General features: G+C 52.0%; 53 protein-coding genes, 10 tRNA genes and 3 rRNA genes. 65 read left to right on the top strand and 1 reads right to left on the bottom strand.

Annotated elements, in window-relative coordinates; genetic code table 11:
• The first annotated feature begins 311 nt into the window (after positions 1-311).
• The 9 genes from rrf (ACVBDQ_RS12880) to rsmI all read left to right on the top strand — a co-directional run bounded on the left by rrf (ACVBDQ_RS12880) (position 312) and on the right by rsmI (position 7079).
• Positions 312-428, top strand: a 5S ribosomal RNA gene (gene rrf, locus ACVBDQ_RS12880).
• 152 nt (positions 429-580) lie between these two features.
• The gene (locus ACVBDQ_RS12875; protein ID WP_011229538.1) at positions 581-787 is read left to right on the top strand and encodes a sigma factor G inhibitor Gin; all 207 of its coding nucleotides are present in this window, start codon (positions 581-583) and stop codon (positions 785-787) included.
• A gap of 170 nt (positions 788-957) precedes the next feature.
• The gene (locus ACVBDQ_RS12870; protein ID WP_025039043.1) at positions 958-2391 is read left to right on the top strand and encodes an aminotransferase class I/II-fold pyridoxal phosphate-dependent enzyme; all 1434 of its coding nucleotides are present in this window, start codon (positions 958-960) and stop codon (positions 2389-2391) included.
• A gap of 26 nt (positions 2392-2417) precedes the next feature.
• Positions 2418-3050: a dTMP kinase gene (tmk, locus tag ACVBDQ_RS12865; protein WP_014194560.1), complete on the top strand. Its 633-nt coding sequence runs from the start codon at positions 2418-2420 to the stop codon at positions 3048-3050.
• Positions 3051-3129: 79 nt separating this feature from the next.
• A complete protein-coding gene (holB, locus tag ACVBDQ_RS12860) occupies positions 3130-4122 on the top strand; it encodes a DNA polymerase III subunit delta' (RefSeq protein ID WP_021322628.1) in 993 nt (330 codons plus the stop codon).
• A 14-nt stretch (positions 4123-4136) separates the two neighbouring features.
• Entirely contained in the window at positions 4137-4964 is an 828-nt protein-coding gene (locus ACVBDQ_RS12855) for a PSP1 domain-containing protein (protein ID WP_012820432.1), read from the top strand.
• Between the two features lie 15 nt (positions 4965-4979).
• Positions 4980-5342 carry a DNA replication initiation control protein YabA gene (gene yabA, locus ACVBDQ_RS12850; RefSeq protein ID WP_011229543.1) on the top strand — a complete coding sequence of 121 codons (363 nt, stop codon included), beginning with the start codon at positions 4980-4982 and terminating at the stop codon, positions 5340-5342.
• A 60-nt stretch (positions 5343-5402) separates the two neighbouring features.
• Positions 5403-6152 (top strand): tRNA1(Val) (adenine(37)-N6)-methyltransferase, encoded by a 750-nt coding sequence (locus ACVBDQ_RS12845; RefSeq protein WP_014194562.1) that lies wholly within the window; start codon positions 5403-5405, stop codon positions 6150-6152.
• Positions 6153-6167: 15 nt separating this feature from the next.
• Positions 6168-7079 carry a 16S rRNA (cytidine(1402)-2'-O)-methyltransferase gene (gene rsmI, locus ACVBDQ_RS12840; RefSeq protein ID WP_014194563.1) on the top strand — a complete coding sequence of 304 codons (912 nt, stop codon included), beginning with the start codon at positions 6168-6170 and terminating at the stop codon, positions 7077-7079.
• A gap of 16 nt (positions 7080-7095) precedes the next feature.
• Here rsmI and ACVBDQ_RS12835 read toward each other — a convergent pair whose 3' ends face one another.
• Entirely contained in the window at positions 7096-7395 is a 300-nt protein-coding gene (locus ACVBDQ_RS12835) for an AbrB/MazE/SpoVT family DNA-binding domain-containing protein (RefSeq protein WP_011229546.1), read from the bottom strand.
• 395 nt (positions 7396-7790) lie between these two features.
• Here ACVBDQ_RS12835 and metG point away from each other — a divergent pair, with 395 nt between their 5' ends.
• From metG to ACVBDQ_RS12555, 56 genes are all read left to right on the top strand, one after another.
• The gene (metG, locus tag ACVBDQ_RS12830) at positions 7791-9743 is read left to right on the top strand and encodes a methionine--tRNA ligase (RefSeq protein ID WP_014194565.1); all 1953 of its coding nucleotides are present in this window, start codon (positions 7791-7793) and stop codon (positions 9741-9743) included.
• Positions 9744-9879: 136 nt separating this feature from the next.
• On the top strand, positions 9880-10650 hold the full coding sequence (locus ACVBDQ_RS12825) for a TatD family hydrolase (protein WP_013143959.1): 771 nt from the start codon (positions 9880-9882) through the stop codon (positions 10648-10650).
• Positions 10651-10850: 200 nt separating this feature from the next.
• Positions 10851-12056, top strand: a complete 1206-nt coding sequence (locus ACVBDQ_RS12820; protein ID WP_014194566.1) for a G5 and 3D domain-containing protein — start codon at positions 10851-10853, stop codon at positions 12054-12056.
• A gap of 257 nt (positions 12057-12313) precedes the next feature.
• Positions 12314-12877, top strand: a complete 564-nt coding sequence (rnmV, locus tag ACVBDQ_RS12815) for a ribonuclease M5 (protein ID WP_014194568.1) — start codon at positions 12314-12316, stop codon at positions 12875-12877.
• Positions 12870-13751, top strand: a complete 882-nt coding sequence (rsmA, locus tag ACVBDQ_RS12810) for a 16S rRNA (adenine(1518)-N(6)/adenine(1519)-N(6))-dimethyltransferase RsmA (protein ID WP_014194569.1) — start codon at positions 12870-12872, stop codon at positions 13749-13751. Before rnmV ends, rsmA begins: the two co-directional genes overlap by 8 nt.
• Positions 13752-13890: 139 nt before the next feature.
• The gene (gene yabG / locus ACVBDQ_RS12805) at positions 13891-14790 is read left to right on the top strand and encodes a sporulation peptidase YabG (protein ID WP_014194570.1); all 900 of its coding nucleotides are present in this window, start codon (positions 13891-13893) and stop codon (positions 14788-14790) included.
• A 182-nt stretch (positions 14791-14972) separates the two neighbouring features.
• Positions 14973-15230 (top strand): biofilm formation stimulator Veg, encoded by a 258-nt coding sequence (veg, locus tag ACVBDQ_RS12800; RefSeq protein ID WP_011229553.1) that lies wholly within the window; start codon positions 14973-14975, stop codon positions 15228-15230.
• 250 nt (positions 15231-15480) lie between these two features.
• Complete coding sequence (locus ACVBDQ_RS12795; RefSeq protein ID WP_013143961.1) at positions 15481-15660, top strand: small, acid-soluble spore protein, alpha/beta type; 180 nt, start codon at positions 15481-15483, stop codon at positions 15658-15660.
• A gap of 219 nt (positions 15661-15879) precedes the next feature.
• On the top strand, positions 15880-16752 hold the full coding sequence (gene ispE / locus ACVBDQ_RS12790; protein WP_013143962.1) for a 4-(cytidine 5'-diphospho)-2-C-methyl-D-erythritol kinase: 873 nt from the start codon (positions 15880-15882) through the stop codon (positions 16750-16752).
• Positions 16753-16807: 55 nt separating this feature from the next.
• Positions 16808-17629 carry a pur operon repressor gene (purR, locus tag ACVBDQ_RS12785; RefSeq protein ID WP_014194574.1) on the top strand — a complete coding sequence of 274 codons (822 nt, stop codon included), beginning with the start codon at positions 16808-16810 and terminating at the stop codon, positions 17627-17629.
• A 42-nt stretch (positions 17630-17671) separates the two neighbouring features.
• Positions 17672-18046, top strand: a complete 375-nt coding sequence (locus tag ACVBDQ_RS12780; protein WP_011229557.1) for a RidA family protein — start codon at positions 17672-17674, stop codon at positions 18044-18046.
• A gap of 125 nt (positions 18047-18171) precedes the next feature.
• On the top strand, positions 18172-18462 hold the full coding sequence (gene spoVG / locus ACVBDQ_RS12775; protein ID WP_003247437.1) for a septation regulator SpoVG: 291 nt from the start codon (positions 18172-18174) through the stop codon (positions 18460-18462).
• A 132-nt stretch (positions 18463-18594) separates the two neighbouring features.
• Positions 18595-19971 carry a bifunctional UDP-N-acetylglucosamine diphosphorylase/glucosamine-1-phosphate N-acetyltransferase GlmU gene (glmU, locus tag ACVBDQ_RS12770; RefSeq protein ID WP_023634490.1) on the top strand — a complete coding sequence of 459 codons (1377 nt, stop codon included), beginning with the start codon at positions 18595-18597 and terminating at the stop codon, positions 19969-19971.
• Between the two features lie 12 nt (positions 19972-19983).
• Positions 19984-20931: a ribose-phosphate diphosphokinase gene (locus ACVBDQ_RS12765; RefSeq protein WP_012820445.1), complete on the top strand. Its 948-nt coding sequence runs from the start codon at positions 19984-19986 to the stop codon at positions 20929-20931.
• A gap of 77 nt (positions 20932-21008) precedes the next feature.
• Positions 21009-21641 carry a 50S ribosomal protein L25/general stress protein Ctc gene (locus ACVBDQ_RS12760; RefSeq protein ID WP_328091469.1) on the top strand — a complete coding sequence of 211 codons (633 nt, stop codon included), beginning with the start codon at positions 21009-21011 and terminating at the stop codon, positions 21639-21641.
• 60 nt (positions 21642-21701) lie between these two features.
• Positions 21702-22262, top strand: a complete 561-nt coding sequence (gene pth, locus ACVBDQ_RS12755; RefSeq protein ID WP_429895536.1) for an aminoacyl-tRNA hydrolase — start codon at positions 21702-21704, stop codon at positions 22260-22262.
• Positions 22263-22373: 111 nt separating this feature from the next.
• Complete coding sequence (locus tag ACVBDQ_RS12750; RefSeq protein WP_011229562.1) at positions 22374-22604, top strand: anti-sigma-F factor Fin family protein; 231 nt, start codon at positions 22374-22376, stop codon at positions 22602-22604.
• Positions 22605-22693: 89 nt separating this feature from the next.
• A complete protein-coding gene (gene mfd / locus ACVBDQ_RS12745; protein WP_021322637.1) occupies positions 22694-26227 on the top strand; it encodes a transcription-repair coupling factor in 3534 nt (1177 codons plus the stop codon).
• A gap of 208 nt (positions 26228-26435) precedes the next feature.
• A complete protein-coding gene (gene spoVT, locus ACVBDQ_RS12740) occupies positions 26436-26972 on the top strand; it encodes a stage V sporulation protein T (RefSeq protein ID WP_011229564.1) in 537 nt (178 codons plus the stop codon).
• Between the two features lie 273 nt (positions 26973-27245).
• Positions 27246-28796: a putative polysaccharide biosynthesis protein gene (locus ACVBDQ_RS12735; protein WP_013143966.1), complete on the top strand. Its 1551-nt coding sequence runs from the start codon at positions 27246-27248 to the stop codon at positions 28794-28796.
• Between the two features lie 6 nt (positions 28797-28802).
• Positions 28803-30263, top strand: coding sequence for a nucleoside triphosphate pyrophosphohydrolase (gene mazG, locus ACVBDQ_RS12730; protein ID WP_012820450.1), 1461 nt, complete (start codon positions 28803-28805; stop codon positions 30261-30263).
• Positions 30264-30276: 13 nt separating this feature from the next.
• Entirely contained in the window at positions 30277-30558 is a 282-nt protein-coding gene (locus ACVBDQ_RS12725; protein ID WP_012820451.1) for an RNA-binding S4 domain-containing protein, read from the top strand.
• A 122-nt stretch (positions 30559-30680) separates the two neighbouring features.
• Positions 30681-30986 (top strand): sporulation protein YabP, encoded by a 306-nt coding sequence (gene yabP / locus ACVBDQ_RS12720; RefSeq protein ID WP_012820452.1) that lies wholly within the window; start codon positions 30681-30683, stop codon positions 30984-30986.
• A complete protein-coding gene (yabQ, locus tag ACVBDQ_RS12715) occupies positions 30983-31615 on the top strand; it encodes a spore cortex biosynthesis protein YabQ (RefSeq protein WP_012820453.1) in 633 nt (210 codons plus the stop codon). Before yabP ends, yabQ begins: the two co-directional genes overlap by 4 nt.
• A gap of 16 nt (positions 31616-31631) precedes the next feature.
• Complete coding sequence (locus ACVBDQ_RS12710; RefSeq protein WP_014194581.1) at positions 31632-32003, top strand: FtsB family cell division protein; 372 nt, start codon at positions 31632-31634, stop codon at positions 32001-32003.
• A 118-nt stretch (positions 32004-32121) separates the two neighbouring features.
• Positions 32122-32520: a S1 domain-containing RNA-binding protein gene (locus ACVBDQ_RS12705; RefSeq protein WP_011229571.1), complete on the top strand. Its 399-nt coding sequence runs from the start codon at positions 32122-32124 to the stop codon at positions 32518-32520.
• 173 nt (positions 32521-32693) lie between these two features.
• Positions 32694-32770: transfer RNA gene (locus ACVBDQ_RS12700), tRNA-Met, on the top strand.
• 12 nt (positions 32771-32782) lie between these two features.
• Positions 32783-32854, top strand: a tRNA-Glu gene (locus tag ACVBDQ_RS12695).
• 197 nt (positions 32855-33051) lie between these two features.
• Positions 33052-35532, top strand: a complete 2481-nt coding sequence (gene spoIIE, locus ACVBDQ_RS12690) for a stage II sporulation protein E (protein WP_011229572.1) — start codon at positions 33052-33054, stop codon at positions 35530-35532.
• Positions 35533-35561: 29 nt separating this feature from the next.
• Positions 35562-36338, top strand: coding sequence for a vWA domain-containing protein (locus ACVBDQ_RS12685; RefSeq protein WP_020754013.1), 777 nt, complete (start codon positions 35562-35564; stop codon positions 36336-36338).
• A complete protein-coding gene (locus ACVBDQ_RS12680; RefSeq protein WP_011229574.1) occupies positions 36301-37275 on the top strand; it encodes a serine/threonine protein kinase in 975 nt (324 codons plus the stop codon). The genes ACVBDQ_RS12685 and ACVBDQ_RS12680 overlap by 38 nt, the downstream gene beginning before the upstream one ends.
• A 68-nt stretch (positions 37276-37343) precedes the next feature.
• Positions 37344-38738, top strand: a complete 1395-nt coding sequence (gene tilS, locus ACVBDQ_RS12675) for a tRNA lysidine(34) synthetase TilS (RefSeq protein ID WP_042381755.1) — start codon at positions 37344-37346, stop codon at positions 38736-38738.
• Positions 38739-38751: 13 nt separating this feature from the next.
• Positions 38752-39297: a hypoxanthine phosphoribosyltransferase gene (gene hpt, locus ACVBDQ_RS12670; protein WP_012820458.1), complete on the top strand. Its 546-nt coding sequence runs from the start codon at positions 38752-38754 to the stop codon at positions 39295-39297.
• Between the two features lie 94 nt (positions 39298-39391).
• Entirely contained in the window at positions 39392-41290 is a 1899-nt protein-coding gene (gene ftsH, locus ACVBDQ_RS12665) for an ATP-dependent zinc metalloprotease FtsH (protein WP_011229577.1), read from the top strand.
• Between the two features lie 127 nt (positions 41291-41417).
• Positions 41418-42194, top strand: a complete 777-nt coding sequence (locus ACVBDQ_RS12660; RefSeq protein ID WP_011229578.1) for a type III pantothenate kinase — start codon at positions 41418-41420, stop codon at positions 42192-42194.
• A gap of 14 nt (positions 42195-42208) precedes the next feature.
• The gene (gene hslO / locus ACVBDQ_RS12655; protein ID WP_025039044.1) at positions 42209-43093 is read left to right on the top strand and encodes an Hsp33 family molecular chaperone HslO; all 885 of its coding nucleotides are present in this window, start codon (positions 42209-42211) and stop codon (positions 43091-43093) included.
• 86 nt (positions 43094-43179) lie between these two features.
• Complete coding sequence (gene cysK / locus ACVBDQ_RS12650; RefSeq protein ID WP_011229580.1) at positions 43180-44106, top strand: cysteine synthase A; 927 nt, start codon at positions 43180-43182, stop codon at positions 44104-44106.
• Between the two features lie 114 nt (positions 44107-44220).
• Entirely contained in the window at positions 44221-45642 is a 1422-nt protein-coding gene (gene pabB, locus ACVBDQ_RS12645; RefSeq protein ID WP_011229581.1) for an aminodeoxychorismate synthase component I, read from the top strand.
• 5 nt (positions 45643-45647) lie between these two features.
• Positions 45648-46223, top strand: a complete 576-nt coding sequence (gene pabA / locus ACVBDQ_RS12640; protein WP_446663244.1) for an aminodeoxychorismate/anthranilate synthase component II — start codon at positions 45648-45650, stop codon at positions 46221-46223.
• A 5-nt stretch (positions 46224-46228) separates the two neighbouring features.
• Positions 46229-47104 (top strand): aminodeoxychorismate lyase, encoded by an 876-nt coding sequence (gene pabC, locus ACVBDQ_RS12635; protein ID WP_011229583.1) that lies wholly within the window; start codon positions 46229-46231, stop codon positions 47102-47104.
• The gene (gene folP / locus ACVBDQ_RS12630; RefSeq protein ID WP_011229584.1) at positions 47104-47955 is read left to right on the top strand and encodes a dihydropteroate synthase; all 852 of its coding nucleotides are present in this window, start codon (positions 47104-47106) and stop codon (positions 47953-47955) included. Before pabC ends, folP begins: the two co-directional genes overlap by 1 nt.
• Complete coding sequence (folB, locus tag ACVBDQ_RS12625) at positions 47927-48307, top strand: dihydroneopterin aldolase (protein WP_446663243.1); 381 nt, start codon at positions 47927-47929, stop codon at positions 48305-48307. The genes folP and folB overlap by 29 nt, the downstream gene beginning before the upstream one ends.
• On the top strand, positions 48308-48835 hold the full coding sequence (gene folK / locus ACVBDQ_RS12620; RefSeq protein ID WP_011229586.1) for a 2-amino-4-hydroxy-6-hydroxymethyldihydropteridine diphosphokinase: 528 nt from the start codon (positions 48308-48310) through the stop codon (positions 48833-48835). It begins immediately after the preceding gene.
• Positions 48787-49008, top strand: a complete 222-nt coding sequence (locus tag ACVBDQ_RS12615) for a helix-turn-helix domain-containing protein (protein WP_011229587.1) — start codon at positions 48787-48789, stop codon at positions 49006-49008. The genes folK and ACVBDQ_RS12615 overlap by 49 nt, the downstream gene beginning before the upstream one ends.
• Positions 49009-49024: 16 nt before the next feature.
• Positions 49025-50026 carry a tRNA dihydrouridine synthase DusB gene (gene dusB, locus ACVBDQ_RS12610; RefSeq protein ID WP_011229588.1) on the top strand — a complete coding sequence of 334 codons (1002 nt, stop codon included), beginning with the start codon at positions 49025-49027 and terminating at the stop codon, positions 50024-50026.
• A 90-nt stretch (positions 50027-50116) separates the two neighbouring features.
• Positions 50117-51601 (top strand): lysine--tRNA ligase, encoded by a 1485-nt coding sequence (gene lysS, locus ACVBDQ_RS12605; protein ID WP_011229589.1) that lies wholly within the window; start codon positions 50117-50119, stop codon positions 51599-51601.
• A gap of 221 nt (positions 51602-51822) precedes the next feature.
• A 5S ribosomal RNA gene (gene rrf, locus ACVBDQ_RS12600) occupies positions 51823-51939 on the top strand.
• 8 nt (positions 51940-51947) lie between these two features.
• A tRNA-Val gene (locus tag ACVBDQ_RS12595) sits at positions 51948-52023 on the top strand.
• Positions 52024-52435: 412 nt separating this feature from the next.
• Positions 52436-52511, top strand: a tRNA-Lys gene (locus tag ACVBDQ_RS12590).
• A 10-nt stretch (positions 52512-52521) separates the two neighbouring features.
• Positions 52522-52606 (top strand) — tRNA-Leu (locus ACVBDQ_RS12585).
• Between the two features lie 11 nt (positions 52607-52617).
• Positions 52618-52692: transfer RNA gene (locus tag ACVBDQ_RS12580), tRNA-Gly, on the top strand.
• Positions 52693-52708: 16 nt separating this feature from the next.
• A tRNA-Leu gene (locus ACVBDQ_RS12575) sits at positions 52709-52794 on the top strand.
• A gap of 3 nt (positions 52795-52797) precedes the next feature.
• Positions 52798-52871 (top strand) — tRNA-Arg (locus ACVBDQ_RS12570).
• 4 nt (positions 52872-52875) lie between these two features.
• Positions 52876-52949 (top strand) — tRNA-Pro (locus ACVBDQ_RS12565).
• 12 nt (positions 52950-52961) lie between these two features.
• A tRNA-Ala gene (locus ACVBDQ_RS12560) sits at positions 52962-53034 on the top strand.
• A 352-nt stretch (positions 53035-53386) separates the two neighbouring features.
• Positions 53387-53515: ribosomal RNA gene (locus ACVBDQ_RS12555) — 16S ribosomal RNA — on the top strand; the annotation flags it as partial.

The following is a 53515-nucleotide window of genomic DNA, read 5'->3' as shown; positions in this document are numbered from 1 at the left end:
GATAGGTCCGAGGTGGAAGCGTGGCGACACGTGGAGCTGACGGATACTAATCGATCGAGGGCTTAACCAAGAAAAGCGCAGGCGAGCGGGTCGCCGCGACGGGCAAATGTTCTTCGCCTGCAGGGATTTCCGATCCCGAAGGCGAAGGTTATTTGACCCCGAGCGGCGGCGAGCCGGAGCTGGACAATGCGAAAAGCGCAGGCGAGCGGCTTCTTCCTGAGCACGGTTATCTAGTTTTGAGGGAATGAACTTCCTTCTTGACATTGTTTGTTTTTCAAGTATAATAAATGATGTCAAAATCCAAATGCTTGCCTAGTGGCTATGGCGGAGGGGAAACACCCGTTCCCATCCCGAACACGGAAGTTAAGCCCTCCAGCGCCGATGGTAGTTGGGGCCAGCGCCCCTGCAAGAGTAGGTCGCTGCTAGGCAATAAACGAGCAGCCAGTTGCATTGGTGCAATTGGCTGTTTTCGTTTTTTGAGGAAAAAACGATAAGGACCCGCTCAATGTCTCTCTTCCTTTCATCTACTAGTATAGAATGTTAGCAATGTGGGAAACATAGAGGATGGGAGGTGGAGAGCGTGAGGACATCAATAGCAGACCGGAATCAACGCGAACATGTATGCATCGTTTGTGAACAGGAAAAAAAGGAAGGGATTTTCCTTTTTGGCCATTTTCTTTGTTTGGACTGCAACCGGGCGATTGTGCAAACGAATACGGACGACCCGAACTACTCGTTTTATGTGCGGCAGCTGCGCAAAATGTTTACATCGAAAATTCACTCGTAATCAGGTCCTGCATTTGGGCCTGTTTTTATTTGCGATTGACGCGACTCGTGCGTTTTTTCGGGCGTTTGTGATACTATATGTTTGATGTTTCTCCTGCATATCCCATGCATTTCGGCAGTCTGCCCGGATGATGGCCGTTCTGGGACAGACAGCAAGGAAAGAGGATGATGATGGATCAAACGAAAACTCCTTTATATGACGCTCTCGTGCACCATTGGGCGCGCCGCCCGGTTTCGTTTCACGTGCCGGGACATAAATACGGCGCTTTGTTTTCGAAACGAGGGAGAGATATGTTTGCGCCGCTGTTGGCGTTGGATGCGACGGAAATTTCCGGCTTGGATGACTTGCATCATCCTGAGTCGGTGATTGCCGAGGCGCAGGCGCTGGCGGCGGAGCTGTATGGCGTTAGGGAGACGTTTTTCCTTGTGAACGGTTCGACGGCAGGGAATTTGGCAATGATCGCCGCCGTGTGTGATGGAAAGAGGAAGAAAGTGATTGTACAACGCAATTGCCATAAATCGGTGATGCATGCATTGCAACTCATGGAAGCCACTCCTGTTCTACTTGCTCCCGAGTTTGATCGTGATGTGTGTGTCGCTTCGCACATTCGTCCTAAAGCGGTCAAAGAGGCGTTGGCGCTTCATGATGATGTTGCTGCGGTTGTATTGACGAACCCAAATTATTATGGAATGGCCGCCGATTTGACAGAAATCGTCCGTCTAGTTCATGAACATGGCATTCCGGTGCTGGTTGATGAGGCGCATGGCGCCCATTTCGTTGTCGGCCCCCCTTTTCCGACATCGGCGCTTCGCTATGGCGCCGATGTTGTCGTGCAGTCGGCGCATAAAACGTTGCCGGCGATGACGATGGGAGCGTTTTTGCATGTAAACAGCGAGCGGGTTGATCTTGAGCGGTTGAAATATTTTTTGCAGTTGTTTCAGTCAAGCAGCCCGTCTTACCCGATTATGGCGTCGCTCGATTTGGCGCGGAGTTATGTCGCCCAGCTTTCAAAAAGCGATGCGGCGGCGATCGTGGCAGAAATTGAGAAGTTTAAAGCAGCCTTGGCCGATATTGACGGGGTGGCAGTCGTTTGTTCCCGCCATTTTGGCGTACAGACCGACCCGCTGAAAGTAACGGTGCAGACGCGCTGTTCCTTGACCGGGTATGAACTGCAACGTTGGCTTGAGCGCGAAGGGGTGTTTGTCGAGCTTGCTGATCGAATGAACGTGCTTTTCGTTTGCCCGCTGGCGGTAACCGGGCGGCTTCAGGAAGCAGCGGAGAAAATCAAACGAGCGTGGCGCGATTTGCCAGATGGCGAGGCGCCGGTGTGTGACGCTTCGCCTTTTCTCGGACCGCTTCTATCGGTTTTAGTCCCGTATAATGAACTGCGCCATTTGCGGACAAAAGCTGTGGCGCTCGAGGAAGCTGAAGGACATATAGCGGCGGAAACGGTCATTCCATATCCGCCTGGGGTGCCGCTCGTGTGGGTCGGAGAACGGATCGGCCGCGGCCATATTGAACAGATCCGCCAGCTTCTTTGTCAGCGGGCGCACATACAAGGCGGAAGCCGGCTGAAAGATGGTCAGCTGGTTGTATACGAATAGGAAGGATGGAAAGGATGCCGCGAGTGATGAACGGATGCTTTTTTTCGTTTGAAGGACCGGAAGGAGCCGGCAAAACGACGATGATCAGCAAATTGGAGTCGTTGTTGCGTGAGCGGGGGATTGACGTCGTGGCGACGAGGGAACCGGGCGGGGTGCGCATTGCCGAGGCGATTCGCTCAATCATTTTAAACCGTGATTATACGGAAATGGACGGGCGGACGGAGGCGCTTTTGTATGCGGCGGCGCGCCGGCAGCATTTGCTTGAGAAAATCGTGCCGGCGCTTGAGGCTGGGTGCGTCGTCCTTTGCGACCGGTTTGTTGACAGTTCCCTCGCCTACCAGGGATTTGCCCGCGGGCTTGGCATTGAGGAAGTATGGAAAATTAATGAGTTCGCTATTGATGGGTATATGCCGTCGCTGACGATTTATTTTGATATCGATCCGCAAATTGGGCTTGAACGAATCCGACGAAACCGCAGCCGGGAAGTGAATCGGCTTGACCTTGAAACGTTGTCTTTTCATGAGAAGGTGCGAGAAGGGTATCGGGAACTCGCCAGACGGTTTGCCGACCGCATTGTCGTCATCGACGCGAACCGCCCGCTTGATGATGTATTCGCTGAAACAACGGCCGCGGTGCTTTCCCGTTTGAAAGGAAGATGACAGCGCCATTTCCATGAATCCGACCGTGATGATTCCTAGTGGACATGATAGAATAGAAATAAGAAATCAAGGAAGAGTGATGGCGATGCGATGGGAACAGCTAGCGAAACGCCAGCCGGTGGTGGCGAAAATGCTGCAAAGCGGCTTGGAAAAAGGGCGGATTTCTCATGCGTACTTGTTTGAGGGGCAGCGGGGGACGGGCAAAAAAGCGGCCAGTTTGTTGTTGGCGAAACGTTTGTTTTGTCTGTCCCCAATCGGAGTTTCCCCGTGTCTGGAGTGCCGCAACTGCCGGCGCATCGACTCCGGCAACCACCCTGACGTCCGGGTGATCAGCCCAGACGGAGGATCAATCAAAAAGGAACAAATCGAATGGCTGCAGCAAGAGTTCTCGAAAACAGCGGTCGAGTCGGATAAAAAAATGTACATCGTTGAGCACGCCGATCAAATGACGACAAGCGCTGCCAACAGCCTTCTGAAATTTTTGGAAGAGCCGCATCCGGGGACGGTGGCGGTATTGCTGACTGAGCAATACCACCGCCTGCTAGGGACGATCGTTTCCCGCTGTCAAGTGCTTTCGTTCCGGCCGTTGCCGCCGGCAGAGCTCGCTCAGGGACTTGTCGAGGAGCACGTGCCGTTGCCGTTGGCGCTGTTGGCTGCCCATTTGACAAACAGCTTCGAGGAAGCACTGGCGCTTGCCCAAGATAGTTGGTTTGCCGAGGCGCGAACATTAGTGCTACAATGGTATGAGATGCTGGGCAAGCCGGAGCTGCAGCTTTTGTTTTTCATCCACGACCGCTTGTTTCCGCATTTTTTGGAAAACCATCAGCTTGACCTTGGACTTGATTTGCTTTTATATTTATACCGCGATTTATTGCATATTCAAGCCGGGCAGATGGACGGCGTGTTATACCGCGATCAGCTGGACCGCCTGCAACGATGGGCGCTTGCTTGCCCGCAGCGGCGGATTTTGGCTGGCATGGAAGCAATTTTACAAGCGAAAACGCGTTTAAATACAACAAATATGAGCACAGCGTTGCTTGTTGAGCAGCTCGTTCTTCAATTAAAGCGGTAAAGGAGGGAGAGCCGTTGTATACGGTAGTCGGCGTCCGTTTTAAAAAAGCAGGGAAAATTTATTATTTTGACCCTGGCGATGCCGTTATTCCCGTCGGCGAATTCGTCATTGTCGAGACGGTCCGAGGCATTGAGTACGGAAAAGTCGTCATCGCCAATAAACAAGTCGACGAAAACGACATCGTGCTGCCGCTCAAAAAAGTGATCCGCGTGGCGAATGAGAAAGATAAATGGATTGTAGAAGAAAACAAAAAGGCGGCGCGCGAGGCGTATGACATTTGCTTGCGCAAAGTGGAGGAGCACGGGCTGGAAATGAAGCTCGTCGATGTGGAATATACGTTTGACCGCAATAAAGTGATCTTTTATTTCACTGCCGATGGGCGCGTCGATTTCCGCGAGCTTGTGAAAGACTTAGCGTCGATTTTCCGCACGCGCATCGAGCTGCGGCAAATCGGGGTGCGCGATGAGGCGAAAATGCTTGGCGGCATCGGGCCGTGCGGCCGCATGCTTTGCTGTTCGACGTTTTTAGGCGATTTTGAACCGGTGTCGATCAAAATGGCGAAAGATCAAAACTTGTCGCTCAATCCAACGAAAATTTCCGGGCTGTGCGGCCGGCTGATGTGTTGCCTGAAATATGAAAACGAAGAGTATGAGACGGCGAAAGAACAACTCCCGGATTTAGGGGAATATGTCGAAACACCGCACGGCTTCGGCAAAGTCGTCGGCTTGAACATTTTAGAGCGGGTGTTGCAAATCGAGCTTCCAGAATTCGGACGGGTCGTCGAATATACACTCGATGAGCTGATGAAAAACGGGACGTTGTCCATTCGCGTCGCGGATTAATTTGGGGTGGGGCCAGTGGAAAAAGTAGATAAAAAAGAAGTGTTTCGATCAGTGGCCAATATGGAAGAGCAACTTAGTTATTTTTACCGCGAGCTGGTGCAGCTGAAACAGCGCGTAACGGAGCTGTTAGAAGAGAATCACCAGCTGCAAATCGAAAATGCTCATTTGCGCCGTCGGCTTGAACAATTGTCAGAAGCATGGGAAGAAGGCAAACGAAAAGGGGACAAACATGGCAAAAAACTCATCGACATTGGCGAAGGGTATGACAATTTAGCCCGCCTTTACCAAGAAGGGTTTCATATTTGTCACATCCATTACGGAAGCATTCGCACCGAGGGCGATTGTTTGTTTTGCTTGTCGTTTTTGAACAAAAACTAAAGGCAGCGCCACCCTTTCCGTTTCGGAAAGGTTATTTTTTTCAATGGAGGATCGTGCGTCATGGTGGAATTGTACGAGGATGAACGGCTCGATTATTTGTTTAACGAAGAGCTCCGCATCATTCAAAGTCCATCTGTATTTTCGTTTTCCCTTGATGCCGTGCTCCTTGCTCATTTTGCCTATATGCCGATTCAAAAGGGGCAGATTGTTGATTTGTGCACGGGCAACGGGGTGATTCCCCTCTTGTTGAGCCGGCGAACAAAAGGGACGATCATCGGCATCGAAATTCAAGAACGGCTTTGCGACATGGCGAGGCGAAGCGTGCAATACAACGGGCTTGAAGGACAAATCGAGATCATACACGGCGACATTAAAGAAGCGCCGCAACGGATCGGTTACAGCCGGTACGATGTCGTCACGTGCAACCCCCCGTATTTTCCGGCAGTCGGCAAAGACGAACTGAGCAAAAATGAACATATCGCCATCGCCCGCCATGAAATTTATTGCACCCTAGAGGATGTGATTCGAGTCAGCAGCCAGCTGTTGAAGCAAGGAGGGAAGGCGGCGTTCGTCCACCGGCCCGGGCGGCTGCTTGATCTTGTGACGCTCATGCGCCAATACCGTCTTGAGCCGAAACGGCTCCGCTTTGTGTACCCGAAAGAGGGCAAAGAGGCGAACATGATTTTAATTGAAGGGACAAAAGACGCAAGCCCGGACTTAAAAGTGTTGCCTCCGCTTGTCGTGTATAATGAGAATAACGAATATACTGAGGAGACGAAGCGGATCTTATATGGCATTATTTCATCTTAAAGGGGCGGAACAAGGATGCTTTGGCAGCAAAAAAGTTTTACCGAACAAACGGAGCAAGGGACACTGTACATCGTGCCGACGCCGATCGGCAATTTGGAGGATATGACGTTTCGTGCGGTTAGGACGCTTCAGGAAGCTGACGTCATCGCCGCCGAGGACACAAGGCAGACGAAAAAGCTGCTCGCCCATTTCGGCATTCATACGCCGCTCGTCAGCTACCATGAGCATAATAAATACGCGAGCGGCCGGCAGCTTGTCGAATGGCTGAAGGAAGGAAAAACGGTGGCATTGGTGAGCGACGCCGGGATGCCCGGCATTTCCGATCCGGGTTATGAGCTTATTGTTGCGGCGCTTGCCGAGCGCTGCCGCGTCGTCCCTCTTCCTGGAGCGAACGCGGCATTGACAGCGCTTGTCGCCTCCGGGCTGCCCACGGACCGCTTTTTGTTTGTCGGCTTTTTGGAACGGGCGAAAAAAGAGAAAAAAGAGCAGCTGCTGTCATTAAAAACAGCGGCGGAGACGTTAATTTTTTATGAGGCGCCCCACCGCTTGAAAGAAACGCTCGCTCTTATGTATGATATATTCGGCAATCGGCGCATCGCTCTTGGCCGCGAGTTGACGAAACGGTTTGAGGAGTTCATCCGCGGCGATTTAAGCGATGCGGTCGCCTGGGCGGAAGAACATGACACCCGCGGTGAATTTTGCCTCATTGTCGAAGGGGCGCGAGACGGGAATAAACAAGAGCAAGAGGGAGAGGAATGGTGGCAGCCGCTTTCGCTTGTCGAACATGTCGATTATTATATTCGCGAGCACAGCCTTTCCGTCAAGGAGGCGGTGAAACAGGCGGCCAGTGATCGAAATATGTCGAAACGCGACGTTTATCGGCAGTATCATCAACAGCAAGAAGAAGAAAAAAAAGAGTTTCTCTGAAGCCAGAGAAACTTTTTTATTCTTTTTCTTTGTCTGTTGCTGCTTCTAGATGCTGTTGGATCTCCTGCAACAAAATTTCTGCGCCTTCGCGGCTTAAAATGATTTTGCCGCCGGCCAGTTTGAAGTTGTCGTCCGACACTTCGCCGGTGACGACACACGTCATGTTCGGCTTATACTTTTTCAAAATGATGCGGTCATCGTCAACATAAATTTCCAACGCGTCTTTTTCGTTAATATCCAACGTACGTCGCAGCTCAATTGGAATGACGACGCGGCCTAACTCATCGACTTTACGCACGATCCCTGTCGATTTCATCGTCGATTCTCCTCTCCGCAAAAAAGTTTTTTGTCGTTTATTCGTCAATATTCGACAAATTTCCTACAACCTAATCATATCAGTGTTTCCATTAAGCGTCAATCCTTTAATATGTAAAATTTAAAAAAAATGTATATTGTTATTTCAAAAAAAGTTTGTTTAGAAAGAAAGGAGAAAACGAATGAATTTGCCCATCTAAACTCTATCCTTGTATAACAAATTCGCAGCGATGGCTGAAAACGCGGCCGTATTTTTGCCGGTTTGGGTATATTTTTTCAGCCCACGAGAAATAGATGTTTTTGTAGAATGAAAAAATTATGTAAAATAGAAGTAACGCCGCTCTCGTCGCCGGACGGGGGCTTTTGTGCTCAACAGTACGAGGGAGGGCCTAACCGATGGAGAAAAAAACGTTTTATTTGACGACGCCGATTTATTACCCGAGCGACCGCCTGCATATCGGTCATGCTTACACAACGGTGGCGGGGGACGCCATGGCTCGCTATAAACGGATGCGCGGCTACGATGTCATGTATTTGACCGGCACCGATGAGCATGGGCAAAAAATTCAGCGCAAGGCGGAAGAAAAAGGAGTAACGCCGCAGCAATACGTCGATGAGATCGTCGCTGGCATTCAGGAGCTATGGAAGAAGCTCGACATTTCCTACGACGATTTTATTCGCACAACGCAGGAGCGGCATAAAAAAGTCGTCGAACAAATTTTCACCCGTCTTGTCGAACAAGGCGATATTTATTTGGGCGAATATGAAGGCTGGTATTGTACGCCGTGCGAATCGTTTTACACTGAGCGGCAGCTTGTGGACGGCAACTGTCCGGACTGCGGCCGGCCTGTTGAGAAAGTGAAAGAAGAGTCCTATTTCTTCCGGATGAGCAAATATGTCGACCGCTTGTTGCAATATTACGAAGAAAATCCCGATTTTATCCAACCGGAATCGCGGAAAAATGAGATGATCAACAACTTCATTAAGCCGGGGCTTGAGGATTTGGCTGTGTCCCGGACGACGTTCGATTGGGGCATTAAAGTGCCAGGCAATCCGAAGCATGTCATCTATGTCTGGATCGACGCGCTTGCCAACTATATCACAGCGCTCGGCTACGGCACGGACAACGATGAAAAGTTCCGCAAATATTGGCCGGCGGACGTCCATTTGGTCGGCAAAGAAATCGTCCGTTTCCATACGATTTATTGGCCGATTATGTTGATGGCGCTCGGCTTGCCGTTGCCGAAAAAAGTATTCGGCCATGGCTGGTTGCTGATGAAGGATGGAAAAATGTCCAAATCGAAAGGAAATGTCGTCGACCCGGTGACGCTCATCGACCGGTATGGGCTTGATGCGCTCCGCTATTATTTGCTGCGGGAAGTGCCGTTCGGCGCTGATGGCGTGTTTACGCCGGAAGGATTTATTGAGCGCATCAACTATGACTTGGCCAACGACTTAGGCAACTTGTTGCACCGTACTGTGGCGATGATCGAGAAATATTTCGACGGCGTTATTCCGCCATACCGCGGGCCGAAAACACCGTTTGACCAAGAGTTGGCGCAAACGGCGCGCGAAGTGGTGCGTCAATATGAAGAAGCGATGGAGGGAATGGAGTTTTCCGTCGCGCTCGCCGCTGTTTGGCAGTTGATTAGCCGGACGAACAAATACATCGATGAAACGCAGCCATGGGTATTGGCGAAAGACGAACAGAAACGGGATGAGCTTGCCGCCGTCATGACCCACTTGGCTGAATCGCTTCGCCATACGGCGGTGCTGCTCCAGCCGTTTTTGACGCGCACGCCGGAGCGCATGTTCGCTCAGCTCGGCATCACTGATCATTCATTAAAAGAATGGGACAGCTTGTACGATTTCGGCCTCATTCCGGAAGGGACAAAAGTGCAAAAGGGAGAACCGCTCTTCCCGCGCCTCGACATCGAAGCGGAAGTGGAGTACATTAAGGCGCATATGCAAGGGGGCAAACCGGCCGCCGAACCGGTAAAAGAGGAAAAAAAAGCAGCGGAGGCGGCGGAAATTTCGATTGACGAGTTCGCCAAAATCGATTTGCGCGTCGCTGAAGTCATCCATGCCGAACGGATAAAAAACGCCGATAAGCTGTTGAAGCTTCAGCTTGACCTTGGCGGCGAGAAGCGGCAAGTGATCTCCGGCATTGCTGAGTTTTACAAACCAGAAGAACTAGTCGGCAAAAAAGTCATTTGCGTCGCCAATTTAAAACCAGCCAAGCTTCGCGGCGAATGGTCGGAAGGCATGATTCTAGCCGGAGGCAGCGGCGGGGAATTTTCGCTGGCGACGGTTGATCAACACGTGCCGAATGGAACGAAAATCAAATAACGGTTTGCTTGGCAGGGGGGTGTTGCGCTTGACACCTCCTTGTCGCTATTTTGTAATGGAAATGTTAACGAAATGTGACGTATGTAACCAATTTCTATGCTACACTTAACATCAAGGTGGAAAAGAGGGCATTAGTATGCTGTTTGATACGCACGCACATTTGAATGCAGTCCAATACGAAGAAGATTTGGAACAAGTCATTGAACGCGCCCGCGATGAAGGGGTTTCACACATTGTCGTCGTCGGGTTTGACCGTCCGACGATCGATCGGGCGATCGAGCTGGCCGAGCGGTATCCGTTTATTTATGCGGCGGTTGGCTGGCATCCGGTTGATGCGATCGAGATGACGGACGATGATTTGCAGATGATTGAACAGCTCGCCGCTCACCCGAAAGTCGTGGCGCTCGGCGAGATGGGGCTTGACTACCATTGGGATAAATCGCCGAAAGACGTGCAACAAGAGGTGTTCCGGCAGCAAATCCGGCTGGCTAAAAAGGTGAAGTTGCCGATCATTATTCATAACCGTGAGGCGACGGCAGATATTTTAAAAATTTTGCAAGAGGAAAACGCCGCCGAAGTCGGCGGGATTATGCATTGTTTCAGCGGCAGCGTCGAGGTGGCCAAACAGTGCATGGACATGAATTTTCTCATTTCCCTTGGCGGACCGGTCACGTTTAAAAATGCGAAAAAACCGAAGGAAGTGGCGAAGGAGATTCCACTGAGCCATTTATTGATCGAAACCGATTGTCCATATTTAACGCCTCACCCTTTCCGCGGCAAACGAAACGAGCCGAGCTATGTCAAATACGTTGCCGAAGCGATCGCACAGATCAAAAACATTTCTTTTGCCGAAGTAGCGGAAACAACGGCGGAAAATGCCAAAAAATTGTTCGCCATCGACCGCTAAAATTAGGCGTCGAACAGCGGGGAAGCTTGTCGAAGGTGCGGCGAAGACGATAAAATTCTACAAATTCAGCCGATATGAGCCAACCGCGTGTCGACAAGTCTTCCTTCCTTTTTCACTGAATTTTCTGCATAATAGAGTATGCTCGTGCGTACATGTTAAAGGGAGAGGGGAATTCCGTAGAAAAAGGAGGCGTTCATCTGATGTTGCCGAATGGGAGGAAATGGCTGGACTTATGGAGGAAAAACGTGACCGTCACAGCGGGCGGGTTTCTCGCCATCTCCGCGACGACAGGGGTTGCTGGATATGAGATGGCCAAAGACGATGTGACGCTGATCAAAAACGGAAACAAACAAGAAATTCGCACTCATGCGAAAACGGTGAAAGAGCTGCTTGCGGAGCAAAACATTCAACCGCGCAAAGAAGATTATGTTTATCCGTCTCTCCACTCACCGATCACCGACGATCTCCATATCGTTTGGGAAGCGAGCAAAGAAGTGACGCTGACGGTCAATGGAAAAAAGAAAAAGATATGGACGACAGCCGATACAGTCGCGGAGCTGCTCCGTTCGCAGCACGTGGCAGTCGGGCCGTATGACAAAGTGGCGCCGGCGCTTTCGGCGAAAATTCAAAAAGGCATGGACATCGGCGTTGAAAAGGCGTTTCCAGTCCACGTCAATGTCGGCGGTAAACAACAGCAGGTATGGACAACTTCGACTACGGTCGCTGACTTTTTGAAGCAGCAAGGGATTCAGCTAGGTCAACTCGATCGGATAGAGCCCTCCTTGCACGAAATGGTCAAAGAACAGATGACCATTTGTGTGGTCCGAGTAAAAAAAGTCACCGATGTAGTGGAAGAACCCGTCGACTTTGCCGTGGTGACAAAACGGGACGACTCATTGCCGAAAGGAGAGCGGCGCGTCATTCAGCCTGGAGAAAAAGGGATGGTTCAAAAAACGTATGAGGTGACATTGGAAAACGGCAAAGAAACGGCGCGCAAACTAATCGCTGCGAAAACGCTAAAAGAAAGCAAGGCGCGCATTGTCGCCATCGGCACGAAAACTGTGCGCTCAGCTGCCGCGCCCGACCGCCCGTCCTCGCGCGGCTCGGACCATGCCGCGAAGGAATTTTACGTCACCGCCACCGCCTACACTGCCTATTGTGCAGGCTGTTCAGGCATAACAAGCACGGGCATCAACTTGCGCAAAAATCCTTCCGCTAAAGTGATTGCGGTCGACCCGTCCATCATCCCCCTTGGGTCGAAAGTGTATGTGGAAGGATACGGATATGCCATTGCCGCTGACACCGGCTCAGGCATCCGCGGATATAAAATTGATGTGTTTTTCCCGGAACGGTCGGATGCGTTTCGTTGGGGCAGAAAGCGCGTGAAAATACGGGTATTGCCATAGAGATGCGATGGGAGAACGAAGCGGAGGGTTTTTTCCCTCTGCTTTTTTTCGCTATAATGGCATTGTGCCGCGACAATGCGCGCCGTTTCTGCTAAATTAGACGATGCAAACGGAAAAAAAGTTTCAGCGAAATTCAAAAAATAATAAGGGAATGAAGCGGCTTTCGGCGATGATTCGCCTTACTTTTGATTTTACCGGAAAGGAGGCATTGCAGAAATAGGAAAAAGAGACGATTCCGTTGTTTCTGCAATGGGAGGATGAAGATCAAAGAAGTGATCGTTGTGGAAGGAAAAGATGATACGGCGGCGATCCGGCGCGCCGTCGATGCCGATACAATCGAGACAAACGGAGCAGCAGTGGGCGCGGATGTCATTGAGCGGATCAAGCTGGCGAAAGAGCGCCGCGGCGTGATCATTTTTACCGATCCCGATTTTCCCGGCGAAAAAATTCGCCGCACGATTGCCGAACAGGTGCCGGGGTGCAAGCATGCCTTTTTGCCGCGCGAGGCAGCCAAAGCGAAAAACGGCAAGGGCATCGGGGTTGAGCACGCGTCCCCTGACGAAATCCGTCGGGCGCTCGCCAACGTGTATGAAGAGGCGTCGGATTGGAAGGAAGAAATTACGTTTGCTGAACTGATCGAGGCTGGGTTGATCGGCGGTGCGATGGCGCGCCGGCGGCGGCAGCGTCTCGGCGAGGAGCTGAAAATCGGCTATGCGAACGGTCGGCAGTTTCATAAGCGGCTGCAAGTGTTCCGCATTTCCCGTGATGCTTTTTATGCCGCGTTAGCGCACGTGATGCAGGAGGAGGCAGACGATGTATAAAGATATTGCAACACCGCGGCGGACGAAAGAAATTTTGGAGCGATATGGCTTTTCGTTTAAAAAGAGCCTTGGGCAAAACTTTTTGATCGATGCGAACATTTTGCGGAAAATCGTGGATGTTGCCGACATCTCCCCTGATACAGGAGCGATTGAAATCGGACCGGGCATCGGAGCGTTGACGGAACAATTGGCGCGACGGGCGAAAAAAGTCGTCGCTTTCGAAATCGACGGCCGACTGTTGCCCATTTTGGCCGACACGCTGTCTGCTTATGACAATGTGCGCATCTTTCACCAAGATGTATTAAAGGCCGACTTGCATGCCGTCATCGCCGAGGAACTGGCTGATGTAAGCGACCGGATGGTCGTCGCCAACTTACCTTATTATGTGACGACACCGATCATTATGAAGCTGCTTACCGAGCGGTTGCCGATCCGAGGCATGGTCGTCATGCTGCAAAAAGAAGTCGCCGACCGTCTTGCCGCTAAGCCAGGGACAAAAGATTACGGCTCGCTGACGATCGCTGTGCAGTATTATACCGAAGCGGAAGTCGTCATGACGGTGCCGCGCACCGTCTTTATGCCGCAGCCGAACGTTGATTCTGCTGTCATCCGGCTCGTAAAGCGGCAGCATCCGCCTGTTGTTGTCGACGATGAGGGCGTGTTTTTCCAAGTAGTGCGGGCAAGCTTCGCCCAGCGCCGCAAAACGCTGTTCAACAACTTAACAAACAATTTGCCGGGAGGAAAAGAGAACAAAGAGAAAATTGAACGAGTGCTCGTTGCTTTGGGCATTGACCCGCGCCGCCGCGGAGAGACGCTTGACATCGCTGAGTTTGCTTCATTAAGCAACGCGTTGGCACCGCTTTTCGGCAAATGAAGGAGTCGTAAAGAAAGCGCTCCTCTAGGGGGCAGCGGTCTTTTCGTCAACCAAAGCCGTCCAAACAGGCGTCTATCACCTATTGTCCGCACGTGCATATCGTATGGATGACAACGATTATGCAATGGAGTGAGCGGTGATGGACGTCATTAAAATCGGCGATATTGTCGCCCGCAAGTCTTACCAATGTGATTTATTGTTCCGAGTGATTGATATTAAAGAAAAAAACGGCGAGTGGGAAGCGATTTTGTATGGTGAAGACGTGCGCCTCGTCGCGGACGCTCCGTGCAGCGATTTAGTCGTCATCGATGAGCAGGAGCAACAGGAACGGAAAAAGCGGGAAATCGAGCTGATCGAACAATCGTATCGGCTTTTTCGCCAAGATTATCAGGCGATCAAGCAAAAAGTCGAATATCGGGCGACCGGCGGATACCGGGTGGAGAAAGATTTTTTTCAAATTCCGGGGCGCGTTCTTCATTTGGATGGCGACCCGTTATATTTGCGCAAATGTATGGATTTGTATGAGCGGATCGGCGTGCCGGTGCACGGCATTTACTGCGAGGAAAGCGAAATGCCGGAAAAAGTTGGCTACTGGATCGAGCAGTTTCGCCCTGATATTTTAGTCATCACCGGGCATGATTCGTATTCGAAGTCAAAAGGAAAGGTGCATGAGTTAAAAGCGTACCGCCATTCGCGCCATTTTGTGCAAACGGTGAAAGAGGCGCGCAAAAAAGTGCCCCATTTGGACCAACTGATCATTTTCGCCGGCGCCTGCCAGTCGCACTTTGAGTCGCTCATCCGCGCTGGGGCGAATTTTGCCAGTTCACCAGCGCGGGTGAACATTCATGCTCTGGACCCCGTCTATATCGTTTCGCGCCTCAGCTTCACCCCGTTCACCGAAACGGTCGACGTATGGGATGTGTTGCGCAACACGTTAACTGGGGAAAAGGGGCTTGGTGGGGTGGAAACGAAAGGCGTGCTCCGCACCGGGATGCCGTTTCGCCTCATTGAGAATCGAGAGGAAAACCGCCGCAGTTGATGGGCGGTTTTTTCTATACGTCCGTCGCATTTTTTTACAAAAAAGTTCCACATCACACATAAAAAGAAGGATATTGTAGAAAAATATACATTGACAGAAATAAAAATGCCTTGATATAATCTTTATTTTTTGACTTTAGACACCATCTTTGTTATAATTACAAATAGTGAGGTGGATGATGAATGCCAAAGACTTTATCCGATATTAAAAAAACGCTGGATTCCAATATCGGGAAACGGTTGACGCTGCGGGCCAACGGCGGACGCAGAAAAATGATTGAGCGTTGTGGTATTTTGGCGGAAACATATCCATCCGTATTTGTCATTGAGCTGGATCAAAAAGAGAATTCGTTTGAACGCGTATCGTTCAGCTACGCCGACGTATTGACAGAGACAGTAAAGTTGACGTTTTGGGATGATGAGCAAGCAGGGGGGCAGTAGACAGATTTGTTTGCTGCTTTTTGTTTTTTGTTTTGTCATAAATAGGTGACGTGAACTACTCCCACTTCGTTTTGTTTGAAGCGGGAGTTTTCTTTCGGAACTATGATAAAACCGCCCTCTTTATTTCATACTAAAACTGCCGCAGCCGCCTTTTGCCCGGCCAAATGCAAAGCCGGCTTGTTGATGCGCCGGCGGGTTGCCAAACGTTTCATGCCATAGCGCCAATGAACATGGAAAGGGGTTGCTGACATTGGGTCGACGCCGCGGGATTATGTCGCAACGCTTGAAAGAAGAGCTGGCGAAAGAGTTGGGCTTTTACGATGTCGTGCAACGTGAGGGGTGGGGCGCCATCCGCGCGAAAGACGCAGGAAACATGGTCAGATTGGCGATTGAACGGGCGGAGCGGCAGCTGGCCGGAACAACGGAATAGCGCCGGCAGCGGGGCGTGTTGCGGCGAGGGTGTCCCGAACGGGGCGCCCTTTTTTGCATACATATATTGTTTGGCGTCGTCGCCAGAACATGGTAATATGATAAAATGGGTTGACGAAAGAAAGGCGGATGAGACGGGGCAAAGACGGCGGAGACGGAAAGCAGCCGATGGATGCCAATCCGCTTATTCATGATTGCGCGTGGAAGCAGGTGAGGATGAGTGAGGTTGTCGATAAAAGCGCCGGCGAAAATCAATTTGTCACTCGACGTTCTTTATAAGCGCCCGGATGGTTACCATGAAGTGAAAATGGTGATGACGACGATCGATTTGGCCGATCGCATTGAGCTTGTCGCGTTGCCGGAGGAAGATGCGATCCGCATCGTTTCGCAAAACCGCTTTGTGCCGGATGATTGCCGCAACTTGGCGTATCAGGCGGCTAAGCTTCTTAAAGAGACGTTTTCGATCCGCCAAGGGGTGGCCATTTCGATTACGAAGCATATTCCGGTGGCCGCCGGATTGGCGGGAGGAAGCAGCGATGCGGCGGCGACGCTGCGTGGGTTGAACAAGCTTTGGCAACTTGGATTAACGATGGATGAACTGGCAGAGCTCGGGGCGAAAATCGGATCAGATGTCGCTTTTTGCGTCTACGGCGGAACCGCCTTGGCGACGGGGCGCGGGGAAATCATCACTCCGATCGCTTCGCCGCCGCCGTGCTGGGTTGTGCTGGCCAAGCCCCCGATCGGTGTATCGACGGCGGAAGTGTACCGAAACTTGGAACTTGAGCGTGTCAGCCATCCAGACGTCGATGCGATGGTGAGAGCGATCGAGCGGCAAGATTATGCGGCGATCTGCCGGTTGGTCGGCAATGTTCTTGAGGAAGTGACGTTGAAAAAATATCCGGAAGTCGCGCATATTAAAGAACAAATGAAGCGGTTTGGCGCTGATGCGGTGCTGATGAGCGGCAGCGGGCCGACCGTGTTTGGACTGATCGAGCACGATTCGAGAATGCAGCGGGTATACAATGGGTTGCGCGGCTTTTGTGACCAAGTGTTTGCGGTGAGAATGTTAGGAGAACGACATTCTCTTGATTAAACACGTACATTTTTGTTAAAATATATTTATAATATTCGGTTTCAGGAGGTCGGCTATGAAGCTAAGGCGAAGCGGCCGTTTAGTTGATATGACGCATTATCTTCTTGAACGGCCACATCAGCTCATTCCGCTTACATTTTTTGCCGAGCGGTACGAATCGGCCAAATCGTCGATCAGCGAAGATTTGGCCATCATTAAGCAGACGTTCGAGCAGCAAGGAATCGGAACCGTTCGGACGCTGCCCGGCGCTGCCGGTGGCGTGCAATACATTCCAAAAATGGCTGCTGAGGAAGCGGAAGAAGTGGTTGCGTATTTGTGTGAACAACTGTCGCGTCCGGATCGGCTTCTTCCCGGCGGATATTTGTATATGACCGACATTCTTGGCGATCCCCGTATTATGAACAAAATCGGCCGCCTTTATGCGTCGATGTTTGCCGACCGTCCGGTGGATGTCGTCATGACGATCGCCACCAATGGGATTCCGTTCGCGTATGCCATCGCCAACTTTTTGTATGTGCCCGTTGTCATCGTCCGCCATGACAATAAAGTGACAGAAGGACCGATGGTGAGCATCAATTACGTATCCGGCTCGTCCAAACGCATCCAAACGATGGTCCTATCGAAGCGCAGCTTAGCGGAAGGAGCCAATGTGCTCATCGTCGACGATTTTATGAAGGCGGGGGGTACAATCAACGGCATGATCAGTTTGCTGCAGGAGTTTAACGGCAATGTCTCCGGCATTGGCGTGCTCGTCGAGTCGGAGGAGGCGAAAGAACGGTTGGTCGACGAATACATTTCACTCGTCAAACTGTCCGAGGTCGACGTAAAAGAAAAGCGGATCGCTGTCAAAGAAGGCAATTACAAAGCGTTTTTATAGCACTCGCTGCTTGACATAAAAATCAAGAAAGGAGACTGGCTCATGAGAAAGGTAGAGACAACGAAGGCGCCGCAAGCGATCGGCCCATATTCGCAAGGGATCATCGTCAACAACATGTTTTACAGCTCGGGGCAAATCCCGCTCACTCCAGAAGGGGAATTGGTGAAAGGCGACATTCAAGCGCAGACGCATCAAGTGTTCCAAAACTTGAAGGCCGTATTGGAAGCGGCCGGCGCTTCGCTCGATACGGTGGTGAAAACGACCGTATTTCTGAAAAATATGGATGATTTCGCGGCCATGAATGAAGTGTACAGCCAATACTTCCCGAACCATAAGCCGGCGCGCTCGTGCGTGGAAGTAGCCCGGCTGCCGAAAGATGTCCTTGTCGAAATTGAAGTCGTTGCCCTCGTTCCGTAATGATTAGCCCCACTTTTTCCCTACATAAAAATTTATAAAAAATTTTTCGAAAAAAGAAGGAAATGACTCGAGCACGTGGAATTAATTACATCGAGTCTCATATAGGGGAAAAGGTGGTGAGCAAAATGGAAGTGACAGACGTAAGATTACGCCGCGTCAATACCGAAGGACGGATGAAAGCGATCGCCTCCATTACGTTGGACAACGAGTTCGTCGTCCATGACATCCGCGTCATCGACGGAAACAATGGGCTGTTCGTCGCGATGCCGAGCAAGCGCACACCAGATGGGGAGTTCCGTGATATCGCTCATCCGATCAATTCCGCCACGCGCGGGAAAATCCAGGAGGCGATCCTCGCTGAATATCACCGCCTCGGGAAGTTGGAAGAAGAACTTGAAGAAGCTGGCGCTTCGTAAACATATGAAAGGGAGCTTAGGTGAAATTCACCAAGCTCTCTATTTTTTTGGCAACCGCATTGTTTCCTTGAAAAGTGCCACTGATTCATATATATTCAATTATGGATAAAAGGGTAATTGGAGGCCTTTCACATGAAGCGATATGCGGTCATTTTGGCGGCCGGACAAGGGACGAGGATGAAATCAAAGTGGTATAAAGTGCTTCATCCCGTTTGCGGCAAGCCAATGGTTCAGCACGTCATCGACCAAGTGTCGAAGCTTGGGGTGGAAAAAACGATTGCGGTAGTGGGATTTGGGGCGGAACAAGTGAAAGAACAGCTCGGCTCTCAGTGTGAATATGCCCTGCAGGAGGAGCAACTCGGGACGGCGCATGCAGTAATGCAGGCGGCTCCGCATTTGCGCGGCCTTGAAGGAGTGACGATTGTCGTCTGTGGGGATACGCCGCTCATCACCGCTGAGACGATGGAGACGCTCGTCGAGCATCATATGGCCGCCAAGGCGAAGGCGACCGTATTGACGGCCATCGCTGATGATCCGTCCGGATATGGCCGCATTGTCCGCAACCAGGCTGGCCATGTCGAGAAAATTGTCGAACATAAGGATGCGAGCGAGCAAGAGCGGAACATTCGCGAGATTAACACGGGAATCTATTGCTTTGACAACCAGACATTGTTTCAAGCGCTTACAAAAGTGACCAACCACAACGCTCAAGGTGAATATTATTTAACGGATGTGATTGAAATTATCAAAGCCGACGGCGGCGTTGTATCCGCCTATCAGGCGCCGTCGTTTGAGGAAACGATCGGCGTAAACGACCGCATCGCCCTCGCCGAAGCGGAGCGGATCATGCGTGCTCGAATTTGCCGTCAGCATATGAAAAACGGGGTCACGATCATCGATCCGGCTTCCACTTATATTTCCGCCGAGGCGATGATCGGACGCGACACGGTCATTTACCCCGGCACGGTGATTGAAGGCGAGACGGTGATCGGTGAAGACTGCGTCATTGGACCAAATTCGGAAATTAAAAATTGCTATATCGGCCATCGCACATCGATTCGCCATTCGGTCGCCCATGACAGCGAGATTGGTTCGGATGTGACGATCGGCCCGTTCGCCCATATTCGACCGCTGTCAAAAATCGACGATGAGGTGCGGATCGGCAATTTCGTCGAGGTGAAAAAATCGACGTTCGGCAAAGGAAGCAAGGCGCCGCATTTGAGTTATATCGGCGATGCTGAAGTCGGCGCCGATGTCAATCTTGGCTGCGGGTCGATTACGGTCAACTACGACGGCGTGAATAAGCATATGACCAAAATCGAAAATGGGGCGTTTATCGGTTGCAATGTCAATTTGATTGCACCGGTTACGGTAGGACAAGGCGCTTACGTCGCCGCCGGATCGACGATCACGAATGACGTCCCCGGTCGCGCGCTCGCCATTGCCCGCGCCCGGCAAGTCAATAAAGAAAATTATGTCGATCGCCTGCCAGGCAAGAAAAAATCTTAGCGGAGGTCTATCATGTCTGACTGTCAGCATCAATTAAAATTGTTCGCTCTGAACTCGAACATGAAGTTGGCGAAGGAAATTGCAGAAGTCATGGGAATCGAGCTTGGCAAATGTTCCGTTTCCCGTTTCAGCGACGGGGAAATTCAAATCAACATTGAAGAAAGCATCCGCGGCGACGATGTGTTCGTCATTCAATCGACGAGCGTGCCGGTCAATGAGCATTTGATGGAGTTGCTTATCATGATCGACGCGTTAAAGCGCGCCTCGGCCCGCACGATCAATATCGTGATGCCGTATTACGGCTATGCCCGTCAAGACCGGAAAGCGCGTTCGCGCGAACCGATTACAGCGAAGCTGGTCGCCAACTTGCTCGAGACGGCCGGAGCGTCGCGCGTCATCACGCTTGATTTGCATGCCCCCCAAATTCAAGGATTTTTCGATATTCCAATCGATCATTTGATGGGTGTGCCCATTTTGGCGGATTATTTCAAAAGCAAACAATTGGAAGATATTGTCGTCGTCTCTCCGGACCATGGGGGTGTCACAAGGGCGCGCAAGCTCGCCGACCGCTTGAAAGCGCCGATTGCCATTATCGATAAGCGCCGGCCGAAGCCGAACGTGGCGGAAGTGATGAACATTGTCGGGCAAGTGGCGGGGAAAACGGCCATTTTGATTGATGACATTATCGATACGGCCGGCACGATTACACTCGCGGCCAACGCTCTAGCGGAAAGCGGAGCGAAGGAAGTGTACGCGTGCTGCACCCATCCGGTGCTGTCTGGTCCAGCGATCGAGCGCATTCAAAGTTCCAAAATTAAGGAACTGGTCGTCACCAATTCAATTGCCTTGCCAGAAGAGAAAAAAATTGATAAAATTGTAGAGCTGTCGGTGGCTCCGCTTATTGCTGAAGCGATTACGCGCGTGTATGAAATGAAGTCTGTCAGCGTCCTGTTCGACTAACGCAAGAAAACATGTTTAGCCCTTCTTGTTTTAGGATAAAGTAGTCAATAGATTCTAATTCAGGAAGGTGAAGAAACATGGAGATTGTGTTGGAAGCGAAAGAACGCACAGACAAAAAACGTTCGACATTGCGGCGTATTCGTTCGCAAGGCGGCATTCCAGCGATTTTGTACGGCAAAAAAGTCGAAAACAAAATGATTTTCGTCAGCGCCGCTGAACTGGAAAAAGTGCTTCGTGAAGGCGGACGCACAAGCTTGCTGACGCTGAAAGTCGGCGGCGAGGACTACTCGGTGTTGCTGCGCGAGATGCAGCGCGATCCGTTGCGTGGCGAGTTGCTTCACGCCGATTTTCAAGCGGTTGATCTATCGACAGAAGTTGATATTGACGTTGAAGTTCGCTTAGTAGGCGAGGCGCCTGGCGTGAAGGATGGCGGCGTGTTGCAGCAAAACTTGCATGAGCTGTCCATCCGCGTCCTGCCGGCGAACATTCCTCCAGTGATCGAAGTGGACATTTCCGGACTGCAAGTCGGTGATACCGTCACCGTTGGCGACGTGCAAACGGACGGCAAATTTGAAATCAATCATGAACCTTCCGAAGTGATCGCCACGATCTTGCCGCCGCAACAAGAGGAAGAAATCGATAGCGGCGAACAGCAAGAGGCAGGGCAGCCTGACGCTGCGGAAGGAAGAGAAACGACGCCAGAAGAGTGACAGACGTAACCGTTTCGGTTACGTCTTTTGTAGTATCATGCAAAGAGAGGAGCGCGAGGATTGAAGCTGTTTGTCGGGCTCGGCAATCCGGGCAAGGAGTATGAGCAAACAAGGCACAATGTCGGCTTTTTCGTCATCGACGAACTGGCGAAGCGCTGGAATGTATCGTTAAAAACCGCTAAATTTCGCGGCTTGTTCGGAACGGCGTCCGTTTCTGGCGAAAAAGTGGCATTATGCAAACCGTTGACATATATGAATTTATCAGGGGAATGTGTTCGCCCACTTATGGATTACTACGACATTGCCATCGATGATGTCATCGTCATTTACGATGACCTCGATCTCCCGTCGGGAAAAATCCGCCTTCGTCTGAAAGGAAGCTCCGGCGGCCATAATGGCGTCAAATCGCTCATTCACCACCTTGGCACCGAGCAGTTTAAGCGCATTCGCATTGGCATCGGTCGGCCAACGAACGGGCAACCGGTTGCGGATTACGTGCTCAGCCGCTTTACGGAAGAGGAGAAACCGGCGGTGGACAAAGCGGTGCTGCGGGCTGCCGATGCGTGTGAACAGGCGGTGAAGGCGCCATTTATTCAAGTGATGAATGATTTTAACGAGTGAATATTTTCCTCTGAACTGGTGCACAATGTGAGTACGGGAGGCGGCCGAAGCGTCGGCTTCGCCTGCCTTGTGGGCGGAACAGCCCGGTGCCCAGTGAGGAGGTTGGCTTGAATGGCGCTACATTACTATTGCCGCCATTGCGGTGCAAAAGTCGGAACGATTGAGCAAATGCCGATATACAGCGAGAAACTGGGATTCCACCACTTAACGGAAGAGGAACGGCTCGAGATGATTTCGTATGAACCGAACGGTGACATTCATGTGAAAACGATTTGCGAAGACTGTCAAGAGGCGCTGGCGCGAAACCCAGAATGGCATCAATACGAAAAATTCATCCATTAAGGGCGGCTTTGGGCGACCAAAGCGTTTTTGTGTTTGCGCCAGGCCAATGAAACGGAAAGAAACTGGCGTTGAGAGGAGGGAGAATAGGGGTGCTTTCGTTGCATCGCTATTTAGCTGAAAACCAAGATGTCCGTACGATCATCGAGGGGCTCCATGTCCGTTTGAAGGAACAGCTTGTCGCCGGGCTGTCCGGATCGGCCCGGTCTGTTTTTATTTCCACGCTTTACAAGGAGACAGGCCGGCCGCTGTTAGTCGTCTCTCACAATTTGTTTCAGGCGCAAAAAATGTATGACGATCTCGTTTCGTTGCTCGGGCCGGAAGACGTGTTCCTTTATTCAGTGAACGAAGTGATCGCCGCTGAGATGGCGGTCGCCAGCCCGGAGCTGAAGGCACAGCGCCTAGAGATTATGAACCATTGGGCGCAAGGCGGAAAAGGAGTCGTCGTCTGCCCGGTCGCCGGCTTGCGGCGTTTGTTGCCGCCGCCGTCGCTTTGGAAGCAGTATTTGTTCACCTTCTCCGTTGGACAAGAGTTCGATGTAGAACGTTGTAAACAGAAGTTTGTGCAAATGGGGTACAAACGGGTCGGCACCGTTTCCGCCCCCGGAGAGTTCAGCGTCCGCGGCGGCATCATCGACATTTATCCATTGACCGCTGAGCTTCCGTACCGCATCGAGCTGTTTGATACGGAAATCGAATCGATTCGGACGTTCACCCCTGACGACCAACGTTCGCAAGGGCAAATCGAGCGCATCATGATCGGGCCGGCCGATGAAATCATTCTCGATGGTGAGACGCGGCGCCGAGGAATCGAGCGGATTGAAGCGGGACTTGCGTCGAGTTTGGAGACGATGAAAGATGAGGCCGCCAAACAGCGGATGTATGAACATATTCACGCTGAGCTTGAGCAATTGCGCGAGGGGCAGGAAATCGAGCAACAATATAAATATATGTCCCTTTTTTATGAAAAGGTTGCGAGTTTGCTAGATTACCTGCCAGAAGACGGCGTGCTGCTCATGGATGAAATGAGCCGGCTGCAAGAGGCGGCGGAACGGTTGGACCGCGAAGAGGCGGAATGGTATACGAGTTTGCTTGACAGTGGGAAAATGATTCATGGCGTGCCGCTTTCGCATTCGTTTTCTGAATTATTGCAAAAACATCGATTCCAGCGGGTATACTTATCGTTGTTTTTGCGCCATGTTCCGTATGCCCACCCACAAAACGTCGTCAATATTACGTGCAAACAAATGCAAAACTTCCATGGGCAAATGGCGCTTCTTCAATCCGAAGTCGAGCGGTGGAAAAAGGCAAACTATGCGGTCGTCTTTTTGGCGCCGAATGCAGAGCGGGTGAAAAAGCTGCAATCATTGCTTCAAGATTATGAGATTGACGCGCTGCCGCTCGCGCGCGATGCGGCTTTGCTGCATGGCAAATGCCAGCTCCTTGAAGGAGATTTAAATACCGGGTTTGAATTGCCGTTGCAAAAAATTGCCGTCATCACAGAAGAAGAGTTGTTCAAAAAACGGGTCAAACGCCCGGTGCGCCGGCAAAAGCTGTCCAACGCCGAGCGGATCAAAAGCTACGCCGAATTGCAAGTCGGCGACTACGTCGTCCATGTCAACCATGGCATCGGGAAATATTTAGGCATCGAGACGTTAGAAATCAACGGGGTGCATAAAGACTATATTCATATCCAGTACCAAGGCGGCGATACGCTGTATGTTCCGGTCGACCAAATGGATCAAGTGCAAAAATACGTCGGCTCGGAAGGAAAAGAACCAAAAATTTACAAACTAGGCGGTTCGGAATGGAAAAAGGTCAAAAAGAAAGTGGAATCATCCGTCCAGGATATTGCTGAAGATTTAATCAAGCTGTACGCCGAGCGTGAGGCAAGCAAAGGATATGCGTTTTCGCCGGACACCGAGATGCAGCGCGAATTTGAAGCGGCGTTTCCGTATCAAGAGACGGAAGATCAGCTTCGGTCGATTGAGGAAATTAAGCGTGATATGGAGAGCGACAAACCGATGGACCGCCTCCTTTGCGGCGACGTCGGCTACGGGAAGACGGAAGTGGCGTTGCGGGCGGCGTTTAAAGCCATTATGGACGGCAAACAAGTGGCCTTTCTTGTGCCGACCACGATTTTGGCCCAACAGCATTACGAAACGGTGCGCGAACGGTTTCAAGGGTTCCCAATCAACGTCGGACTGTTGAACCGCTTCCGGACGAAAAAGCAACAAGCCGAGATCATCAAAGGGCTAAAAGATGGGACGATCGATATGGTCATTGGAACGCATCGGCTGCTGTCGAAAGACGTGAAGTTTAAAGATTTAGGCTTGCTCATTATCGACGAGGAGCAACGGTTTGGCGTGGCGCATAAAGAAAAAATTAAGCAGCTGAAGGCGAACATCGACGTGCTCACCTTAACGGCGACGCCGATTCCGCGTACGTTGCATATGTCGATGATCGGCGTGCGCGATTTGTCGATCATCGAGACGCCGCCTGAAAACCGATTCCCGGTGCAAACGTATGTCATGGAATATACGCCCGAACTCGTCAAAGAGGCGATTGAACGTGAGCTCGCCCGCGACGGGCAGGTGTTTTTCCTTTACAACCATATTGAAGATATCGACTTGAAAGCGGAAGAAATCGCACAGCTTGTCCCGGAAGCGCGCGTCACTTACGTGCATGGTCGCATGTCGGAAACGGAGCTCGAATCGACGATTTTGGCGTTTTTGGAAGGGCAATACGATGTGCTGGTGACGACGACGATCATTGAAACGGGCATCGATATTCCGAATGTCAACACGCTTATCGTCTATGACGCCGACCGGATGGGATTGTCGCAGCTGTATCAGCTGCGCGGGCGCGTCGGCCGCTCCAACCGCGTCGCTTATGCGTATTTCACCTATCGGAAAGATAAAGTGCTCAATGAAGCGGCAGAAAAGCGGCTGCAAGCCATTAAAGAGTTTACCGAGCTCGGCTCTGGTTTTAAAATTGCCATGCGCGATTTGTCGATCCGCGGCGCGGGCAACATTCTCGGCGCCGAACAGCACGGCTTTATCGACTCGGTCGGATTCGATTTGTATTCGCAAATGTTGAAAGAAGCGATCGAGAAACGGCGCGGCATCAAGCGAGAAGACGAGCGGCCGGATGTCGTCATCGATGTCGAAGTCGACGCCTATATTCCGAGCACATACATTGCAGACGAGTTGCAAAAGATCGAGATGTACAAGCGATTTAAGGCAGTGGAGACGCTCGAAGACGTTGAGGCGCTGCGTGAGGAAATGGTCGACCGCTTCGGCGATTATCCAGATGAAGTTGCGTATTTGTTCCAAATTGCTGAGTTGAAGGTGTTGGCCAAGCAGCTTGGCGTCGAATCGATGAAGCAACATAAGCAGCAAATTGACATCTTGTTTACTGAACAGGCATCGAAAACGGTGGAAATCCAGCGTCTATCTGACATCGGACGCCGGCATGGCCGCTTATTCGGGTTTGGCATGGACGGAGCGAAGCTGAAAATTGTGCTCTATATCAAGGAAATGAAGCCGCACGAGTGGCTGATGATTTTAGAGGAGACGCTGCGGCGGCTGTCTGGGGTGGAAAATGAGAAGTCGGTGACGGCATAATCAAGAAAAAGTTTTATGATGTTTATCGTTTCCTGCATGTGGCGATAATGAAGGATGGGCAATTTTATCTAAAATGGCCAAAATCACTTTCATCACGTATAGAACGTGGATTGTGAAGGATACTAATGACAACAATGGTGAATTCCCCATTGAAAGGGTTCATCGGAGTATCCTTCAAATCCTAGATGAAAGTGAGGGTATACAAGGCATGAAAGCAACCGGTATTGTTCGTCGCATTGATGATTTAGGGAGAGTTGTCATTCCGAAGGAAATTCGCAGAACGTTGCGCATTCGCGAAGGAGATCCGCTCGAAATATTTGTTGACCGCGATGGAGAAGTCATTTTGAAAAAATATTCGCCGATCAGTGAATTAGGCGACTTTGCCAAAGAGTACGCCGAAGCGCTGTTTGACAGCCTCGGCCAGCCTGTGCTCATTTGCGACCGCGATGTATACATCGCTGTCGCCGGCGTTTCGAAAAAAGAGTATATGAACAAAAGCGTCAGCCCGTTGGTGGAAAAAGCCATGGAAGACCGCAATTCCATCCTCCATACGGAGGAAGGGGAAGTCGAGCTCGTTGACGGGATGACGGAAACGTTGAAGTCGTATACGATCGGCCCGATTGTCGCCAACGGCGATCCGATCGGAGCAGTCATCATTTTATCGCGCGAGAAAACGCTTGGTGAAGTGGAGCATAAAGCAGTAGAAACAGCCGCCAGCTTTTTGGCTCGACAAATGGAACAATAGGCGAAACAACAAGGCAGCTTCACAGGCTGCCTTTTTTTCCGCCCGGCAAATGGGGGCGAGATGCCTTGAATCCCGGAATCGCTTCCACATCCTGCTTTTTCGTCCGCTTGGCTTGCGGAACAGCGCATGAAGCCGTGCGAGTTGACCATCACCTTTGTCCAACAGGCGGAAGTTGCGCTATAATATCGAGCGTAGCCATAATGGCGCTTGGCGGCTTCTATCGCCCTCCGGCGTCTAGGTTGAGTGGGTTGTCTATGCGAGGGGAGAAACTGGATGGGAAACGTATGGAAAGGGGCGGCGATCTTAACGGCCGCCGCTTTGGCCGCGAAACTATTAAGCGCTTTGTACCGTGTTCCGTATCAAAATATGGTCGGGGACATTGGTTTTTATATTTACCAACAAGTGTACCCGATTTATGGCATCGTCGTCGCACTCTCGCTGACCGGCTACCCGGTTGCCGTCTCGAAGCTTGTCGCCGAGCGGTTGGCGGGACAGGATGAAGCGGGCGCTGCCGCTAGTGTGCGCGTCGCCTTGTTGGTGTTAAGCGTCCTTGGCGTCATCCTGTTTGCTTCGCTGTATCTAGGGGCGGGGGTGATTGCCTCGGCGATGGGCGATGGACGGCTTACGCCGCTCGTGCGCTTGCTTTCATTTTCGTTTTTGCTGTTTCCGCCCATCGCATTGTTGCGTGGCTATTTCCAAGGGCGGCATGATATGACGCCGACAGCGGCGTCCCAAGTTGGCGAGCAATTCGTCCGGGTGACGGCGATTTTAGGGCTGTCGTATGGAGCGGTGCAGCGCGGCGCCGACGTCTATGCTTGCGGCATGGCAGCGGTCGCAGGGACGCTAGTAGGCATGGCGGCGGCGCTTTTCATTTTGCTTTTCTTCCTGTCCCGGCGTCGGCGGCTAAAAACGTCGGGCCGCACGCCGCCAGCTTGGGATCGACAGGTGGGCCGGCGTTTATTGACGGCGGGGACGGTCATTTGCTTGACGAATATGGCGTTGACGCTGATTCCACTCGTCGATTCATTTTTATTCGTTCCGCTTCTACAGGAAGCGGGGGCAAGGCTCGATGAGGTGCAGCGGCTAAAAGGAGTGTACGACCGCGGTCAGCCGCTCATTCAGCTCGGCACGGTCGTCGGCACGTCGTTTTCATTGGCGCTTGTTCCACTTCTTTCCGGAGCGCGCCGCCAAGGTGCCGTTTTCGCCTATGGAGCGCTGTCCATCCGGCTTGCCGTTGTCATTGGGCTTGGTGCTTCGTTAGGGCTCATTTGCCTCATTCGACCGATCAATGCGATGTTGTTCGAGAATGACTACGGTTCGTCGGTTCTCGCCGTCTTGTCCTCCTCTGTCTTTTTTACTACGATCGCGTTGACCGCCTCTGCATTATTGCAAGGAATGGGGAGGGAATGGACGGCCGCTGCCGGCGTGGCGTTGGCAGTGGCGGGGAAGGCCGCGCTTATGCATTGGCTTGCTCCGCGGTTTGGAGCGCTTGGCGCCGCCGCGGCGACGACGGGTGCTTATGCGCTCATGGCAGGCTTTTTATGCGCCTTTTTGCCGCGTGAATATCGGACGGCGGGCCGGAAATACATGTACCCAACCGTGAAAGCGGCCGCTATGATGGCCGTCGTCTTGCATGGGTATAGGTGGCTGATGGACAGCTCGAGCGAGGGGCGGCTATGGGCGGCTGCCGAGGCGCTTGGCGGCGTTGCCATCGGTGCTGTCGTTTACCTTGCGTGTATTGTGAAAGGACATGTTTTTTCTGAACAGGAGTTGGCAGCTCTCCCATTGGCTAATAAATTCCGTCTACGATTAGGAGGCAGGTGATCGGCGATGAATACGATTTATGTGTTCGGCCTCGGCGCCGGAGATGTAAAACAGCTGCCGATCGGTGTGTACCGAAAGCTAAAGCGGGCGCATCCGCTCTTTTTGCGGACGAAAGAACACCCGGTGGTCAAATGGCTTACGGAGGAAGGGATTGCGTTTACGTCATTTGATGAAGTGTATGAAAAACACGAGCAGTTTGCTGATGTGTACGCTGACATCGTTGATCAATTGACGGAACAGGCGAAGCGCGGCGATGTGTTTTACGCTGTTCCCGGCCATCCGCTTGTTGCCGAGCGGACGGTGCAGCTTCTTTTCGAAGCTGAGCGGCGCGGCGTCTGCCGAATCGTTATCGAAGGTGGTCAAAGCTTTTTGGATGCGCTGTTTACGGCGGTGCGCATCGATCCAATTGAAGGGTTTCAGTTGCTTGATGCGACGACTTTTCGAGGAGAAGAATGGTCGCCTTCACTGCATGCTGTTTTTTGTCAAGTGTACGATTCGTTTGTGGCCTCGAACGTGAAGCTTTCTTTGATGGAGCAGCTTCCCGACGATTACCCGATCTACATTGTCACCGCGGCAGGCACGAAGGACGAGCAAGTAAAGCGCGTGCCGCTTTATGAGTTGGACCGCGAGACGGGGCTTGACAACTTGACAAGCGTCTACGTGCCGCCGGTGAAGGACGAGCCGTTGCTTTACCACCGGTTTGAGACGCTGCGCCGCGTCATCGCCACGCTGAGAGGGCCGAACGGCTGTCCATGGGATCGGAAGCAGACGCATGCGTCGCTGAAGCGCTATTTGCTTGAGGAGGCGTATGAGCTGCTCGAGGCGATTGACGAGGGTGACGATGATCATATGGTCGAGGAGCTCGGCGACGTATTGCTGCAAGTAATGCTCCATGCGCAAATCGGCGCCGACCGAGGGTTGTTTTCGATCGACGACGTCATCCGCACGCTGACGGCGAAAATGATCCGACGCCACCCGCATGTGTTTGGCGATGTCACGGCCGAGACGGCCGAACAAGTCGTTGCCAACTGGGAGAAGATCAAGGAGAAAGAAAAAGGAGGCGGGCTTTCGGAATCGATTCTTGCCGACATTCCGAAAAGTCTGCCGGGGACGATGCGGGCGTACGAGCTGCAGAAACGAGCGGCGAAAGTCGGGTTTGACTGGGATGATGCCGCGCCGATATGGCAAAAAGTCGAAGAAGAAATGGCCGAGTTTCGAGCCGAAACGTCCGGCGGCCGTCGCGATCGGCTTGTCGGCGAGTTTGGCGATCTATTGTTCGCGCTCATCAACCTTGCCCGTTATTACGGGATTCAACCGGAAGAAGCGTTGCAAATGGCCAACGACAAATTTGCCCGCCGTTTCGCTTATATCGAGGAACAAGTGCGAAAAAGCGGCCGGTCGATCACCTCGTTTTCGCTTGCCGAACTCGATCGTTTTTGGGAAGAAGCCAAAGAAAACGAACGGTAAGGGGGATCATGCAATGCGCCTTGATAAATTTTTAAAAGTGTCCCGCCTCATCAAACGCCGCACGTTGGCGAAGGAAATCGCCGATCAAGGGAGAGTGTGGATCAACGGCCATGTCGCCAAAGCGAGCTCCGATGTGAAAGTCGGCGATGAATTGACGATTCAATTTGGGCAAAAGCGGGTAACGGTAAAAGTGACGGATCTAAAAGAAACAACGAAAAAAGAGGAGGCAACCGGGCTGTACGAATTGATCCGCGAAGAACGGACCACCCCGGCGCCGGAACAAGACGACGTCTAATTTGTCCTGCAGGCTTGTTCTAAACCATCCCCCGCTGACATACATATGGTACAAACAACGGATGAGAAAAGGCGGTTGGCCTTGCCGGCTTTCTATACTAAATGGAAATGCGGGGGATGAACATGAGTCGACACGATGAATTTGGCGGAAGCACGAACAAAGGTCCGGTCCAGGAACATGATGTGATCATGCGCGGCCGGCGCCTTCTTGACATCACCGGGGTGAAACAAGTCGAGAGCTTTGACAACGAGGAGTTTTTGCTTGAGACGGTCATGGGCTTTTTGGCCATCCGCGGGCAAAACTTGCAGATGAAAAACTTAGATGTCGACAAAGGCGTTGTTTCGATTAAAGGGCGCATTTTCGACCTCGTTTATTTAGATGACCATCAGGAGAAGGCTAAAGGATTCTTTAGCAAGTTGTTCAAATGAATGTCAGCATACAGCTGTACACCATGCTGGCGATGATTGGCATGGGCGGCTGGCTTGGCCTGGCGTGGGATACGTACAGCCGGATGTTGAAACGGCATGAGCGGGCGCACTGGCTCGTCTTTGTGAATGACGTGCTGTTTTGGGCGGTGCAGGCGCTCATCGTGTTTTATGTGCTTCTTTTCGTCAATGAAGGCGAGCTTCGCTTTTATTTGTTTCTCGCGCTTTTATGCGGATATGCCGCTTATCAAAGCTTGCTCCGCTCCTTTTATGTTCGGGTGCTCGAGTGGTTCATTGGGCTGGCGGTAAGACTCGGACAGACGCTCGTTCAGCTGTTCCGCCTCATGGTCATGCGCCCGCTCATCCTCCTTGGGCAAATGGCGCTGGCACTTCTATTGTTCGCTTGGCGGCTTTTGTTGTGGATCGTTCGGTTTGTGCTGCTGGCTGTTTGGAAGATGATCCGCCTTTTGCTTGCTCCGCTGCGTTGGACGGGCATCATGATTTGGCGGCGGGTGCCGCCGCAAAGACGAGCCGGGGTGGAAAAATTTTTTCGACGTTTAAAAGGATTTGCTGGACAAATCAAGAATACAAAAGAGAAAATAAGCATGTGGTTTGCGAAATGGCGCGAGTAAAAGAGGTGTAAACGCGATGAACGTGCCCCGGAGAACGAATGTGACGAAGCTGTCGTCGACGTACATAGCGGAGCATGAGGAGAAAAAGCAGAAGGCGGCGAGAAGACGGCGGGTTGTCGCTGTCCGTTTGGTTGTCTGGTCGTTGTTGTTTGCGATATTCGCCTCCGCTCTTGTCTACACCTTGCACTCGCAAGCGAAGGCGATCGATGCAAAAACGGCGGAACAGCAAAAGCTGAAAGAGCAGCTTGCGGAGCTTGAACGGAAGGAAAAGCAACTGAAAGAGGAAATGAAAAAGTTGCATGATGATGACTATATCGCCGAGCTGGCGCGGAAAAAATATTACTTATCGAAAGATGGAGAAATTATTTTCGTCTTGCCGGAAAAATAATTTTGCCTGCGAATGCCCGTTTTCTATGGGCATTCGTCATATTGACACGCATTTTTTTCATTCGCTATAATAAAAAAAACACCATCTTTAAAGCGTTTTAAGGAGGAGCACTTTTTTTATGTCGATTGAAGTAGGCAGCAAGTTACAAGGCAAGGTCACGGGCATTACGAAATTTGGGGCGTTTGTGGAGCTGCCGGAGGGGGTCACAGGACTCGTTCACATTAGCGAGGTAGCCGATAACTATGTCAAAGACATCAACGATCATCTGAAAGTCGGCGATATGGTGTATGTCAAAGTCATCAACGTCGGTCAAGATGGAAAAATCGGCCTGTCCATTCGCAAAGCAAAAGACACGCCTTCTTCGCAGCGGCCGCGCCATCGGACAAACGACCGCTCCGCGGCGGACAGCTTAGAACAAAAAATCAGCCGATTCTTAAAAGAGAGTGAAGACCGATTGGCATCGCTGCGCCGTCATACGGAGTCGAAGCGGGGAGGTCGTGGAGCGAGACGAGGGTAACTTGCTGCTGAAAGATTGTTTGAAGGATGACAAATTCGGAAACAAGCATCCGTCGCTATGGATGCTTTTTTGTTTCTGTATGGAATAAGAGGATATATTTCCCCTCTGCATTTTCCGCCTATATGTATTGACAATCGTCATCTCCTCCGTTATGATATAAACTGTTGTCACACGGCGGTGTAGCTCAGCTGGCTAGAGCGTACGGTTCATACCCGTGAGGTCGGGGGTTCGATCCCCTCCACCGCCACCAACAATCCAAAATGGCCCGTTGGTCAAGTGGTTAAGACACCGCCCTTTCACGGCGGTAACACGGGTTCGAATCCCGTACGGGTCATCGCAAACGAGCATGCGCCATCAAGCGACATGCTCGTTTTTCTTTTTTGTCTCTTTCTGTCGGAACAAGCCTGTTGACCGCGTTTTGCCGTGGAAAACGTCGAACGATTTTTTATTTTTCTCTGTGGTTTTGACAAATTTCTGACAATTCAAGCGATATAATAGGGGGTAATAGAAAGGTAAAGGAGAGGATCGGGAATGGAAAGAGTAGAAAGAGGGACGGTGCGCCGCAGCATTTCGGAAGTGCCGATTCATGACACGCAAGCAACGGTGTCGCGCTGGATGCGCCATGTGAAGCTGCGCCTCGGTCATCTGTTCATCCATCAAGGCTTTTTGCTTCTTCTTGTCGGCTTTTTGCTTGGACGAGCATTGATTTTATCGAAGCTGACCCCGTTCGCTTTGCCATTTTTCGTTTCGGTCTATATGCTGCGCCGCGACAAGGCCGCTTTTGCGTTGATCTCGCTGTTGGCCGGTGCTTTGACGCTGTCGCTTGATGTGGCGCTGTTTGTCGGCGTTTCCATTTTTGGCTTTCTCTTTATTTACGGATGGGTGCGGAGGGTGATCAGTGAGTCACTGAAAATCGTTCCATTTGTTGTGTTTGTGCTGTCTCTTTCCGCCAAATGGCTGATCTCCTATTATTGGCTCGGAGAGCGATCGGTCTACGGCGCCGCCATGGCGGTCGTCGAAGCCGGGCTGTCGCTTGTATTGACCTTGATTTTTATGCAAAGCATCCCGTTGTTGACAGTGCAGAAGCATAAACATGCGTTGCGAGCGGAAGAGATCATTTCGTTGATCATTTTGCTCGCCTCGATGTTGACCGGGATGATCGGTTGGGCTGTGTACGGTTTGTCGCTTGAGCATGTGATGTCGCGCTACCTCGTTTTGTTGTTCGCGTTTGTCGCCGGAGCGGCGACCGGCTCCACCGTCGGCGTTGTCACCGGGCTTGTACTGAGCTTGGCAAATGTCGGCAACTTGTCGGAAATGAGTTTGCTTGCTTTCGCCGGGCTGCTTGGCGGGTTGCTGAGGGAAGGGAAAAAACTTGGGGTGGCGTTCGGCCTCCTCGTCGCGACGCTGTTGCTTGGTTTATACGGCGAAGGGAAGAGTGAGCTTGTGCCGACGCTGTTTGAATCCGGCATCGCAATTATGCTGTTTTTTGGTACATCCCGTTCACTGACGGAGAAAATCGCCAAATACATTCCCGGCACGGCAGAATATATAAATGAGCAACAACAATACGTCCGGAAAATCCGCGATATGACGGTGCAACGCGTCTCGCAGTTTTCCAACGTCTTTCAGGCGCTGGCGGAAAGCTTTTCGCCCGAACCGCTTCCGGATGCTAATGAATACAGCGACCGTGAAGTCGACTATTTTTTGAGCGACATCACGGAAAAAACGTGCCAAACGTGCTTTAAGAAGACGCAATGCTGGGCGGACAACTTTCGTACAACCTATGCGTACATGAAGCAAATGATGGGCGAGGCGGACGAAAAAACATTGTCGCAAAACCATCAGTTGCTGCGCGAGTGGGAGCGGTATTGCGTCAAGGCCGGCAAAGTCGTCGACGCGATTGAAAAAGAGATGGTTGCTTATCAAGCAAACCGCAAGCTCAAACGGCAAATCCACGAAAGCCGGAAGCTTGTCGCTGAACAGCTGTTGGGCGTTTCGCAAGTGATGGACGATTTCGCCAAAGAAATGCAGAAAGAACAGGAAAACCATTATTTGCAGGAAGAACAAATTTACCATGCGCTGCAAGAGTTTGGCATCGAAGTGGGCCATGTCGACATTTACAGTTTGGAAAAAGGAAATATCGATATTGAAATGAGCATTCCTTACTGCGAAGGGCGGGGTGAGTGCGAAAAACTGATTGCGCCGATGCTGTCAGATATTTTGGGAGAGACGATCGTCGTCAAGCGCGAAGAGTGCGCCGCCTACCCGAACGGCTACTGCCGCGTCGCCTTCGGCTCGACGAAAGCGTTCGTCGTCGAAACGGGCGTCGCGTTTGCCGCCAAAGGAGGGGGGTTCATTTCTGGCGACAGTTATGCAACGATTGAACTTGCTACCGGCAAGTACGCCGTTGCCATCAGCGATGGCATGGGCAATGGGGAGCGGGCGCATGACGAAAGCCGCGAGACGCTGCGCCTGTTGCAAAAGATTTTGCAGACGGGAATGGACGAGTCGATTGCCATCAAATCGATCAATTCGATTTTGGCATTGCGGACGACAGAAGACATGTATGCGACGCTGGATTTGGCCATCATCGACTTGCAAAACGCGGCGACGAAGTTTTTGAAAATCGGATCGACGCCAAGCTTTATTAAGCGCGGTGACAAGGTGATGAAAGTGGAAGCGAGCAACTTGCCGATGGGCATCATTAAAGAAGTGGAATTTGACGTTGTCACCGAGCAGCTGAAATCGGGCGACTTGCTCATTATGATGAGCGATGGTGTGTTTGAAGGGCCGATGAACGTCGAAAACCATGATGTTTGGATGAAGCGGAAAATTCAAGAATTAAAGACGAACGACCCGCAGGAAGTCGCCGATTTGATCATGGAAGAAGTGATCCGCCAATGCGGCGGCGAGATTGAAGACGATATGACCGTCGTTGTCGCCAAAGTTCGGCACAATACGCCGAAATGGGCGACGATTCCGGCATACATGTATATGAAAAAGGCGCAATAGCTAGCGTATAAAAACGTTCCCCTGCGGCGATGATGGTAATACATTCGCCAAGGAGGGGAACGAACGTGCGAAAGGGAACGTTGCGGCAAATTTTGCTCATTACCGATGGCTGCTCCAACCATGGTGAGGACCCAGCCGCCATGGCGGCGCTAGCCCGTGAGCAAGGCATTACGGTGAACGTGATCGGCATCTTGGACCAAGGTGCGATGGATGAAAACGGACGGCGGGAAATTGAAGCGATCGCCGCGGCTGGCGGCGGGATGAGCCAAGTCGTGTACGCGAAACAGCTGTCGCAAACCGTGCAAATGGTGACGCGCCAAGCGATGACTCAGACGTTGCAAGGGCTCGTCAATCGCGAGTTGAAACAAATCTTTGGTTCTGACGTTTCGCTTGAGGACTTGCCGCCGGACAAGCGCGGCCAAGTGATGGAAGTCGTCGATGAACTCGGGGAAACGGTTGCCCTTGATGTGCTCATTTTGATCGATACGAGCGGGAGCATGAAAACAAAACTGCCGACCGTCAAAGAGGCGCTCATCGATTTATCGCTCAGCTTAAATGCGCGCATGGGCGAAAACCGCTTTTCGGTGTTCATCTTCCCGGGAAAACGGGCGCACGCCGAAAAAATGATCGACTGGACGCCAAGGATTGAAGAGTTGTCCACTATCTTTCCGAAATTGGCGTCGGGCGGGCTGACGCCGACCGGACCGGCGCTGCGTGAGGCAATCGCCTATTTTGAGCGTAAACGGTCGTTAAGGAGCTGGATCGGCGATGGCGATGAGCCATACATCGAAGAATCGTCTTTGTAATTTGCCGCCTGGTACGGTCATCACTGGGAAATGGCACGGCCGTTCCTACCGGCTGCTGCGGCGGCTTGGCAGCGGGGCGAACGGCGTCGTCTATTTGGCGGAGAACGGCCGGACTCGCGTCGCCGTCAAGTTGAGCGATGACTATGCGTCATTGGCATCGGAAATGAATATATTGCGCCGTTTTGCTAAGGTCCAGGGAGCCGCCCTCGGGCCTTCTTTGCTGGAAGCCGATGACTGGCAAAGCCCGTTTGCGCGGGAGACGATCCCGTTTTATGTGATGGAGTATATTGAAGGGGAGAATTTCGCTGCTTTCATCCGCCGCCGTGGAAAAGAATGGGCGCCCGTGCTCGTGATGCAGCTGTTGTCGGTGCTTGATCGGCTTCATCAAGAAGGATGGGTATTTGGGGATTTAAAGCCGGATAATTTGATCGTTACCGGGTCGCCGCCGTCGGTTCGGTTGCTTGATGTGGGCGGGACGACGCTGCAAGGAAGGGCGGTAAAAGAGTTTACTGAGCTGTATGACCGCGGCTATTGGGGGCTTGGATCGCGCAAAGCGGAGCCATCTTACGACTTGTTTGCGGCGGCGATGGTGATGATTTCTTCTTGCTGCCCGGGGCCGATTGAGAAAAAGGGTGACGGTCGGGCGCAGCTGTTGTCCATCATCGAAACGGACCGCTTTTTAACCCGATACAAGGAGGTGCTGCAAAAGGCGCTTGACGGCCGATATCGAAAGGCGGCCGATATGCGTCGCGACTTATTGGCCGCCTCTTCCCGCCATACATCGGCGGAAAACGAAAGAAAGGCAGTGCCAAGCCGTCGGTCGGGGCGGCAGGTGAAACGGCGCCGCCAAGCGAGAGGGATTGTCGAAACGGTGGTCATCGCCGCCGCATTGCTGGGCGCCTATGCCTTTTATATATATTGGCAGCTGGCGATGTAATTTTTTTTGAGAAAACAGGGCGGACGTGTTACGATGAAGCTGAAAGAAACGCAAAGAGGTTGGCTCGGATGATCGACAAAGTGCGCGCCTTTATCCACAGGCATCAACTGCTTTCAGAAGGAGCGGCCGTCATCGTTGGCGTCTCCGGAGGCCCGGATTCGCTTGCGTTGCTGCACGTTTTTTTGTCGCTGCGCGACGAATGGAAGCTTCAGGTCATAGCGGCCCATGTTGACCATATGTTTCGTGGGCGGGAGTCAGAAGAAGAGATGGAGTTTGTGAAACGTTTTTGCGTGGAGCGCCGTATTTTATGTGAGACTGCGCAAATCGACGTCCCGGCCTTTCAGCGCAGCGCAGGTCTCGGCGCCCAAGAGGCGGCGCGGATCTGCCGCTACCGCTTTTTTGCCGAACTGATGGAAAAGCATCAAGCGGGGTACGTCGCCGTAGGCCATCATGGCGACGATCAAGTCGAGACGATTTTAATGCGGCTTGTGCGCGGCAGCACAAGCAAAGGATACGCTGGTATCCCCGTCAAACGGCCGTTTCACGGCGGCTATCTCATCCGTCCGTTTTTGGCTGTCAGCCGGGCGGAGATTGAAGCGTATTGCCGGCAGATGGGGCTGTCTCCACGCCGCGATCCGAGCAATGAAAAAGACGATTATACGCGCAACCGGTTCCGCCATCATATTGTCCCGTTGCTGCGGCAGGAAAATCCGCGCCTGCACGAGCGGTTTCAGCAATACAGCGAAATGATGGCGGAAGATGAGCAATTTTTGGAGGAATTAGCCGCGGACGCGCTGAATAAAGTAATGGAAAAACAACATCGCGATGCGGCGCTTTCCATCGGACCATTTTTGGAGCTGCCGCGACCGCTGCAGCGCCGGGTGCTGCAGCTGTTGCTTCTCCGTCTTTATGGCGGCGTTCCGCCGACATTGACTTCCGTACATATCGGCCATATACTGATGCTTTGTGAGCGCGGCCGCCCTTCCGGAATGATCGATTTGCCAAAAGGGCTCAAAGTGATTCGCTCGTACGACCGCTGTTTGTTTACTTTTGACGCAGAAAGCGGCGAGAAAGGCTATTGGTTTGAACTGCCGGTTCCGGCGCTATTGCCCCTCCCAAACGGCTATGCAATCATCAGTGAATTTGGGGAACACTATCCAAGAAAGCAGGCCGGGAATGATTGGTTCGTCGTGGATCCTGCTTCCGTCTCCTTGCCGCTCCGCGTGCGGACGCGTCGGCGCGGCGACCGGATGGTGCTCAAGGGGACGGGAGGCACGAAAAAATTGAAAGAAATTTTCATTGAAGCAAAAATTCCGCGGATGGAAAGGGATCGCTGGCCGATTGTCGAAGATGCCGACGGTCGCATCCTTTGGGTGCCTGGCTTGAAAAAATCGGCTTTCGAAGCGCAAAACCGTGGGCAAGCTCGCTATATTTTGCTGCAATATCAGGCGATGAACAGCTAGGAGGAAAAATAAGATGGGGATGAAAGACGATATTCAAAAAGTGTTGATCACTGAAGAGGAAATTCAGGCAAAAGTCAAAGAACTCGGCGGTTTGTTAACGAAAGAATATGAAGGCCGTTTTCCGCTCGCTGTCGGCGTTCTCAAAGGGGCGATGCCGTTTATGGCCGATTTGCTCAAACATATTGATACATATTTAGAAATGGATTTTATGGACGTATCAAGCTATGGCAATGCGACCGTTTCATCCGGCGAAGTGAAAATCGTCAAAGACTTGAACACCTCCGTCGAAGGACGGGATATTTTGATCATTGAGGATATTATTGACAGTGGGCTGACGCTCAGCTATTTGGTCGACTTGTTTCGCTACCGGAAGGCGAATTCGATCAAAATCGTCACGCTTCTTGACAAGCCGTCTGGACGGAAGGCGGACATTCAAGCCGATTACACCGGATTTACCGTCCCGGATGAATTCGTCGTCGGCTATGGGCTCGATTACGCGGAAAAATACCGCAACCTCCCGTTTATCGGCGTCTTAAAGCCGGAAGTGTACCAAAAGTAGAACGGTTGCTGGGCGACGGCCGAATTGTTTGTATTGAAACAAATTTCTATGATAGTATTGAGTATAGTGTGTTTCATATGGGAGGAGGCAAGAAATGAACCGGATTTTCCGCAATACCATCTTTTATTTGCTGATTTTCCTCGTCGTGATCGGCGTCGTCAGCTTTTTTAACGGCACGAACCAGCGAACGGAGCCGATGACGTACGATGCGTTCATCACTCATCTGGAAAACGGGGATGTCAAGTCGTTTTCCATTAAGCCGGAGCGCGGCGTATATGAAATCAAAGGCCAGTTGAAAACATATAGCGAAGGGCAGTACTTTTCCACCTACGTCATGAACAGTGACAAAGTGCTTGACCGCATCGATGCGGCGGCGGCGCGGACGCGGGTGGAAGTCGTGCCAGCGGACGAAACGAGCGGATGGGTGACGTTTTTCACTTCCATCATCCCATTTGTTATTATTTTTATTTTGTTCTTCTTCCTTTTGAACCAGGCACAGGGCGGCGGCAGCCGGGTGATGAATTTCGGCAAAAGCCGGGCGCGGCTGTATACGGATGACAAGCGGAAAGTCCGCTTCCGCGATGTGGCTGGGGCAGATGAGGAAAAGGAAGAGTTGGTGGAAATCGTCGAGTTTTTAAAAGATCCGCGCAAGTTTGCGGAACTTGGCGCCCGCATTCCGAAAGGGGTATTGCTCGTTGGGCCGCCTGGAACCGGGAAAACGCTGTTGGCGCGCGCGGTTGCCGGAGAAGCGGGCGTGCCGTTTTTCTCGATCAGCGGGTCGGATTTCGTGGAAATGTTCGTCGGGGTCGGGGCATCGCGGGTGCGCGACTTGTTTGAGACGGCGAAAAAAAATGCCCCGTGCATCATCTTCATTGATGAGATCGACGCCGTCGGCCGCCAGCGCGGCGCCGGCCTTGGCGGCGGCCATGACGAGCGTGAGCAGACGCTCAACCAACTGCTTGTCGAAATGGACGGCTTTAACGGCAACGAAGGGATCATTATTATCGCGGCCACCAACCGGCCGGACATTTTAGACCCGGCGCTGTTGCGCCCGGGTCGCTTCGACCGGCAGATTACCGTCGACCGCCCGGACGTCAAAGGGCGCGAAGCGGTGCTGCGCGTGCATGCCCGCAACAAGCCGCTCGATGAATCCGTTGACCTGAAGACGATCGCGATGCGGACGCCTGGATTTTCCGGCGCCGACTTGGAAAACTTGCTGAATGAGGCGGCGCTCGTTGCAGCGCGCCGCAACAAAAAGAAAATTGATATGAGCGACATCGACGAGGCGACGGACCGGGTGATTGCCGGACCGGCGAAAAAAAGCCGCGTCATTTCGGAAAAAGAACGGCGCATCGTCGCGTTTCACGAAGCTGGGCATACGGTCATCGGCATGGTGCTCGCCGATGCGGAAATGGTGCATAAAGTGACGATTGTGCCGCGCGGCCAAGCCGGAGGCTATGCGGTCATGCTGCCGAAAGAAGACCGCTACTTTATGACGAAAGCCGAACTGATGGATAAAATCACCGGACTGCTCGGCGGGCGCGTTGCCGAGGAAATCGTGTTCAATGAAGTGAGTACAGGGGCCCACAACGATTTTCAACGGGCGACAAACATCGCGCGCCGGATGGTGACGGAGTTTGGTATGAGCGAAAAGCTTGGTCCGCTTCAATTCGGCCAACCGAGCGGGCAAGTGTTTTTAGGACGTGACTTACACAACGAGCAAAACTACAGCGACAAAATCGCCTATGAAATTGACTTAGAGATTCAGCGCATCATTAAAGAGTGCTATGAAAAAGCGAAACAAATTTTGACCCAACATCGGGACAAATTGGATTTGATCGCCAACACGCTGTTGGAAGTCGAGACGCTCGATGCGGAGCAAATTAAACATTTGTTCGAACATGGCACGCTGCCCAAAGACCGGAACGGGCGCGAGGAGTCCGGCAAAAGCGACGGCGATGTGAAAATCAACATCCAAAAGAAAGAGGAGTAATCGATGTCTCTGTTCGGAGGCATCTTTTTTTTTGCCGGCGGCCCAGGGAAAGAAGGACAGTTTTTTTCCCGTAAGTATGATATGATAAAGAATGGGAATTTATCGAGGAAAAGCGAGGAATGAAGCGATGATTTTTGTATTGGACGTCGGCAATACAAACACGGTGTTAGGGGTGTATGACGGGGACGAACTGAAACATCATTGGCGCATTGAAACAAGCCGCTCGAAAACGGAAGACGAATACGGCATGATGATCAAAGCGCTCTTGAACCATGTCGGCTTGCAGTTTTCCGACATTCGAGGCATCATCATTTCCTCGGTCGTGCCGCCGATTATGTTTGCTCTTGAACGCATGTGTCTAAAATATTTCCATATCAAACCGCTCATCGTCGGTCCGGGCATTAAAACCGGGCTCGACATCAAATATGACAATCCGCGTGAGGTGGGCGCCGACCGGATTGTCAACGCGGTCGCCGGCATCCATTTGTACGGCAGTCCGCTGATTATCGTCGATTTTGGCACGGCGACGACGTATTGTTATATTAATGAACATAAACAATATATGGGAGGGGCCATTGCCCCGGGAATTATGATCTCGACAGAGGCTCTGTTCGCGCGGGCGGCGAAATTGCCGCGCATTGAAATCGCCCGCCCGGATGATATCATCGGCAAAAATACGGTCAGCGCCATGCAAGCCGGCATTTTATACGGTTATGTCGGACAAGTGGAAGGCATCGTGTCGCGAATGAAGGCGAAAAGCAAAATCCCGCCGAAGGTGATTGCTACTGGCGGTTTGGCTCCGCTCATTGCCAGCGAATCGGACATCATCGATGTCGTTGATCCGTTTTTGACGCTGACTGGCTTAAAATTGTTGTACGAGAAAAACACCGAGAAAAAAGGATGAAAGGCTTGATGAAGATGGGAGACTACTTAGTAAAAGCACTCGCTTACAATGGACAAGTGAGAGCGTATGCCGCAAGAACGACGGAAACTGTCGCCGAGGCGCAACGCCGCCACCAAACATGGCCGACCGCCTCAGCGGCTCTCGGCCGGGCGTTGACCGCCGGTGTTATGATGGGAGCGATGCTGAAAGGCGAGGAAACGTTGACGATTAAAATTGACGGCGGCGGCCCGATCGGCGTCATTTTAGTTGACAGCAACGCCAGAGGGGAAGTGCGTGGCTATGTAACGAATCCACATGTACATTTTGAGCTGAACGAGCATGGGAAACTTGATGTGGCACGGGCGGTCGGCAAAAATGGGATGTTGACGGTTGTGAAGGATCTTGGGCTGCGCGACTTTTTCACCGGACAAGTGCCGCTTATCTCCGGGGAGCTTGGCGATGATTTTACGTATTATTTTGCTTCGTCCGAACAAATTCCGTCATCGGTTGGCGTCGGGGTGCTCGTCAATCCCGACCATACCATCCGAGCCGCCGGAGGATTTATTATCCAGTTGATGCCCGGGACGGAGGAGAACACGATCACTCGCATTGAAGAGCGGCTGAAACAAATTCCGCCCGTGTCGCGCATGATCGAAAGAGGGCTCAGCCCGGAACAGCTGCTCGAACAACTGTTGGGAGATGGAGGCGTCCGTGTGCTCGAGACGATGCCGGTGTCATTCGTCTGCCGCTGTTCGCGCGAGCGGATCGCTGATGCCCTTATCAGCCTAGGGCCCGAGGAAATCCAAGACATCATCGACAAAGAAGGGCAGGCGGAAGCTTCGTGCCATTTTTGCAATGAAACGTACCATTTCGACAAAGCGGAGCTGGAACAGTTGAAACAACTCGCAAAAAAAGAATGAAAACAGTAAAATGATTGACAATTACGCCAATAGTTGATACATTGGAGACAAAGTCGATAAAATTAATGGGGATTAGAGGTGGAACAATGGCACGCACAGTCAACTCGATAACCGAATTGATCGGCGATACGCCGGCCGTGAAACTGAACCGCATCGTTGATGAAGACAGCGCGGATGTGTATTTGAAACTGGAATTTATGAACCCGGGCAGCAGCGTCAAAGACCGGATTGCGTTGGCGATGATTGAAGCGGCGGAAAAAGCGGGCAAGCTGAAGCCGGGCGACACGATCGTTGAGCCGACAAGCGGCAACACTGGGATCGGATTGGCGATGGTCGCGGCGGCGAAAGGATATAAGGCGGTATTAGTCATGCCGGATACGATGAGCTTGGAGCGCCGCAACCTGCTGCGGGCGTATGGAGCCGAGCTTGTGCTCACACCGGGTGCACAAGGGATGCGCGGAGCAATCGCAAAGGCGGAAGAGCTCGTCCGCGAGCACGGCTACTTTATGCCACAGCAATTTAAAAACGAGGCGAACCCGGAAATCCATCGCTTGACGACCGGGAAAGAGATCGTGGAGCAAATGGGCGACCAGCTTGATGCGTTTGTTGCCGGCGTTGGCACGGGCGGAACGATCACCGGAGCAGGCAAAGTGTTGCGCGAAGCTTACCCAAACATTAAAATTTACGCCGTTGAACCGGCCGATTCCCCAGTCTTGTCGGGAGGAAAACCGGGCCCGCACAAAATCCAAGGGATCGGCGCTGGCTTTGTTCCAGATATTTTGGATACGAGCATTTACGATGGGGTTATTACGGTAACGACGGAAGAAGCGTTTGCGGCGGCCCGCCGCGCGGCTCGCGAGGAAGGCATTCTCGGCGGCATTTCGTCCGGTGCTGCGATTCATGCGGCATTGAAAGTGGCGAAAGAGCTCGGCAAAGGGAAAAAAGTGCTCGCCATCATCCCGAGCAACGGCGAACGTTATTTGAGCACGCCTCTTTACCAATTTGAAGACTAAGCAGACTTTTTCGGCAGGGGCAACCCTGTCGAATTTTTTTACGAGGATGGTGACCCAGACGGACAATCATTGTACAATAAAAGTAACTATGGACATCGTAAGGAGCTGACGAGGATGGAACAGCGGCGCAGGCGACTGAAACGAACTATCGATTATCGCGGACGGGATTGGTTCCGCCAGTACGAACAGCTGGCCTATAGCCGGCCTCATCATGTGTTGCTTGAGAGCGGCCAAGGGGGAAGGTACAGCATTATCGGCCTTGACCCGATCGGAGTGATCCGCGCTGACGAGCGGCGGCTCATCATCAAGCAGCGCGGGGTTGAAACGGTGCTGGATGGCTCGCCGCTCGAAGGGCTCCGGCAATGGCTTCGGTGTTTCGCCGTGCCGGATGAGGGGGAGTCGTTGCCTTGCCAAGGCGGGCTGATCGGTTTCATTAGCTATGATGCGGTTCGCTATATGGAACGGCTCCCGGTGCTCGCGCAAGATGATTTGCGGCTGCCGCTCATGTATTTTTTCCTCTTTGACGACGTAGCGATTTATGATCACCAAACTGAACAGCTTCATTTGCTTGCCTACGCGAATGAAGGGGAGGAAAGCGAAGCAAACCGGCGGCTTGCGCGGCATGCACGGATGTGGCTCGAGGATCGGAATGAAGCGCTGGTCTGGCCGCTTGCTGCCTCGACAGCTGCGCCGTCTGTTTCAATGACAAAAGAGAGGTTTATGGATGCGGTTCGCCGCGTGCAACGCTATATTGCGGCGGGCGATGTGTTTCAAGTCAACTTATCGGTGCGTCAGTCGCAGCCGCTGGTGACGCATCCATTTGCCGTCTACAAGCAGTTGCGGATGCTGAATCCGTCCCCTTACATGGCGTATTTGCATACCCCGGAATTTCAAGTCGTCAGCGGCTCGCCGGAGTTGCTCGTCCGCAAGCGGGGATGGCGTCTTGAGACGCGGCCGATTGCCGGCACACGTTCGCGCGGTCGGACGGCGGCAGAGGATGAACAAATTGCTCGCAAGTTGCTTGCGAGTGAAAAGGAGCGGGCCGAGCACGCCATGCTCGTTGATCTTGAACGGAATGACCTTGGGCGCGTCTGTGCATACGGGACGGTTCGAGTTGACGAATGGATGACCGTCGAAAAGTATTCTCATGTGATGCATATCGTTTCTCACGTATCCGGCACTATGACGATGGAGCACGATGCGTTTTCCGTCATTCGCGCCATGTTTCCCGGCGGGACGATCACCGGCGCCCCGAAAGTGCGAACAATGGAAATTATTGAAGAGTTGGAACCGGTCCGCCGCGGCTTGTACACGGGCTCGATCGGTTGGATCGATTTTCAAGGAAACATGGAGCTAAACATCGCCATTCGAACGATGGTCGTCAAAGACGGATTGGCGCATGTACAGGCAGGAGCGGGCATCGTCATCGATTCCAACCCAGAGCATGAGTACAAGGAATGTGTAAAGAAAGCGGCTGCCCTTTGGAAAGCGAAAGAGCTGAGCGAAGCAGAGGCATTATTTCCGAGCATGAGGTGAGAATGATGATCGTCATGATCGATAACTATGATTCGTTTACGTACAATTTGGTGCAATATTTAGGGGTTTTAGGCGAAGAGCTGCTCGTAAAGCGGAACGACGAAATTACGGTGGACGAGATTGAGCGGCTTCATCCCGATTTTATCATGATTTCCCCCGGTCCATGCACACCGAATGAGGCAGGGGTCAGCCTGGAAGTCATCGATCGCTTTGCCGGCCAAATTCCGATTTTCGGCGTCTGCCTCGGGCATCAAGCCATCGCCCAGGCGTTCGGCGGCCGCGTTGTCCGCGCTCCAAGGCTGATGCACGGGAAAACATCGTCCGTCTACCATGATGGGGAGACGATTTTCTGCGGCGTGCCGAACCCGTTTACGGCAACGCGCTACCATTCCCTTATCGTCGAGAAAGAGACGCTTCCGGACTGTTTCGTCGTGTCGGCTTGGACGAAAGAGGATGAAGTGATGGCGATTCGCCATAAAACGCTGCCGGTGGAAGGCGTGCAGTTTCACCCGGAATCGATTATGACAAGCCATGGGATGCAACTGTTGAAAAACTTTATCAACACGTATAAAAAGGCGTGACAGTCATGTACGTGTATATCAACGGCGCGGTCGTTCCGCGCGAAGAAGCGCAGTTATCAGCGTTTGATCACGGCTTTTTATATGGGCTCGGCTTATTTGAAACATTCCGCACGTATAGCGGCCACCCTTTTTTGCTTGACGATCATTTGGCCCGATTGAACAAAGGGCTGTCTGAGCTTCACATCGAAAGGCAGTTCGGCCGCGCCGAAGCGGTGGCGATCATCGAGCAGTTGCTCGAGGCCAATGGCTTGCGCGACGCTTATGTGCGCTTCAATGTATCGGCCGGGGTCGGCGATCTCGGCTTGCCGATCGAACGTTACCGAAACCCGACCGTCATCGTCTATATGAAGCCGCTTCCGCCGCCCGTCCCTCCGGAAGGAAAAGAAGGGGTGGTGCTCGCGGCAAGGCGAAACAGCCCGGAAGGCAATGAGCGACTAAAGTCGCACCATTATTTAAACAATATGATTGGGAAATGGGAGCTCGGACATCGACCTCATGCGGAAGGAATTTTTTTGAATTCAGATGGTGCGGTAGCGGAGGGGATCGTTTCCAATATTTTTTGGGTGAAAGACGGCATCGTCTACACGCCAGCGCCGGCTGTCGGCATATTAAACGGCATCACAAGACAATTCATCATTGCTTTGCTCAAGCAGTTGCGCATCCCAGTTGAAGAAGGGGTATATCCGCTGTCCCATTTGTTGCAGGCTGATGAAGCATTTATCACCAACTCTGTGCAGGAAATTGTACCCCTTTGCCGCATTGGCCATTGCGTTTACCAAGGAAAAAATGGTCCGGTGGTCCGGGCCTTGCAGCACCATTACCGACGCTTGACCCATCGGTTATGGACGAGGAACGAATTGGCGGAAAGGATGAACGACTGATGACAACATCGATGCGCCCTCTTCGGCTTCAATGCCGCGGGCATGAGCTTGACTTAAACAAAAAAACGTTGATCATGGGCATTGTCAACGTCACGCCCGATTCGTTTTCCGACGGCGGCCGGTTTTACGACGTGGAAAACGCGGTCAAGCACGCGAAGCGGCTCGTGGCGGAAGGAGCAGACATCATTGACATCGGCGGTGAATCAACTCGTCCGGGGGCGGATCCAGTGCCGCTTGATGAAGAATTGCGCCGCGTCATTCCGGCGGTAAAAGCGATTGCTAAGGCGGTGAGTGTACCGATCTCAATTGACACGTACAAAGCGGAAGTGGCGCGGCAAGCCATGGAAGCCGGGGCGCACATCATCAACGACGTTTGGGGAGCCAAGGCGGACCCTGATATGGCCCGCGTCGCCGCCACGTACGGCGCGCCGATCATTTTAATGCACAACCGCCGCGATATGGCCTATCGCGATTTGATTTCCGACATGATCGCCGATTTGAAAGAAAGCATTCGCATTGTCAAAGAGGCGGGTGTGAAAGATGAGAACATTATTTTAGATCCGGGGATCGGCTTCGCCAAGACGGTCGAGCATAACTTGGAGGTGATGCGGCGCCTTGATGAATTTGCCGCTCTCGGCTATCCGCTTTTGCTTGGCACGTCGCGCAAACGATTTATCGGCCATGTGCTCGGCGTGCCTGTCGAGGAGCGGGTCGAAGGAACAGGAGCGACCGTTTGTCTCGGCATCATGAAAGGGGTGCACATCGTCCGAGTCCATGATGTATTGCCGATTGCCCGCATGGCCAAAATGATGGATGCTATGCTTGGGAAGGGAGAGAGCGGTCATCGATAAAATTTATGTGCAAGGCATGGAGTTTTACGGCTACCACGGGGTGTTTCGCGAAGAAAACATCCTCGGCCAGCGATTTTTGGTCGATGTGACGTTGGAGCTCGACTTGCAGCCTGCCGGGCGGAGCGATTGTCTTGAGTATACCGTCAACTACGCCGATGTGTACGAGCGCTGCCGGGCGATCGTTGAGGAGCGGATGTTCGCCTTGATCGAGGCGGTCGCTGAAGCGATCGCCGCCGACTTGCTCGCTGCCTTTCCTGTTGTCGAGCGCTGCATTGTCAAAGTGACGAAGCCGAATCCGCCGATTCGCGGCCATTATCAACATGTCGCAGTCGAAATTGATAGGGGTCGTTAAATGGAAAACATCGCATATCTCGCTTTAGGCTCCAACCTCGGAGATCGTGTTTCCTATTTGCGTTCTGCCATTGAAGCGCTCCATCATCATCAGGAAATTTTTATCACATCGAGCTCATCGATTTATGAAACCGATCCGGTCGGCTATGTCAACCAAGGCAAGTTTTTAAACATGGTGATCGAGGTGGCGACCACGTTGTCGCCGTTTGCCTTGCTTGACGTGACCCAGCAAATCGAACGACAACTTGGAAGAAAAAGGGAAATTCGCTGGGGACCACGGACGTTAGACCTTGACATTTTGCTGTATAATCATGAAAATATTGAAACAGAGCAGCTGACGATCCCGCATCCGCGCATGGCGGAGCGGGCGTTCGTGCTCATCCCGTTGTTTGAAGTCAACTCCCACGTGGCAATACCGAACCTTTCCGAGCCGTTAATCGACATCATTGGCCGACTACCTGACAAAAAAGGAGTTCATGTATGGAAGCGGAAAGATGGGGAAGACGTATTCGCGCTTTTCGAAAGTTGAAAGGATATACGCAAGAAAGACTGGCGAAAGAACTAGGCATTTCCGTATCGATCCTTGGTGAAATTGAACGGGGGAACCGGATGCCGTCCGATTCGCTCGTTGGACAAATCGCCGAACGGCTGAATATATCGGTGGAAGAACTGGCGCCGCCGAAACTCGAATCGAACAAGTAGAAAGGAGGCATCTGCGATGTTTCGCATTGGCGATGTCGAAATTAAAAACCGCGTCGTGCTCGCTCCGATGGCAGGCGTATGCAACTCCGCGTTCCGCCTGACCGTCAAAGAATTCGGCGCCGGGCTTGTATGCGCCGAGATGGTAAGCGACAAAGGAATCGTATACAACAACGAAAAGACGTTAAACATGTTATATATTGATGAACGGGAAAAGCCGATCAGCTTGCAAATTTTCGGCGGCGAGAAAGAAACGCTCGTCAAAGCGGCGAAATTTGTCGATAAAAATACGAATGCAGATATCATCGACATCAACATGGGTTGCCCAGTGCCGAAAATTACGAATTGCGACGCTGGAGCGAAATGGCTGCTTGACCCGAATAAAATTTATGATGTCGTTGCCGCGATCGTCGATGCCGTTGAAAAACCGGTCACGGTGAAAATGCGGATCGGTTGGGATGAAAAGCACATTTACGCCGTCGAAAACGCTCAAGCCGTTGAGCGCGCCGGCGGGAAGGCCGTCGCCGTCCACGGACGGACAAGGGTGCAAATGTATGAAGGAAAAGCGGACTGGAACATCATCAAGCAAGTGAAAGAAGCCGTCAACATCCCGGTTATCGGCAACGGAGATGTCAAAACGCCTCAAGATGCAAAGCGGATGCTTGAAGAAACAGGGGTCGACGGCGTCATGATCGGACGGGCGGCGCTTGGAAACCCTTGGATGATCTATCGCACTGTCCGTTATTTAGAAACTGGAGAGCTCATCCCGGAACCGACGCCGAGGGAAAAAATCGATGTCTGCCTGCTGCATTTAGACCGATTAATTGCCTTAAAAGGCGAATATATCGCCGTCAAAGAAATGCGTAAACACGCTGCTTGGTATTTAAAAGGCATTCGCGGCGCAGCGAAAATCCGCAACGCCATCAATGAATGTGAAACGCGGGACGAACTGGCCGCACTGTTGCTTCGCGTGGCGGAGGAAGCGGAAGTCCAAGCAGCGGCGAACGCCGAAGCCGTTTAAACAACGGAGATGACGTTCATGCAGCGGAGGACTGCCAGCGAGCGCTGGCAGTATTTTTCGTAAAAAATCGCTAAATGGAGTGAATGAGGTATGAGTCATGAAGAATTGAACGACCAACTGCGCGTCCGCAGGGAAAAGCTGAAAAAAATTGAGGAATTGGGTGTCGACCCGTTTGGCAAACGGTTCGAGCGCACTCATAAAGCGCAAGAACTGTTCGAACTGTACGGTGATTTGTCGAAAGAGGAACTTGAAGAAAAGCAAATTGAAGTCGCCGTCGCCGGCCGCATCATGACAAAGCGCGGCAAAGGAAAAGCCGGGTTCGCCCATATCCAGGATGTCACCGGGCAGATTCAAATTTACGTCCGTCAAGACGATGTTGGCGAACAGCAGTACGAACTGTTTAAAATCTCTGACCTTGGCGATATCGTCGGCGTGCGCGGCACAATGTTTAAAACAAAAGTTGGTGAACTTTCCATCAAGGTGTCGTCGTACGAATTTTTGACGAAAGCGCTGCGTCCGCTGCCGGAAAAATACCATGGTTTGAAAGACATAGAGCAACGCTATCGCCAGCGTTATCTCGATTTAATTATGAATCCGGAGAGCAAAAAGACGTTCATCACCCGCAGTTTGATCATTCAATCGATGCGGCGGTATCTTGACAGCCGTGGCTATTTGGAAGTTGAAACGCCGATGATGCACGCTGTGGCTGGAGGCGCTGCGGCGCGCCCGTTCATTACGCATCATAACGCATTGGATATGACGCTTTATATGCGAATCGCTATCGAGCTCCATTTAAAACGGCTTATCGTCGGCGGTTTGGAAAAAGTGTACGAGATCGGCCGCGTTTTCCGGAACGAGGGCATTTCCACCCGCCATAACCCGGAGTTTACGATGCTCGAATTGTACGAGGCGTACGCCGATTTCCGCGACATTATGGAACTAACGGAAAACTTGATCGCCCACATTGCCACTGAAGTGCTTGGAACGACGAAAATTCAATACGGCGAGCATGTCGTCGACTTAACGCCCGAGTGGCGGCGCCTCCATATGGTCGATGCGATCAAGGAATATGTCGGCGTCGACTTCTGGCGGCAGATGAGCGACGAAGAGGCGCGGGAGCTGGCGAAAGAACACGGAGTGGAAGTTGCTCCACATATGACGTTTGGCCATATTGTCAACGAATTTTTTGAACAAAAAGTCGAGTCTCACCTCATTCAGCCGACGTTCATTTATGGCCATCCGGTTGAAATTTCACCGTTGGCCAAGAAAAATCCGGACGACCCGCGTTTTACCGACCGATTTGAGCTGTTTATCGTCGGGCGCGAACATGCCAACGCCTTTACCGAATTGAATGATCCGATCGATCAGCGCCAACGCTTTGAGGCGCAGCTGAAAGAGCGTGAACAAGGAAACGATGAAGCACATGAAATGGACGAAGACTTCCTTGAAGCGCTCGAGTACGGCATGCCGCCAACAGGCGGGCTTGGCATCGGGGTCGACCGTCTGGTCATGCTGCTGACGAACTCACCGTCGATCCGCGACGTGTTGCTTTTCCCGCAAATGCGTCATAAATAAATTTGATCGCTCCCTGCAAAGACAAGCAGCAGGGGGCTTTTCATTTATGTAAAAATAGTTGTCGTTGTTTTGTTGAAAAACAAACACAGGAAGTCGAGTTGACAAACCACTCCCAACGTGTTATATTATGATAGCACGTTGAAATGACAGCACTAATCAAAAACAAGGATCTAGTTGACAAATAAATAAATTTAATTATAATATAACTTGTCTGTTGATTGTCTAGTGATGATAGCGGAGGGGAAACACCCGTTCCCATCCCGAACACGGAAGTTAAGCCCTCCAGCGCCGATGGTAGTTGGGGCCAGCGCCCCTGCAAGAGTAGGTCGTCGCTAGGCAATCCTGTGGAGGATTAGCTCAGCTGGGAGAGCACTTGCCTTACAAGCAAGGGGTCGGCGGTTCGATCCCGTCATCCTCCACCATCACCTATTATGAGCCATTAGTTCAGTGACGAGTATTACATCTTTGAATCTACTTCGAGTTGTCCCGACGCATCCAACATCTTCGAATATGCTAGCAGAGGAAGGGACATCGTTCATTGTGAGTGTATACTTGACTATGAGCCATTAGCTCAGTAACGAGCGCTGCATCTTCGAGTTTGCTTCGAGTTGCCTCGACGCACTAGGCATCTGTGAAACAGCTGGGAGAGGAAGAGGCAGGTAGAGTGAAACGAAGCTGTAGAGTGTTATCCTAACCATGAGCCATTAGCTCAGTAGGTAGAGCAACGAGCGAAGCATCTTCGGATTTGCTTCGAGTTGTCCCGACGCATCCGACATCTTCGAATATGCTAGCAGAGGAAGGGACATCGTTCATTGTGAGTGTATACTTGACTATGAGCCATTAGCTCAGTAGGTAGAGCATCTGACTTTTAATCAGAGGGTCGGAGGTTCGAGTCCTCCATGGCTCACCACAATTGATTTGCGGGTGTGGCGGAATTGGCAGACGCGCTAGATTCAGGGTCTAGTGCCCTTTACGGGCGTGGGGGTTCGAGTCCCTTCACCCGCATGTTGATTCGAGCGGAAGTAGTTCAGCGGTAGAACACCACCTTGCCAAGGTGGGGGTCGCGGGTTCGAGTCCCGTCTTCCGCTCCATTTATTTGCCCATTTAGCCGGGGTGGCGGAATTGGCAGACGCACAGGACTTAAAATCCTGGGGTAGGTCACTACCGTGCCGGTTCGAGTCCGGCCCTCGGCACTTGCGCTCGTAGCTCAATTGGATAGAGCATCTGACTACGGATCAGAAGGTTAGGGGTTCGAATCCTCTCGAGCGCGTTGGCGGGAAGTAGCTCAGTTTGGCAGAGCACATGGTTTGGGACCATGGGGTCGCAGGTTCAAATCCTGTCTTCCCGATAGCGGATATATGGGGCCTTAGCTCAGCTGGGAGAGCGCCTGCTTTGCACGCAGGAGGTCATCGGTTCGATCCCGATAGGCTCCACTGTTGCTTTATGTCTGTGCCTGCCGCTTGCAAGGGAATTTGAAGACGTGAGGTTCCTCGGTAGGATTACAGAGAAGCAAACTAAAGTAGCAACCTTGTGTCCTGCAAGTGAATGGAGAGAAGCGGGATTCTTCGACGAAAACCAGCAGAGAAGTTGTTTCAATGCAGCAACTTTGCGCCTGTGTCTTCTAGTGAATTCGGGGGAATTGGGTTCCTCGGCGCAAGACTGCAACGAAGCAAGTTCAAGAAGAGGTCTCGTTCCTTGAAAACTGAACGAAACGAAGCGCGACGAAAAGCGGAGGTCGTTTAGCGCCTTTGGTGCTGCGGCTGAAGCAAAAAGCCAATCAACTTTCTTTTGGAGAGTTTGATCCTGGCTCAGGACGAACGCTGGCGGCGTGCCTAATACATGCAAGTCGAGCGGACCGGATCGGAGCTTGCTCTGATTTGGTCAGCGGCGGACGGGTGAGTAACACGTGGGCAA

The organism is Geobacillus sp. CCR (assembly GCF_052906625.1).
Note: the sequence above shows the minus strand (reverse complement) of the source record. Positions and strands in the feature narration are given on the sequence as shown.

Bases quoted from the DNA above. Each gene is read 5' to 3' on its own strand.
- yabQ (WP_012820453.1), top strand. From the start codon at position 30,983: ATGAATGTCAGCATACAGCTGTACACCATGCTGGCGATGATTGGCATG.
- ACVBDQ_RS12705 (WP_011229571.1), top strand. From the start codon at position 32,122: ATGTCGATTGAAGTAGGCAGCAAGTTACAAGGCAAGGTCACGGGCATT.
- holB (WP_021322628.1), top strand. From the start codon at position 3,130: ATGGCGATGCGATGGGAACAGCTAGCGAAACGCCAGCCGGTGGTGGCG.
- ACVBDQ_RS12710 (WP_014194581.1), top strand. From the start codon at position 31,632: ATGAACGTGCCCCGGAGAACGAATGTGACGAAGCTGTCGTCGACGTAC.
- glmU (WP_023634490.1), top strand. From the start codon at position 18,595: ATGAAGCGATATGCGGTCATTTTGGCGGCCGGACAAGGGACGAGGATG.
- spoVT (WP_011229564.1), top strand. From the start codon at position 26,436: ATGAAAGCAACCGGTATTGTTCGTCGCATTGATGATTTAGGGAGAGTT.
- ACVBDQ_RS12780 (WP_011229557.1), top strand. From the start codon at position 17,672: ATGAGAAAGGTAGAGACAACGAAGGCGCCGCAAGCGATCGGCCCATAT.
- hpt (WP_012820458.1), top strand. From the start codon at position 38,752: ATGGGGATGAAAGACGATATTCAAAAAGTGTTGATCACTGAAGAGGAA.
- ACVBDQ_RS12870 (WP_025039043.1), top strand. From the start codon at position 958: ATGGATCAAACGAAAACTCCTTTATATGACGCTCTCGTGCACCATTGG.
- rnmV (WP_014194568.1), top strand. From the start codon at position 12,314: ATGAAGATCAAAGAAGTGATCGTTGTGGAAGGAAAAGATGATACGGCG.
- ACVBDQ_RS12820 (WP_014194566.1), top strand. From the start codon at position 10,851: ATGTTGCCGAATGGGAGGAAATGGCTGGACTTATGGAGGAAAAACGTG.
- dusB (WP_011229588.1), top strand. From the start codon at position 49,025: ATGTTTCGCATTGGCGATGTCGAAATTAAAAACCGCGTCGTGCTCGCT.
- spoVG (WP_003247437.1), top strand. From the start codon at position 18,172: ATGGAAGTGACAGACGTAAGATTACGCCGCGTCAATACCGAAGGACGG.
- ACVBDQ_RS12615 (WP_011229587.1), top strand. From the start codon at position 48,787: ATGGAAGCGGAAAGATGGGGAAGACGTATTCGCGCTTTTCGAAAGTTG.
- pabA (WP_446663244.1), top strand. From the start codon at position 45,648: ATGATCGTCATGATCGATAACTATGATTCGTTTACGTACAATTTGGTG.
- ACVBDQ_RS12760 (WP_328091469.1), top strand. From the start codon at position 21,009: ATGGAGATTGTGTTGGAAGCGAAAGAACGCACAGACAAAAAACGTTCG.
- tilS (WP_042381755.1), top strand. From the start codon at position 37,344: ATGATCGACAAAGTGCGCGCCTTTATCCACAGGCATCAACTGCTTTCA.
- ACVBDQ_RS12825 (WP_013143959.1), top strand. From the start codon at position 9,880: ATGCTGTTTGATACGCACGCACATTTGAATGCAGTCCAATACGAAGAA.
- ACVBDQ_RS12750 (WP_011229562.1), top strand. From the start codon at position 22,374: ATGGCGCTACATTACTATTGCCGCCATTGCGGTGCAAAAGTCGGAACG.
- folK (WP_011229586.1), top strand. From the start codon at position 48,308: ATGGAAAACATCGCATATCTCGCTTTAGGCTCCAACCTCGGAGATCGT.
- ACVBDQ_RS12685 (WP_020754013.1), top strand. From the start codon at position 35,562: ATGATGGTAATACATTCGCCAAGGAGGGGAACGAACGTGCGAAAGGGA.
- ACVBDQ_RS12660 (WP_011229578.1), top strand. From the start codon at position 41,418: ATGATTTTTGTATTGGACGTCGGCAATACAAACACGGTGTTAGGGGTG.
- lysS (WP_011229589.1), top strand. From the start codon at position 50,117: ATGAGTCATGAAGAATTGAACGACCAACTGCGCGTCCGCAGGGAAAAG.
- rsmA (WP_014194569.1), top strand. From the start codon at position 12,870: ATGTATAAAGATATTGCAACACCGCGGCGGACGAAAGAAATTTTGGAG.
- cysK (WP_011229580.1), top strand. From the start codon at position 43,180: ATGGCACGCACAGTCAACTCGATAACCGAATTGATCGGCGATACGCCG.
- ftsH (WP_011229577.1), top strand. From the start codon at position 39,392: ATGAACCGGATTTTCCGCAATACCATCTTTTATTTGCTGATTTTCCTC.
- pabB (WP_011229581.1), top strand. From the start codon at position 44,221: ATGGAACAGCGGCGCAGGCGACTGAAACGAACTATCGATTATCGCGGA.
- ACVBDQ_RS12725 (WP_012820451.1), top strand. From the start codon at position 30,277: ATGCGCCTTGATAAATTTTTAAAAGTGTCCCGCCTCATCAAACGCCGC.
- folP (WP_011229584.1), top strand. From the start codon at position 47,104: ATGACAACATCGATGCGCCCTCTTCGGCTTCAATGCCGCGGGCATGAG.
- rsmI (WP_014194563.1), top strand. From the start codon at position 6,168: ATGCTTTGGCAGCAAAAAAGTTTTACCGAACAAACGGAGCAAGGGACA.
- ACVBDQ_RS12680 (WP_011229574.1), top strand. From the start codon at position 36,301: ATGGCGATGAGCCATACATCGAAGAATCGTCTTTGTAATTTGCCGCCT.
- purR (WP_014194574.1), top strand. From the start codon at position 16,808: ATGAAGCTAAGGCGAAGCGGCCGTTTAGTTGATATGACGCATTATCTT.
- metG (WP_014194565.1), top strand. From the start codon at position 7,791: ATGGAGAAAAAAACGTTTTATTTGACGACGCCGATTTATTACCCGAGC.
- yabP (WP_012820452.1), top strand. From the start codon at position 30,681: ATGAGTCGACACGATGAATTTGGCGGAAGCACGAACAAAGGTCCGGTC.
- hslO (WP_025039044.1), top strand. From the start codon at position 42,209: ATGGGAGACTACTTAGTAAAAGCACTCGCTTACAATGGACAAGTGAGA.
- tmk (WP_014194560.1), top strand. From the start codon at position 2,418: ATGAACGGATGCTTTTTTTCGTTTGAAGGACCGGAAGGAGCCGGCAAA.
- mazG (WP_012820450.1), top strand. From the start codon at position 28,803: ATGAATACGATTTATGTGTTCGGCCTCGGCGCCGGAGATGTAAAACAG.
- spoIIE (WP_011229572.1), top strand. From the start codon at position 33,052: ATGGAAAGAGTAGAAAGAGGGACGGTGCGCCGCAGCATTTCGGAAGTG.
- yabG (WP_014194570.1), top strand. From the start codon at position 13,891: ATGGACGTCATTAAAATCGGCGATATTGTCGCCCGCAAGTCTTACCAA.
- pabC (WP_011229583.1), top strand. From the start codon at position 46,229: ATGTACGTGTATATCAACGGCGCGGTCGTTCCGCGCGAAGAAGCGCAG.
- ACVBDQ_RS12765 (WP_012820445.1), top strand. From the start codon at position 19,984: ATGTCTGACTGTCAGCATCAATTAAAATTGTTCGCTCTGAACTCGAAC.
- ACVBDQ_RS12835 (WP_011229546.1), bottom strand. From the start codon at position 7,395: ATGAAATCGACAGGGATCGTGCGTAAAGTCGATGAGTTAGGCCGCGTC.
- ACVBDQ_RS12735 (WP_013143966.1), top strand. From the start codon at position 27,246: ATGGGAAACGTATGGAAAGGGGCGGCGATCTTAACGGCCGCCGCTTTG.
- ACVBDQ_RS12845 (WP_014194562.1), top strand. From the start codon at position 5,403: ATGGTGGAATTGTACGAGGATGAACGGCTCGATTATTTGTTTAACGAA.
- veg (WP_011229553.1), top strand. From the start codon at position 14,973: ATGCCAAAGACTTTATCCGATATTAAAAAAACGCTGGATTCCAATATC.